Origin of the sequence: Pseudomonas sp. SCT, from assembly GCF_003864275.1 — a bacterium.
In the GTDB taxonomy this organism is placed as follows: domain Bacteria; phylum Pseudomonadota; class Gammaproteobacteria; order Pseudomonadales; family Pseudomonadaceae; genus Stutzerimonas; species Stutzerimonas stutzeri_AE.
Genome location: NZ_BDJA01000009.1, coordinates 1 through 57671 on the forward strand (window position 1 = coordinate 1; position 57671 = coordinate 57671).

The window sequence follows — 57671 nt, forward strand, 5'->3', positions numbered from 1 at the left end:
CTCCTTGCGGGTTTGCTTGCGCTTGCCAGCGTACTCGGCGTCGGCGAAGGTCATCTGCTTCATCGGGAAACTCGGTGGGTGGGGTCGCGGTATTTTGCCAAATCAGAAAGTCTTTTTCAGAGTTTCCTTAGGCTCGGAGCACATACGATGCAGCCATTCGAGTTTGCAGTTCTGCATCCAGACCGGTGCACGTTTGATACTGCCGGTGGCGAACGAAATGGATGCACCGATGCAGAAGCCCATGCCGGTTCGTTCATGACTTTCGATAGAACTGGCGAGTATTTCCTGGCGGGGCGCGCCAACTGCATAGAGCACTAGCTCGGACGGGTTATCCCTGATGAACTGCAGTGCCTGCTGAACTTCGTCCGGGCGATTGATAAAGCCCATCGGCGGGTTGTGGTGATAAAGCGTAATACCGGGATAGAGCGCTCGGAGCTTGATGCATTCCTGTTCGGTAGCACCGATCAGGACCACCCGCAGGCGATCCCGGTCGGCCCACTCCAGCAGGTCCATCGTCAAATCGCTGCCCGGGATCACCTCTTCTACATGCACACCCAAGCGTTGCAGCAGCGGCTGCAGAATTCGGCTGTCGCACAGGCGCAGGCGTGCCTTGGCATAGGCTTCACGCAGCGCAGGGTTTTCCTGCAGCTGCGCGAGGTGGTCGACATTGGGTGTCACCACGAACGAGTAGGGCTGCTTGACCCCCTCGCGAATGCAGTTCAGCAACGTCGCTTTGCTGCCGGTGTAGAAATTCACACCGAACGCGTGGTTAGTCTCGTTAGACACTCATCGTTACTCCCTTGAAAGCGCCTTTTACGCCGGACCAGGCGAGGCTGGGATGGTTGAACTCCTTGATGACGGTGATCGCCGACAGGAAGCAGGCCGACGCGAACGCGAAGCCCTGGCCGTAGAAGCGCTTGTTGAAACGGGTTGCCGCGCGGTTGCGGTAGTAGTGGTAGAAGGCCGAACGACCACCCGAGCTGAGCGAGCCGTAGTGGAAGAGCCTGCTGCTGGGTACGACGCGGATCGAGATGCCCTTCTTCTTCGCCTGGAACTGCCAGTCGACTTCCTCGGAGTACATGAAGTACGCCTCGTCCATCAGGCCGATGCGCTCGACCAGCTTGGCCGAGAAGGCCAGGCTGCAACCCATCAGGTAATCGGGTTGCTCGCTGTTCTGCGCCATGGCCTCTAGGGTCTGGTCCTTGCCCAGCAGCTTGGCTTTGCCCAGCAGCGGGTAGAGCTTGCCGCCGCCGTAGCATTCCAGGCGCCCGGTGTCGGCGCTGAGGATGACCGAGCCGACGAACTGGCGGTCGTTCTCTTTCAGCGCATCGAGCAGCGGCGTAAAGGCATCGCTATCGACATAGGTGTCGTTGTTGACGATCCAGAAATTGGTCACTGGCAGGTTGTCCAGCGCCCAACGCAGGCCGTAGTTGTTGCCGCCGGCGTAACCGTTGTTCTCCGGGTTGGCGAGCAGCGTCACGTTGTGGCGAGGCTTGGCCTCCAGCCATTGCTTGAATGCCACGACGGAGCCGTCCTGGGAGTCGTTGTCGATGACCACCACATGGTTGAGAGCCGGGCAATGAGCGAGCAGGCTCTCAACGCAACTGATGGTTTCAGTAGCTGCCTTGTAGTTGAGGATAAGCGCGACGTTCATGGATGGTTTCCTGGCTGCGAAGGTGACGGGCCCTGAGGGCGTGAATGACGAACAGCATTGCGATGACCGGCTGGCCGTACTCGAATAGCCCGTTGAGTGGCCAGATGACGAAGAAAGCGAGCATCGTGGCGTAGATGAAGGTCATGTCGGTGGCGATGTTTTTGGCGATTCGGTGGTAGACGAACAGCGTCATCGGGATGATGAGGAACGTGAGGAAGCCGAAGCGGAACAGCGTGCCGATGATTCCGACATCGGACAGGAAGAAATGCTCACCGAAGTAGGGGATGAAGCCGTCCTGCCACATCAGCGACAGCGATCCGCTGGGCAGCCAGTTGACCTGATCCAGATGGGCGAAGATCAAAGAAATGGTGACCGAGCGAGCGCCGTCTTCCACGCCTTCGAACGTGCTGTCGTAGAACTCGGTATTGAAGCCTAGAACTTCCAGCAGGCTGGGATAGAAATAGAACGGCGACAGCAGAATCGACAGCGATGCCGCCCAGATAATCGCCTTGGCGCGCAGGCAGAACAGGGTGAAGGCCAGGCACAGAACGATCAACTGACGGGTCTGGGTAGCGAACACCAGGGTCAGCAGCAGCACTGCGGCGATCACCAGATAGAGCGTCTTGCTGCGTGCCGCACCGCTGATAGGCGATGCGCCCTTCGACCAGATCTGGATGCAGTAGAAGTAAGCCAGGCAGATCAGATACGGGCCGATGGAGGAGCGATCCGGACGGTCATCGGAACGGACTTCCGGCCGCATATCGGGGATGACGCCAAACTTGAAGCACCAGGAGAAGAATGCCGCGATCAAGGCTGCATAGAGCAGCGCGCGTTCGAACTGCAGGGTCCCGACCCGTTTGCCGAGAAACAGCAGCGGCGCGAAACCGAGGCAGGCCAGTACGCGACGCTCTTCGATGAGACCGAATACGATCGGTTGCCCATAGGTGAAGTACGCGAATAACGACGGCATCACCAGGAACACCACGCTGGTGTACGCGCAGTAGTACATCAGGATGCGAAATTCACGCGGTGCGTCTTCCGCGGATGCGAGCAGCAGCAGAATGGTGAAGATGATGCAGACCGCGAGGTACACCTCGTTCAGTCCTTTGATGCCGTAGGGGTTGTGCGGACTGTCACCGAACACGGAGAAGTGCAGCACCATCGCCAGGATCAGCAGCGGAAAAAAGAAGAAGCGTGAACTGAAATTCGTCATCAACCTGAGTCCTTAGGTATTGGTTCCTTGAGCGCTACGGCTGTTCAAGCCGTCTCCAGCGCCCGCTTCTTGATCTTCTTGCGTCGCACCAGCAAGCCGGTGAACGCCTTGAAGCTCTGATAGAACCCGATCTCCTTGATCCCTTTGCCTAGCTCGAAGCCTTTGTACGAAGGGGTTTTGAGCAGTAGCAGCTTCATCGCCCACAACCGCGGCAGGATCGTCGTGCGGCGGTAGTACTGGAACGGCTGGATGGCGAAGATGCTGTTCGTATCGAAAGCTTCCGCTTTGACAACGCCATCGGCCTCCGCGTTGCGAAAAAGTTCGCGGCCTTTTGCGGTGCGTACCAGAATCAGCGAGTTGCCTTCGCGCTCCTCGAAGGAGGGATAGCCTTTTTCATCGCCTTCCCAGCCATCGGCGCAGACGATATCGGCGAACTCACCGATGCCGTCCGGGCAGATCTTGCAGCGGGTCTGCAGATGGCGGTTGAGCACCTTTCCCCACGAGTCGTTGTAGGTCATGGTGCGTTCATCGCCGTTCTTCAGCGTCGCCTTGGTCAGCCCGGGCCAGCCGTCGCCGCGGTAGCGGAAGGCGGTGACGTCGCTGCGCTCGACCTCGAGTTTGTCCAGTACCTGTTCGGTGCCCTGCAGGCTCGGCGTGCCGGCGCACATGAAGGAGACGATGTAGGGAATGTTCTCCTTCAGCCGCGGGTTGTGCTGTTGCATCTGGCGTACCGCGGCGACGTCGCACGGCTTGCCGATGAACAGGTACTTCTCGGTGGACATGGCTACCCACTTCAATGCTTCGCCGGGGCTGGCCGGTGCATAGCGTGAGCCGGAGGAGGCGATGATGTTCTGCCGCGAACGGCTGATGGTCGCGACGTTCTCCAGCGGATCGGTCTGCGAGGCCTGAATCTGGATCACGCCGTCGACCAGCCGGTTTTCCAGGCAGTACTGCGCCAGCGCCGAGATCACGCCGCCGGATGAGCCAGCCTGGCGGATTTCATTGTCAGTCGCGTAGCCCTTCATGGTGTCGAGGATCTCGCCCCAGATCGGGTGGTAGTTGGCCGATTTGTAAGGGCGGATATCCAGGTTCAGCGCCGGGCATGACTTGGCGAATGCTGCGCTGGTCTGCTCGTTGGCGACCGGCTTGTTCTGGTACTGATCGTTCAGTACCGGGCGGTGATAACCGTCGCCGGTCAGCCGAATCTTGATGGCGTCGTCATCGGCTACCGAGCTGCACATGCCGCAGCCGCTGCAGAGGTCGTTGTTCAGCACGCGATTCAATAAAGCTTTCATACCTGCCTTCCCTTGAGCGGCCAGCCGTGCGCAAGGCGCGACTGGCAGTATTTAACGAGCGCGGTCATGCGGGCTGGCGCTGCTTGCGATAGATGTTGAGCACCGCATAACCGTAGATAAACGTCAGGACGACCATGCCCAGAGTGGACACCCAGGGCGCCGCCTGTATCCCGTGCGACGGGATGAAAATCCAGTAACAGGCCACCGTGATCACGCCCGAGGCGATGATGCCGAAGGTGCGCAGAAAGCCCGTGCCCATGGCCAGCAACTGCACGCCCAGGCCGGCGGCAATGAAGCGCGCCGCGGTAAAGCAGGCGAAGGCCAGCCACAGGGTGTTCAGCTCCGCGTACTCGGCGCCGAGGAAGTAGTCGGTGAACAGTGGGCCGATGAAGAAGAACGCCAGGGCGAAGATCAGGCCCATGCCGGTGTATTCGCCGAGGATGCGCGCGCCGTAGCGGATCAGGCCGGCCGTCTTGTTGTGCAGTTGGTAGGCGAAACGCGGAATATGCACGCTGGCCAGCAGCACGCTGAACGGCACCGCACCCTGAATCAGGCGTGAGCCGGCGAAGTAGATGCCCGCCGCTTCGCGGCCGGCGAGGTGGTTGACCAGAATGACGTCGAGCTGGGCGAAGATATTGGTCGCACCACTGTCGATGGCGAAACTGGTGGAGGATTTGAAGCGCTCCGCCAATACCTGCCAGGAGCTGCGCAGAATGCCGCCCAGTGCGAGGATCTTCGACAGCGCACGAAGGGCGAATGTTGCGTAGATCAGTCGCGACAGCAGAAACGCCACGCCAATGGCCAGCACGTCGTTGCGCAGCAGGATCGCCGCGCCGATGAGCACGAAATGCACCAGCGCAGTTGCCGCCACGATCTTCGTTTCGCGGTGGAACTGGCCGATGCTGCGGAACACCGTCAGCCCCAGATCGCCGTAAGACGAAGCCAGGGTGCCGAGCAGGAACAGCACCGCAGCGAAGCGCTCGGTGGTGTGCAGGTCGAGGACGAACAGGATGATCGGCAGCAGCACGATGCAGGCCGGCAGCACCAATACCGACTTCGCCGCCAGGCTGGCCGACATGATCTCGCCGGCCCGATGGCGCTCGGCACCGATGTCGCGCAGCGCACGCATGCCGAAGCCGTAGTCGGTCACCAGGGCGACGATGGTCGACCAGGTGATAACGATCGAAATGAAGCCGAAATCGCTCGGCCCCAGCGTGCGGGCGAGGATCAGCAGGGTGCCGAGCTGCACGGCGGTACGAGCCGCCGTGGTAACCCCCATCAGGGCGTGATCGCGCATGATTATCTCTGATACGCGGCCTGGGGCTGGTGCAGTGTGGCGAGGATCTGCTCCAGCCCAGCACTGTAGGCGTCCAGCTTGCGACGGATGATCGCGCCACTGGCGGCGACCTCGGCTTTTAGCTGTTCACGGTTGTCCAGGTGCGCCAGAACCAGCTCCAGTGCGCTCTCGGTATCCTCGGTCTTGAGGTCGACCACGCGGTGATAGTCGAGCGACTGATAGAGACCGGCGAACTTGCGGCTGTAGGCCAGCGGCACGACCGGTACGCCGGCGGAGAAGGCGCCGATGGTGGCGTGCATGCGTGCACCGACGAAGAAATCCATGCCGCTGATATACGACTTGGCTTCGATCGGGCCTTTGAAGCGCGGCGCCAGCTTGAGCTCCGGATACTGCTGCTGCAGCTGCTGGGACACGGTGTAGTCATCTTCGGCAGGGAAACCGATCGGGATCACGTGTGGCACCAGATGCACTTCGTGGCCGCGCTCGAGCAGGGTGCGGATCAGGCGATCGGTGAGTGCCTTGTAGTCGGCACGCAGGCCGAACTGGTTGGCGGTGCCTTCGTAACCGCCGTGGTGCAGCAGTGCCGATACGCTGAGGCCAACGGCAAGCTTGTTCGGGTCGCGATGTTCGCTCTGACGGTCGAAGGGCAGGGCGAAGGCGACGTCGATGACCTCGTCGCGGTTGACGATGCCGAGTTGCTTGAGCACGTCGAACGACTGGTGGTCACGGGCGAAGACCATGGTGCTCTTTTTCATCGCCCATGCCGATGTCTTGGTAGCCCAGTCGGCCTTGAACGGGCCGATGGTCTGCGGCGAGAGAATCAGTGGTACGCGGCCGCCGAGGGCCATGCCCTTGCTGACCAGCAGCTTGATCAGGCGTTTCGCACCATAGATGTCGGAGAAACTATCGCCTTCGCCGATATCGAATACTGCGTCGCAGGAGCTGATCGCCTGGTACAGGCCGTGGGGGTTCTTCAGCAGCGCCTTCTCGTTGAATTCGATGAATTCGTACTTGAAACGCTCGGTGGACGGCGGGTAATCGCACGGGCCGGATGAGCCGATGATGAGGAACTCCGGCGTGATGCCGCACTTGCGAGCCGCCTCGTCGATCAGCAGCATGTTGGAAATACTCAATGCGCCAACCCCGAGGTTGCCGGATGAGAACGAATGCCACAGCAATCCGAATTTCATGTTCGATTTCACTCCAGAATCAGTCAGCGTTCTGCGCAGGGGTAGGGCCGATGGCGGTGCAGTCGTTCGCCAGATGTTTGCGCATGAGCTCCATCTGCGGACGGTCCTTGCCGTTACGCGGCTCTATCGCAAGCTTGTAGGTGCCCCAGCCCGGGCCGCCGGCCCAATAGGCACTGGGTACGCAGTTGTCGTTGAGGTAGGCGAGCAGGTTGTCCATGGCGACTGCTGCCTCGGGTAGGTCGTCCGGGATGCCGTACTCGCCGAGAAAACCCTTCTGTCCGTGTTTCTTCAGCCATTCAATGAAGGGACGAGCCCGTTCTACCCCAAGCATCGGGTCAATATCGTTACTGGTCTTCGCCATGTACTTGCCGGAAAAGTCCTTGTCGAAGTACAGGTGCGCCTCGTAGACGATCCGGTCGGCGGGGTCGTTGATCAGGAAGTTGGCGTTCACCTGCGGCCAGTGATAGGCACTCGACCAGCGCTCGCCTTCGATGAAGATCAACGTCTGATCGTCGACTTCGCGGATGGCGTCGACGGCCGCCTGGGCGGCGCCCGGCCAGAGGCCGACCGTACCGTGCGGCTCATTCATGATGTCGTAGCCGAGCAGGCCGCGATGGCCCTTGAAGTGTTGCGCCAGCTGACGCCACACCGATGCATAGGCCTCGTAAGGCACTTTGCTCGAACCGATGAGTTCGCCGTGGTAACGACCATAGTTGTGCATGTCCAGAATGACCTTCTGGCCGTTCTGCGCGGCCAAATCCAGGGTCTTCTTCAACAACCGTATCTGGTCGAAGTTCAATCCGGCGTCGAGCGAATGCTGAACACGCTCCCAGATGAACGGGAAGCGAATCAGGCGAATGCCTTGATCGGCGTAGTACTTGAAGTGTTTCTTTTCTGGGTAGAAGTAGTGAGTCCCGTTCTTCCCAGGCGTGATGTGCGGAGCGAAGCCGGCGCCAGAGAGATTGACCCCGTGCAGGGCGAGGCCTTTATCGTCGCTTGGCCATTCGGTCGCGCCCAAGCCGGCTGTGGCCAGCGCTGCAACCAGTGCCACGGCCAGGCGAGTCGAGCGCAGGGCTGTCCGGTCAGGGTGTCTGGTCATCGCTAACACCTATCTTCAGGCAAAAAAATATTCACTGGCTCGCGCAGAGTCAGTTATTAGGCAGCTATAGAAAAAAGATGAATGCAGTGCCCGGCATGGCGACGGTTTCCCGTCGCCCTTGCGGATCACCTTTATTTGGAGTTGCTGGCGTATTCGTACTGGTAGTAGCCGTACTCGCCGTAGGTGGAGGCTTTGCGCACGACTGCGTTGAAGATCACGCCCTTGACCAGCAGGCCGTTCTGCTCGAGGCGACGCTTGGCCGCTTCGATTTCCTTCAAGCCGTTCAGACCGTAGCGGGTGACCATCAGCGTGGTACCTGCCTGGCTGCCGACCAGCGCCGCATCGGTAACCGCCAGGATCGGCGGGGTATCGAAGATCACCAGGTCGTACATATGGCTGATTTCTTTGACGAAGCGCGAGAAGTTCTCGTGCATCAGCAGTTCCGACGGGTTCGGCGGCAGCTGCCCGTGGGTGATCACGTGCAGGTTGTTCAGCTGAGTCTTCTGGATGGCATCGAACAGCGTGATGCGGCCGGAGAGGATGTCGGACAGCCCCTTGTCGCCATCACAACGCATGACCTTGTGCAGGTAGCCCTTGCGCATGTCAGCGTCGATCAGCAGTACACGCTTGCCGGATTGTGCGACCACAGCAGCCAGGTTGGTGGTGACGAACGACTTGCCCACCGCCGGGCTTGGGCCGGTAATCATCAGCACGTTGTTCTTGGCCTCGATCATCGCGAAGTGCAGGCTGGTACGCAGGCTGCGCATGGCTTCGGTGGCGAGGTCGGCCGGGTCGTTGATGGTCAGCAGGTAGGAAGCGGTGCTCTTGTCACGCTTGAAGTTGGCCAGGCGTTTCTCCAGCGCAGACTGCTTCTCGGTGAACGGAATCGAGGCGTATACCGGGGTGCCGGTGCGCTCGATGTCTTCCGGGTTCTCGACGCCGCGCTTGAGTGCTTCACGCACATAGACGAAGGCCGTGGCGAGCAGGGCGCCCAGCAGGGTGGCGACGATCACTACCAGCGGCTTGTTCGGCTTGACCGGATTTTCCAGATCCGCTGCGGCATGGTCGATGATGCGAACGTTACCGACGGTGCCGGCACGGATGATGTCCAGCTCCTGCGTCTTGTTCAGCAGCATGGAGTAGGTTTCCGAGGAAACTTCCACGTCACGGGTCAGACGCAGCAGTTCCTGCTGGGTCGACGGCAGGGTGCCGATCTGCTTCTCCAGCTCTTCCTTCTGCATCTGCAGTTGGTTGATCTGATTCATCAGCGCCTGGAAGTTCGGGTGCTGACGGGTGAAGCGGCGTTCCATCTCGGTGCGCTTGAGGTTCTGCTCGGAGATCTGACGTTCCATGTCAACGATGCGATCGAGCACCGACTGCGTTTCCGCGGTGATGTCGACCGAGCGCGAACCGGTCTGATACTTGTTCAGTGCCGTCTGTGCCGCTTCGAGATTGCGGCGTACGGCCGGGATCTGCTCGTTAAGGAACTCCAGGCTCTGGGTCGCTTCAGCGGCGTTGCGGGCGATGTTCTGCTCGACATACAGATTGGCCACTTCTTCCAGCACGCGGATCGCATGGGCCGGATCGGTGTCTTCGAGCGTCACGTTGACGATGCCCGACTGCTTGCCGCGCTCGGCCGCAGACAGGCGCTGCTGGAAGCTTTCGGTGGTGTTATAGGTGCGGTTCTTCACCACGGTGAACGTAGTGCCGGGGCGTGCATTCAGCTCACCCACGGTGACGCGATAGCCTTCGTTCTCAACCGGCTCGCCGACTACGCCCTGCACAACGACTTCGCCGTCCTGATCGCGCAGGATGAAGCCGTTGTTTTCAGCAGCTTCGAGAGTCAGCTCCTTGCCGTGCACCTTGTCCGGTACTTCCAGCTGGGTGACCTTCAGGGTCTCGCCACCCCAGGCGTAGCCGCCCAGGCCGGCCGGGTGCCAGCCCAGCTCGCCTTCTTCGCTCGGCTCGAACCGGCGTGCCATGAAGCCGCCGATGATCGGGAAGTGGTGGGGAGTAATGTTGATGTCGAGGTTCAGTTTACTTACCGCGCCGCCAACGACCGAGCGCGACTTCAGCAGCGCGATCTCGGTTTGTGCCGGGGATACCGGTGGGTTGGTGTTGACCACATCGGTCAAGCTCGGCAGGCCGCTCTTGGGCTCGATCTGGATCATCGCGCTGGCAAGGTAGACCGGCGTTGCAAGCAGGGCATAAGCGATCCCAAGGGCCGCGAAGAACCCGGTGATGCTCATGATCAGCACGCGATTGTTTATGAAGGTGTCAAAGAGGTGGGCCAGGTCGATGTCCTTGTCCTCTTTGGTTTCATAGATTGGGCGGGGCATGGTTGTCATCGAAGTTCCTTCTTCATTTCAGGTAAGGAAGCCAGCTCTCGACGGATTTCGTCAGGAGATTGTGGACATGTTCAAAAGCGGGTTTGGACTGGCGGTACGGATCCGGAATTTCCAGTTCGTCCTGCCATTTGCCGATAAGAAACGTTTTGCCATGCACCTCGGGTGCGATCTGGCGAATGTGCTGAATGTGGCTATGCTCCATCGCCAGGATCAGGTCGGCCTGGTGCAACATGTGGCTGTCGACCTGGCGCGCGCAGTGGGCCGGAAGCTCCAGCCCGTTGTCCTGCAATACTTCGTGGGCGGTCTTGTCCATCGGGTTACCTACTAATGCACCAATCCCTGCCGAGCTGATCGTCAGGTCCTGGCCGCTTAGCCTGTGTGCGAACAACGCTTCGGCCGTGGGGCTTCGACAGATGTTTCCGACACAGACGATCAAGATGTTCTTGAACATGGATTCAACCTCGTGGCCGCTGGTTCGCAGCCGCCGGGGTGCGGCCCGGGGTGAACGAATGTGAGATTTTTGGGAGAGTCATTAGTTCCTTCCTGCCACGCCTTAATGCGGCGTGGCTTTTTCGAGTCTTTTCGGCGGCACGCGAAGCGTGCGTCGATCAGTACACGTCCTTGTTGAAGATCAGTGCTGGCGGGGTACGGACAAGGATGTAGAGGTCGAACCAGACCGACCAACGCTCGATGTAGTCGAGGTCGAACTCGACGCGTTTCTCGATCTTTTCCAAGGTGTCGGTCTCACCCCGATAGCCGTTGATCTGCGCCCAGCCGGTAATGCCTGGCTTGACCCGATGGCGGGAGGAGTATTCCGCCACGGCATCTTCGAACAGCACGCCCGCTGCTTTCGTGGCGGTGGCATGAGGACGAGGACCGACCATGGACATGCTGCCGAGGAAGACGTTCAACAGCTGCGGCAGTTCATCGAGACTGGTCTTGCGGATGAAGCGGCCAACACGGGTGATGCGATCGTCGCCACGGGTGGTCTGCCGATCGGCGTTGGCGTCGGACTTCTCGTGGTACATCGAGCGGAACTTGAAGACTTCGATCAGGCGGTTGTTATAGCCGTAGCGCTTCTGCTTGAAGAGCACCGGGCCGGGCGAGTCGAGCTTGATCGCGAGGGCGATCGCCAGCATGACCGGGGCCGCGGCGAGCAGGGCGATGCTGGAGATGACGATGTCTTCCAGGCGCTTGAACATCGGCGACCAGCCGCGCAGCGGCAGATCCGAAGCGATGAGGGTAGGCAGACCGCCGATTTCGGTGATGCGCTTGTCGGCGTGGCGGAAGGCAACCATGTCCGGCACCAGCAGAACGTTCACCGGAAGCTTGCGCAGTTCGGCGATTACCTGGCCGATCCGGCTGTCGGCGAACCAGGGCAGGGCGACCAGAACCTGGGTGACCTTTTCGTCGCGGATCATCCGCTCCAGGTCGCGGGTGTTGCCGAGCAGAGGCAGGTTGGCCAGTTCTTTCGGCAGACGCTCGAGGCGGTCATCGATAAAGCCGAGCACGCCGGTACGGATGTCGCGATGGTTCTGCAGGTATTCGGCAACGCGTACACCGTTGTCGGTGCCGCCGAGGATGACCGCGTTCTGCAGAAACATGCCGCGCGCCATGAGCCGGCGGAACAGGGCCAGCATCGCCAGGCGCTCTGCGCCGAACAGCGCGGCACTGGTGAAGAACCAGAACGCCAGGTGCTTGGCCTCCAGATAGCCGAAAAGGCCCATGCCCTGATGCATGAAGATCAGGAAGCTGAAGGCTGCAGCCCAGGCGATGAGCATCACGCGGAAACGCAGCAGGGTGCTGAATACTTCCTCGCTGTAGATGCCAGCGGTCTGGAAAATGATGATGCTGAGGACCGCGAAGAAGCCCAGGAAGGCACTGAATGTGCCGCCGGTGGGCAGGTCCATGAAGGCCAACAGCAGCAGTCCCGGCAGGATGGCCGTAAGGCCGTGTATCAGGCGAATGCTGGCGAGGAAGTAATCGACGAAACTCGGGTGAGCATATTCAAGGGTTCCAACTGACTGTACGCGCATACAAGGCTCCATCCTCAGCTCAAAGCTGGCTCAAATCTCGAATTAATCGCCGCGGTACGCGGGGGATTGATAGCAGGCCGCCATCGCAACCGTGATCGGGACTCCTGCTCCGACCGTGCCTCTCGGGATGAGTTCAGTGGTAGTCAGCGGGCTGCCAAAAAAATGAGCTAATCCTCGAAAAGCGCGCAAATAGCTGTTTTCAAACGTCTTTGAGCAAGACCTTGCTCGATCTCGGTGGGCTAATCAGCGACGCCGTAGTGACCAGCGGCAGCATTGATCGAAGATTTGGATTAATCCCGCCGCGCTTGTCTGCCACAACTTCCGCCCTCGGGCTGGGTCGTATGCAGCGACGTGAATCGAGAGAAGGGAACGGCCATGAGCGATGCCAAGGCGCTGCTGATATTGCACGGGAAACAGGCCCTGAACGATGAGGTGCGTGAGGCGGTGCGACAGCAGCGTGACTATGGATGGGACCTGGCGGTACGAGTCACGTGGGAGCCAGGCGATGCGCAACGCTTGGTCGCCGAAGCGCTGGATGCCGGTTATTCCAAGCTGGTCGCTGGCGGCGGAGATGGCACCTTGCGTGAAGTGGCCGAAGCGATGCTTCAGGCGCATGCGCAGGCGAGCCTCGCCTTGATGCCGCTGGGCAGTGCCAACGATTTCGCCAAGGCTGCTGGGATACCGCTGGACCCGTTCGAGGCGCTTGGTCTGTTAGATGAGCCTGCCCGCTGGGTCGATGTTGGCGAAATGAATGGCCAGCCGTTCGTCAATATGGCGACCGGTGGTTTCGGCTCCAAAGTCACGGCCAGCACGTCGGAAGATCTCAAGCGAGTCCTGGGTGGCGGTGCCTATCTGCTGACCGGTCTGACTCGCTTCGCCGAGATCCATTCGGCTCGCGGCCGGTTCACTGGGCCGGGGTTCGACTGGGAGGGCGAGTTTCTTGCGCTGGGCATCGGTAACGGTAGACAGGCTGGCGGCGGACAGCTGCTTTGCCCGCAGGCGAAGATCGATGACGGGCTGCTGGATGTGTGTATCGTGCCGGCGCCTGCCGATGCGGTCGGCACACTGGGCACACTGCTAAGTGGCGGTCTGCTAGGCGTCGACGCGGTGTCGGTCAGTGCCCGGGTACCCTGGCTGGAGGTCGAGGCACCCAGCGCCATCGACATCAATCTGGATGGCGAGCCCTCCACGGCCGCACATCTGCGCTTCGATGTGCGTGCCGGGGCGTTGCGCCTGCACTTGCCAGCCGACAGCCCGTTGCTGGGTCCGGCTTCCTCGGCGCCTTAGGAAAGGCTCCGACCGGGCGTCCGATTGTGAAAAAAAGCCCCGGCGATGCATAAAGCGATGGGCGATGCGGCCGATACTCCTATCACCACGTTTTCCCAAGGAGCCTGGAAATGGCCGGCATTCTCGATTCAGTCGATCAACGCACCCGTCTCGTGGGGCAGAATCGCCTGGAGATTCTCATGTTCCGGCTCGGCGGACGGCAGAAGTTCGCCATCAACGTCTTCAAGGTTCAGGAAGTCGTCCAGCTGCCGAAAATGACGCTCATGCCCCACCGCCATAGCTCGGTCTGCGGCGTGGTCAATCTGCGTGGCCAGACCCTGCCGGTGGTCGATCTTTCCAGAGCCATCGGCTTGCGGCCGCTGGTGCCCGATGAGCGCAGCACCATCATCGTTACCGAGTACAACCGCACCGTGCAGGCGTTCCTGGTCGGCGGTGTGGATCGCATCGTCAACCTCAACTGGGAAGCGGTCATGCCGCCACCCACCACGGCAGGACGCCAGCATTACCTGACGTCGATCACCAAGGTGGACGACGAACTGGTCGAGGTGATCGACGTGGAGAAGGTGCTCGCGGAAATCGTGCCTTACGACACCAGCATTTCTGCCGAGCGCCTGGCCGATCCGATCCTCGAGCGCGCCCGTGGACGAGAAGTGCTCTGCGTGGATGACTCCAGCGTTGCGCTGTCGCAGCTGCGCGAGACCCTCAGCCAGCTCGGTCTGAAGATCCACACCGCGAGCGATGGACTGAAGGGCCTGAACATGCTCAAGGCCTGGGCTGATGCCGGCGAGGTGCTGACCGACAAGCTGCTGATGGTTTTCACCGATGCGGAAATGCCGGAGATGGATGGTTATCGACTGACTACCGAGATTCGTCACGACCCGCGGTTGCGCGATCTCTATGTGGTGCTGCACACCTCGCTGTCGGGCAGCTTCAATCTGGCAATGGTGCAGAAGGTCGGCTGCGACAACTTCCTCTCCAAGTTCCAGCCGGAGAAGCTCGTCGATGTGATTCAGGATCGCCTGAAACTCGACGATCAGGACTGATCCATCCCTCTACGCCGGCTGCTGAATAGAGCGGCCGGCGCCTGCTATGCTGCTGCGCTGTCCCATCGAGGAGGCGCGGCATGCATCTCTCATCGCTCTATCGTTTTCCGCTCAAGTCCGGCGCTGGTGAATCGCTGCAGCATTGCGCCAGTGATGCGCTTGGCCTGGTTGGCGATCGACGCTGGATGGTGGTTGCAGCCGGCACCGGGCGTTTCCTCACCCAGCGTGTGGCGCCGCGGATGGCACTGCTGCAGGCACGCTGGCAGGGCCAGAATGCCTTGCGCCTGACTGCGCCAGACATGCAGGAATTGCTGGTGCCGGTACCCGATGCCCGCGAGATGCGCTGCGTGCAGATCTGGAGTTCGAATGCCGTTGTGCCGGATGCCGGCGAAGCGGCGGCCACGTGGCTGAGCAGCTTTCTTGGCCAAGCCTGTCGGCTGGTACACCTGCCGCTGGACGATGGAATTCAGGTCGATATCGACTACGCGCGACTCGGCGAGCGCACGGCCTTCAGCGACGGATTCCCGTTTCTGCTGATTGGCCAGGCATCGCTGGATGACCTGATCCGTCGAGTCGGGCGTCCACTGGATATGCTGCGCTTTCGCCCGAATCTGGTCGTCAGCGGCGCGGAGCCTTACGCGGAGGATAGCTGGAAGCGTATCCGTATCGACCAGCTGACCTTTCGTGTGGTCAAGCCCTGTTCCCGCTGCGTCATCCCCACACTCGACCCATTCACAGCAGAGCGCGAGCCGGATCGCGAGCCGCTGAACACACTGCTGTCGTATCGCAAAGGGCCGGGTGGGGTTTTCTTCGGGCAGAACCTGATTGCCGAGGGCATCGGCGAACTGGCTGTGGGGGCGCCGGTGGAAGTGCTCGACTGATCAAGGCAGGCATGACGATGGCAGGCGCGGGCCGGCCATCGTCATGGCAGCGAGTAGCGGGTAGAGCGGCGAGTCGACCGGTTGTGCCCTCTATTGCGATTCGAAGTAGCGCTCGTGCCATTCGACCAGCGGTTGCGGTGAGTTCAGCTTCTGCCCGTAGATGACCGAATAGGTCAGCACGTTCTGCACGTACTGGCGGGTCTCGTCGAACGGAATGTTTTCCACCCACACATCGAACGACAGATGCTCGGCATTGCGCAGCCATTGACGGACGCGACCGGGGCCGGCGTTGTAAGCGGCCGAGGCAAGCACGCGGTTGCCATTGAACTGTCCGTAGATCTGGCTGAGATAAGCGGTACCCAGCTGGATATTGGTGGTCGGGTTGAGCACCTGCTGCGGTGAGGCCAGCGGGATGTTGAAGCGCTTGGCGGTTTCCTTGGCGGTGGCAGGCATCAGCTGCATCAGGCCGGTGGCACCGACGTGCGAGCGGGCGTCGGCCATGAACGCACTTTCCTGGCGGGTCACTGCGAACGCCCAGCTGGGATGGATCTCGCGCGCCCGTGAGGCCTGGACCAGCGCATTGCGATGCGCCATGGGGAAGCGGATATCGAGGTCGTCCCAATATTGCGCCTGGCTGATGGTGCGGATGGCCGGGAAGTACCATTCCTTCTCATAGGCGATGCGCGCCTGCGCGACCATCTCGTCGCGGCTGAACAGCCGGCTGACGTGATACCACTCGCGGCGGCCATCGACGATCTGCCCGCGGTCGTGGAACTCCAGCGCGCGGCGAATACCGGCGGTATTGCGCACCTTCTGCACGACCTTCGGATCGAGTGCCAGTGGCTGATGGTTCAGCTTGTATGGTGCCTGGATGCGGTCGGCCGACAGAAAGCCGTAGAAATCCCGCTCCTCGGCCACCGGCTGATAGAGCAGGGCGGCCTGCTTGCTCTCCGGCTTGGCCAGTTGCAGGCTGCGCGCTTGCCAGTAGCGCCAGCGGTTGGTTTTGGCCAGCTCATCCGGAAAGCGCTGCGTCAGCTTGTAGGCTTCATTCCACTGGCCCTGGCGCAGCAGCAGACGGGTGCGCCATTCGGTGACGGTGTTGTCGCGTAGCTCGGGATCGTATTCGGCCATTACCTTGAGCGCACGTGCATCGAAGCGCTTGGCCAGGGTCAGCCCGATCTGCCGGGCAATGGCGACCTTTTCCTCGGGCGAAAAGGCGAAACGGCGTGCGTAACCATCGAGCAGACTCAATGCCTGCTCGGGGTCCTGGCGCGCGAGGCGCCGCAGGCCGATCGAAACGACGTCGGCCATCGCCGGGCTGGTCGGCGAGAAGCGCTCAGGCTGGCGAAGCATCTGAGGTTTCTGGGCGACATCGATCATCAGCTGACCCTGGCTCTGCAGCGTCGGCAGGCGCTTCACCAGGAAGCTGGCAACCCCGTAGTTGCCGCTCTCCACGGCCAGCTTGGTGCGCTTCCAGCGCCGGTCTTCGGTCAAGAGACCCTTGGCTTCCCAGAGCTCGAACAGCGGGTCGCAGGAATTGTGCTGCGACTTGCCGACCAGCCACAGTCGCTCGGTCGCGGCGTCGGCGCCCGGAAGGCCGTTGCGCAACTGATACTGAGCGAACAGGCAGTCCAGCTCGGTGAAGTTCATCTTCGGGTCGTAATAACGGGTAAAGGTCTGCCAATCGCCGCGCACGGCCAGCAGGCGCAGCCAGCGCAGCTTCATCCAGCTGATCTGTGGCAGATCGCCGTGCTCGGCGAGGAATTTCTCGACTTCCTGGTTGCTCGCGGACTTCAGCCGATGAGTCAGTTCGTCGTAGGCAAGGTATGGCTCCAGTGGATAGTCACGCAGCGCGCTCTGATAGCGGCGGTACGGCCCGCTGTCGCCCTTGGCGAGGGCCTGTTTGGCCTCGTCGTAGTACTGGCGTTGTTGACTGAGGCTGGCGGCGGACGCATCCAGGCCGATGGCTGAAACAAACAGGCAGAAACACAAACAGGAGAGTCGGCCGCGCATGGTACATCCGTAAAACGGGGGGCGTTGAGGTGACAGGCTGCGTGTGTGCCGGGGCGACCCACGAAACGGCCTGCTGCAGGGGCTAGCTTAGCCTGCCGCATCGGCCAGTTAAACGCGCATTAAGCTCCGGTAACAAACAAAGGCGCACTTCCGACGAGCGTACATCGCCATTTGCTACCGGTGTCCGTCCGAAACGGCGCGGGCGCGCCCGTACGGCTGATAAAACGCCGCCCGCAGCGGGCGGCCGGCAGCTATCTGCTAGAATGCGCGCCCTGTTTTCCGGAGGTAGTCATGACCCTGCTCAAGTTCACCGATGTATCGCTCGCCTACGGCACCACGCCGTTGCTGGACGGCGTGTCCTGGCAGATCGCGCGGGGCGAGCGGGTCTGCATCATCGGCCGCAATGGCACTGGCAAGTCCAGCATGCTGCGCCTGGTCAAGGGCGACCGCAGCGCCGATGACGGTGAAATCTGGCGTGCTCCCGGCCTGAAGATAGGCGAGCTACCGCAGGAACTGCCCCGTGCGGATGACCGCACCGTCTTCGACGTGGTTGCCGAAGGCCTGGCCGGAGTCGGCGAGTTGCTCGCCGAGTACCACCACCTGAGCCAGAACATCCAGAACGAGGCCGACCTCGAGAAGCTGATGCACGTGCAGCAGGCACTCGAAGCGAAGGATGGCTGGCGTTTGCAGCAGTTGGTCGACAGCACCCTGAGCCGCCTGCAGCTGCCCGCCGACCGTACGCTTGCCGAGTTGTCCGGCGGCTGGCGCCGGCGCGTATTGCTGGCCCAGGCCCTGGTGTCCGAGCCCGATCTGCTGCTGCTCGACGAGCCGACCAACCACCTGGATATCGGTGCCATTGCCTGGCTGGAAGAGGCACTGACCGGCTTCAACGGTGCCGTGCTGTTCATCACGCACGACCGGGCATTCCTGCAGAACCTGGCGACGCGCATCCTCGAGCTGGATCGTGGTCACCTGATCGACTGGAACGGGGACTACGCCAGCTTTCTGGTGCACAAGGAGCAGCAGCTGGCGGCAGAGGAGACGGCCAATGCGCTGTTCGACAAGAAGCTGGCTCAGGAAGAAGTGTGGATTCGCCAGGGCATCAAGGCGCGACGCACCCGCAACGAGGGGCGTGTGCGTGCGCTCAAGGCATTGCGCGCGGAGCGCAGTGAGCGGCGTAACGTGCAGGGCAAAGCCACTTTCCAGGTGGAGACGGCGGAAAAGTCCGGCAAGCAGGTCATCGTCGCTGAGCAGGTGACGTTCGCTCACGTAGGTGGCGAGCCGCTGATCCGGGACTTTTCCATGGTTATCCAGCGCGGCGACCGCATCGGTTTGCTCGGCGCCAACGGTACTGGCAAGACCACCCTGCTCAAGCTGCTGCTCGGAGAATTGCACCCTAGCAGCGGTTCCATCGAGTTCGGCACCAAGCTTGAAGTGGCGTATTTCGACCAATTGCGTCACCAGCTGGAGCTGGAAAAGACCGTGGTCGACAACCTCGCCGAAGGTCGTGAGTTCATCACCATCGATGGGCAGAACCGCCACGTGCTGAGCTATCTCAGCGACTTCCTGTTCAGTCCGCAACGGGCTCGAACACCAGTCAAGGCGCTGTCTGGAGGTGAGCGGGCACGGCTCTTGCTCGCCAAGCTGTTCAGCAAGCCGGCGAACCTGTTGGTGCTCGACGAGCCGACCAACGACCTCGATGTGGAAACGCTGGAATTGCTCGAAGAAGTGCTGCTTGGCTTCCAGGGCACGGTACTGATGGTAAGCCACGACCGGGCCTTCCTCGACAACGTGGTCACCAGCACGCTGGTGTTCCAGGGCGGCGGTGAAGTGCGCGAGTACGTTGGCGGTTATCAGGACTGGCTGCGTCAGGGCGGTTCGCCCCGCTTGCTGGGTGTTGCCGAGTCCGGCGGCGAAGCGAAGAAAGCGCAACAAGCGCCGGTCGCTGCAGTGGTTGCCGAGGTCGCGCCAGCCAAGAAGAAGCTCAGCTACAAGCTGCAGCGCGAACTGGAGGCCTTGCCCGGTCAGATCGACGAAGCGGAAAAGGCGATCGAGGCATTGCAGGCGGAGATTTCCGATCCGGCTTTTTATCAGCAGGCGGCGGATAAAACGGCTGCCGTGTTGAGCCGTCTCGAGGCGTTGCAGGCGGAGCTCGATAGCTTGCTTGAGCGCTGGGCAGAGCTCGAGGAGTAACCGTCCGTGCTGAGGCGGTGCAGTTTTCATGGCTGCGCCACTCAGCAATAGGGGGGGCGGTGAAACGGGGCTCGATCACGGCTAATGAGATGGATCAATGCCCAGCTTGCTGGCGCGTAGTTAAGTATCCGCATCGGATCATGCAGTCATGATGGAGCGTTAATGGCAATCGAATACCGCATCACCCTGGATGATGAACACGACTTCAGTTACCGGATCGAACTGGATCGTGAATATGACAAGGAGGTCGCCGCGCAGGCGCCCAAATGGACCCGGCTCGATCATCAGCGCTGTTCGAACTGCCCGCTGAGCAGGGACGATTTCAGCCATTGCCCTGCCGCGGTTGATCTGCATCGGGTAATCGAGGACTTCCAGGGCCTACCGGCCGTACAAAAGGCCCTGGTATGGGTGCGCACGCCCGAGCGTGAATACACCAAACAGGTTGGCTTGGACGAAGGCTTGCGCGCGCTGCTCGGCGTAATCATGGCTACCAGCGCCTGCCCGGTGCTCGGACGGCTGAAGCCAATGGCCAAGCAGCATCTGCCGTTCGCCAGCAATCATGAGTTCGTTCTGCGCGCGGTATCGCTGTATCTGGCCCGGCAGTATTTCAACCTGCGCGAAGGCCGGCATGCAGACTGGGAGCTGCGCGGACTGGTGCGTTCCTTTCAGCAGCTGCAACTGGTCAATCAGGCGTTCTGGCAGCGCATCCACGACACCTGTCACGCCGACTCCAATCTCAAGGCCTTTCTGACCTTCTTCTCGATGGCGTCCAGTCTGACCTATTCACTCGAGACCCAGCTGCAGAAGATCCGTCCGCTGGTCATGAGCGCGGGCGACGGCGTCGAAGCGATCTGATCGGCTCGCTGTGCGCAGGGTGGCGGCCATCCTGCGCAGCGACGAACACCTATTCGGCTTTCTTCAAGCGTACCGCCAGCACATCGCAAGGCGCGCCGTGCAGGATGTCGTTGGCAGTCGAGCCCAGCAGCAGGGCAAGCCCGTGGCGACCGTGACTGCCGACCACGATCAGGTCGCAGCCCTGTTCCTTTGCCAGGCGGTGCACTTCCTGGCGGGGTTGTCCGTAGGTGAGGTGACGGTTTTCCGGAGCCAGACCCGGGTAGCTGTCGGCAAAGCCGTTCATGCGGCCACGGGCCTGGTCGAACTGCTGTTGCTGCAGCATCGACAGGTCCATTGGCACATCGCCGCCGAAGGCCATGGCCATTGGCTCGATGATATGCACCAGGCTCAGTTTGGCGCCTGAGGTATTGGCAAGCACCTGCGCGCGGGCGACGACAGGGTGGCATTCCTCGGTCAGGTCGATGGCGACCAGTATGTGTTTGTAGGGCATGGCGTGCTTTCTCCTTGGTGCCGGTTGCCAGAGTCCGTGGCCGGTCCGGCGATATGGGGATTACCCTTTCGTTTAAGAGGTTTATACGATCTTGCTCGTGGGTCCGCCAGTGGCTTGTTGTCACCATCAATGACGGTGAGGGGGCGCTGACTGCTATCATGGCCGCCTTTGTTGCCGCGCGCTGTATCGGGAAAACGCCATGCCGATGTTCGACTCCGACTATTCGCTCGCCTGGACCCTGTACGGGGTAGCGGCGCTTGGATGCCTGTTGTTCTGGTTCCGGGTAACGCGCTGGATGTGGCGCTGGGTGCGCGAGCCGCTGCGGTTGCTCGCTGCCGTATTGCTCTTCACGCCGACCATTGTCGATCCGGCGAAGGAACTGTTCGCGCCTGCTGTGGCCATTACTGCCATGGACCTGGCGTTCAAGGTCGGCAACAACGCGTGGCGTGCCGTGGCTGATCTGGCGATGTATGGACTGATTGCCTTCGGCTTGTATCTGCTGCTGGTGGCCATTCGTTGGCCCATCGAGCGCAAGTACGGCCGGCGCGGCGAGAACCAGGCTGCGGATGAAGATAGCCGCACGCTGCGCGAACGCATGGAAGATCAAAGTGCCGACGACTATGAGCGCGATTACGCGCCGTCACGTGGGCGTATGCGCACCGAGCCGCGGCTCTAGGTCGGCCAGAACGAGGCAGAAACTCTCGGGAGATGACGCATGTGCGAGCTGCTTGGCATGAGCGCCAACGTTCCCACCGATATCGTTTTCAGCTTTACCGGCCTGATGCAGCGAGGCGGAAAGACCGGGCCACACAAGGACGGCTGGGGCATCGCCTTCTATGAAGGTCGCGGCCTACGGCTATTCCAGGACCCGGTCGCCAGCTGCGAATCCGAAGTGGCGAAGATGGTGCAGCGCTACCTGATCAAGAGTGAGGTGGTGATCGGTCATATCCGTCATGCCAACGTCGGCAAGGTTTCCCTGGTCAATACGCATCCTTTCGTTCGTGAGCTATGGGGACAGCACTGGTGCTTTGCTCACAATGGCCAACTCTCGGATTTCGAGCCACCGAAGGGCATCTACCGTCCAGTTGGCGACACTGACAGCGAGCGCGCTTTCTGCGACCTGCTGAACCGGATCCGTCTGGATTTTCCTGACCGCTGCGCGCCGGAAAGCGTTTTGCCCGTATTGCTGGGCGCTTGCGTCGAGTACCGTCGCAAGGGTGTGTTCAATTGCCTGCTGAGCAATGGAGAGTGGCTGTTCAGCTTTTGCAGTACCAAGCTGGCGGAGATCACCCGACGTGCGCCATTCGGTCCGGCGCAACTTCGAGACGCCGAACTGACAGTGAATTTCCACGCCGAAACCACACCCGATGATGTTGTCACGGTGCTGGCTACCGAGCCGCTAACCAATAATGAACAATGGACATTGCATGAGCCCGGCCAATGGAGTTTGTGGCGGCTCGGCGAATGCATCGCGCAGGGGAAAGTGACCGAATGCTGAGAAGCTACCTGCGCCTGACCCTGTTCACCTTTGGCCTATTGGTGGGTGTTCAGGTGCCTGGCTTTATCGAGGCATACGCCCAACATGTAGAAGCCCGGCGGTTGGAGGCTCAGCAGGGCTTGCAGGGCTTTCAGGAGACGGCGCAGCGCTTTTTCAATGGCGATATGCAGGCGTTGGTCCAGCACTACCGCAACAGTGACGACCCGGTTTTTCAGAGTGATGCGCAAAGCGTCGAGCAGCTGGTGAGCCGCGCGCGAATGCTGGAGCGTGAGTGGCAGGCAATGCAGCGGCCCTGGTATGCGCGCGCCGTGCATGTACTTCTCGGCGCCGAGCGCAGCCTGCGTGAACAGGTATGGAACAGCTACCGCTTCCAGGTGCTGCTCGCCCCGGAAGCCATCGCCTGGGGGCTGAGCTGTGCGCTGCTACTGGCCTGGCTGGTGGAAAGCCTACTGGTGGCGGCAAGCCTCCCATTCAGATCACGAGCGCGCCGCTACAAGGGCTATCGCTGACTTACTGCTATCCACGCAGACGTGGCGCAGACGGCCCAGCTTGCAGTCATCTCCACGCGCTTACTTGGCCAGAAACTTCATCCCTTCCTCGAGTCCGCTCAGCGTCAACGGATACATTCGGTCCTCCACCAGTTCGCGGATGATGCCGGTGGAGGAGGTGTAGCCCCAGGTGTCCTTGGGGTAGGGATTGATCCAGATGAGCTTCTTGTACTTCTCCATGAAGCGCTGCATCCAGACGTAGCCGGCTTCCTCGTTCCAGTGCTCGACGCTTCCACCCGGCTGGGTGACTTCATACGGCGCCATCGCCGCGTCGCCCACGAACACCACCTTGTAGTCCGCGCCGTATTTGTGCAGCACATCCAGCGTCGAGGTGCGCTCCGAGGTGCGGCGGAAGTTGTTCTTCCATACTGATTCGTAGATGAAATTGTGGAAGTAGAAATATTCGAGGTGCTTGAACTCGGTCTTGCACGCTGAAAACAGCTCTTCGCAGACCTTCACGTGGGCGTCCATCGAGCCGCCGATGTCGAACAGAATCAGCAGCTTCACCGCATTGCGCCGCTCCGGTCGCATCTGGATGTTGAGCAGCCCGGCATCGCGTGCGGTGTGGTCGATGGTGCCATCGATATCCAGTTCGTCCGCCGCACCCTGGCGGGCGAATTTGCGCAGGCGGCGCAGGGCGATCTTGATGTTGCGCGTGCCAAGCTCGACCTGATCGTCGAGGTTCTTGTACTCGCGCTGATCCCAGACCTTCACCGCCTTGCCCTGACGCTTGCCGGCATCGCCGATGCGGATGCCTTCAGGGTTGTAGCCGCCGGAGCCGAACGGGCTGGTGCCGCCGGTGCCGATCCACTTGTTGCCGCCGGCGTGGCGCTCCTTCTGCTCCTCGAGACGCTTCTTGAATTCTTCGATCAGCTTGTCCAGGCCGCCGAGAGACTGGATTTGCGCGCGCTCCTCGTCCGTCAGGCTGCGCTCGAATTCCTTGCGCAGCCAGTCTTCCGGAATCAGCGCTTCTAGATGCTGATCGAGATTCTCAAGGCCCTTGAAGTAGGCGCCGAAGGCCCGGTCGAACTTGTCGAAGTGGCGTTCGTCCTTGACCATCACGGTGCGCGCAAGGAAATAGAATTCATCCATGTCGGCGAACACGACACGGTGCTTGAGTGCATCGATCAGATCCAGCAGTTCGCGTACCGATACCGGCACCTTGGCGGCGCGCATCTCATTGAACAGGCCAAGCAACATGGCAGAAAACCTCTGGCGCACCATCTTTGGCGCGCATGTTCGGGGCGCTCAGCGGGGGCTGTCGCCGTTGTGTTGGGGCAAGCCGTCGCGAATCTCGTACCAGTCGGCCTTGGAGTCGACGTAGATATGCGATTGCGGGGGCTCCGGCAGCGGTGAGTCGAGGGTGCCGGCGGCGACGCCGAGCTCATGTTCGCGGTTGTCGACGAACTGCAGATTTGAGCCGCAGCGGATGCAGAAGGTGCGCGTCACGTGATCGGAGGAATGGTAGACGCCCAGCTGGTCCTTGCCCGACATGATGTGGAAGGCTTCCAGCGGCACGCTCGCGTAAGTGGCGAACGCTGCGCCATGGGCCTTGCGGCACATCTTGCAGTGGCAGTGAGTCAGCTCGTTGATGGGGGCGTCGATGCGATAGCGCACGACGCCACACAGGCAACTACCGGTATGCGTTTGCATGGTGTCTTCCTCCAGTGAGTTCGCAGCCGGCTCACCGAAGCCGGCATCGATCAGCGGCTGTTGGCGCGCCGACTCATGAAGGCTAGACGCTCGAGCAGCATCACGTCCTGCTCGTTCTTCACTAGCGCGCCGGCCAGCGGCGGGATCGCCCGGGTCGGGTCGCGCTCGCGCAGCACGGCCTCGCCGATGTTGTCGGCCATCAGCAGTTTCAACCAGTCGACCAGTTCGGAGGTCGAGGGCTTCTTCTTCAGACCGGGCACCTTGCGCACATCGAAGAAGACGTCCAGGGCTTCGCTGACCAGCGACTGCTTGATACCCGGGTAGTGCACGTCGACGATCTTCTGCAGCGTGTCGCGATCCGGGAAGGCGATGTAGTGGAAGAAGCAGCGACGCAGGAAGGCGTCCGGTAGTTCCTTCTCGTTGTTCGAGGTGATGATGATGATCGGTCGCTGGGTCGCCTTGATCGTCTCGTTGGTCTCGTAGACGTAGAACTCCATCTTGTCGAGTTCTTGCAGCAGGTCGTTGGGAAACTCGATATCGGCCTTGTCGATCTCGTCGATCAGCAGGATGACCCGCTCCTCGCTCTCGAAGGCCTCCCACAGCTTGCCTTTCTTGATGTAGTTCTTCACGTCGTGGACCTTGTCCACGCCCAGCTGCGAATCACGCAGGCGGCTGACCGCATCGTATTCGTAGAGGCCCTGATGCGCCTTGGTGGTGGACTTGATGTGCCAGGTGATGAGCTTGGCGTCGAACGACTCGGCCAGCTGCTCGGCCAGCATGGTCTTGCCGGTGCCTGGCTCGCCCTTGACCAGAAGGGGACGCTGCAGGGTGATGGCGGCATTCACTGCGAGTTTCAGGTCATCGGTGGCGACGTAGGACTGGGTGCCTTCGAATTTCATTGCGGATTCCTTCGGCGGGGCCTGGCACGCAGGCACTCGTTGTAGTCAGGCCGACGACTATAAGGGAAGGTCGTGCGACTGTGAACGCAAGCGCATCATTCAGTCACTGAATGTCCGGCTGTGCGTTTCTGGTGACGCATGCCAGTTATTCTTCTTCATCGAGCGCACGTTCGAAGCGCGCAGTGAAGGCCTCGACGAATGCGTTGCGCAGTATCGCGACGAAGGCCTGGAATGGACTGACATCCGTTTCCCTGGTGGTGCCCGACAGCTCCACGCGGGTGGCGAACTGGTCCTTGCGCTGGTTCTTCAGGACTTCCTGTCCGCCGCCGACCACCGCTTCCCACAGCCCGCGCAAGAAGCCCTTGTCCTCGTTTTTGACGTCCTGGTCGTAGTCGAAGATGTCAACGTTGCGCAGCAGGGGCTTGATGTAACCATCGAGCTGGCTGTCGTTGGCCTCGACTTCGATAACCAGATCACCCGTCCCGCCGGCGAAATCGAAATTGGCGTAGGCGCGACTGAGGTCGTTCAGCTGTTTCAGCGGTACGCCGGTGACCCGCAGATTGACTTCGAAATCTTCCCAGTCCGTGAACGGATCGAAGCTGGCAGTCGCTTCGATGGGGGCCTGATTGAACAGCTTGCCCTTGCCTTCGAAGAAAGCGGTCCGGGTGCCGTCGGCATCATCGGTGTTGGTCAGGTTGTACAGGCTGGCCTGGATATCGCTGGCGTAAACGTGGACTTGCGGGTCGGAGGAGAAGTTGCGGAACGACAACTGGCCATCGACGACGCGAATCTCGTTGAGCGTGATCGGTACCAATGCGTCGAGCTGATCGCGCCAGTCGACGCCTTCCCCATTCTGCGAGTCACCGCTGTCACCACCATCGACGAAATTCAAATGAGGCTGCTCGAAAACGACTTCGCCGACGATCTCTCGGTGGCGCAGGATGCCATTCCAGCTGATGGCGATGTCGATCGCCGGTGCCTTGAGCAGCGGCGCCTGTACGCGCTTGTCCTTCTTCTCGATCAGCAGGCCTTCGACACGGTAAGCGCCACGCCACCAGGCGAGATCGACGTCTTCGACATGGCCCGTATAGTCGCCCATGTCCGCCATTTTCTCGTTCAGGTAGTTGCGCACCAGATGCGGCAGAGCGAGATGCAGGAGGATCAGCAGCAGGCCGATCGAGAGCAGGATCCACAGGGGAAGCAGGCGACGGGTCATGGCGGTCCGGAGATGAGCGGGATGTTGACGATGGACCCCCGGTCGCGGCTGTGAGTTCGGCTGGACTGCTGCATGGACTGCGCATAGGCTGATTGGTCTGATACTCCTCGGACAGGGCATTCCCATGAGTCGCATATTCGCAGACAACGCACGCTCCATCGGCAACACCCCGCTGGTAATGATCAATCGCCTGGGGCCCAAGGGCGTCACCATCATGGCCAAGATCGAAGGCCGTAACCCCGCTTATTCGGTGAAATGCCGTATCGGCGCCGGGATGATCTGGGACGCCGAGGACAGCGGTCGGATCAAGCCGGGCATGACGTTGGTCGAGCCTACTTCGGGCAACACCGGCATCGGTCTGGCCTTTGTTGCCGCGGCGCGTGGCTACAAGCTCATGCTCACCATGCCGGCGTCCATGAGCCTGGAGCGGCGCAAGGTGCTCAAAGCGCTGGGTGCCGAGCTGGTGCTCACCGAGCCGGCCAAAGGCATGAAGGGCGCGATCGAGAAAGCCGCCGAGATTGCCGCCTCGAATCCCGAGCAGTACTACATGCCGCAACAGTTCGAGAATCCGTCCAACCCGGCAATCCATGAGAAGACCACCGGCCCGGAAATCTGGAACGACACCGATGGCAGCATCGATGTGCTGGTGGCAGGCGTCGGCACTGGAGGCACCATCACCGGCGTCTCGCGCTATATCAAGAACACCAAGGGCAAGCAGATCATCAGCGTGGCGGTGGAACCGACCAGCTCGCCGGTAATCAGTCAGACCCTTGCCGGTGACGAGGTCAAACCCAGTCCGCACAAGATCCAGGGCATCGGCGCCGGCTTCGTGCCGAAGAACCTCGACCTGTCCATGGTCGATCGGGTCGAGCTGGTCGATGACGAAGAGGCCAAGCAGATGGCCCTGCGGCTGATGCGCGAAGAGGGCATTCTCTGTGGCATTTCCTGCGGTGCGGCGATGGCGGCTGCGGTTCGTCTGGCCGAACGGCCGGAAATGCAGGGCAAGAACATCGTCGTGATCCTGCCGGACTCGGGCGAGCGTTACCTCTCCAGCATGCTGTTCAGCGACATGTTCAGCGAGCAGGAACTGGTGCAGTAATGCCTTGCGACGCAGTTGAGCCAATCAACTGCGTCGCGGATCGGCCTGCGGCTGGGCGGCTGGCGCCTGGCGCAGGATCAGCCACAACGCCAGGCCGATCAGCGCACCGCCCTGAACGTAGGCCCAGGACAGTGGCTCATCGAGAAACAGTATGCCCCATAGCACACCGAACGGTGGGATCAGAAACGTCACCGTCAGCGTCTTAACTGGTCCGATATCCGCCAGCAGGCGGAAGTAGAGAATGTAGGCAAACGCCGTGCAGACCAGACCCAGTCCAAGCAGGCTGAGCCAGACGCTGGTGTCGCCCCAGCTCGGCGGCGGGGCATCCAGCAGCGACCATCCGAACAGTGGCAACAGGCAGAGTGCGGCGCCGGCCTGGCTGCCAAAGGCAACCAATTCACTATCCAACCCGCCGTCCCGGTTGATCCAGCGACGCGTGAGAAAACCGCCCAATCCGTAGCAGGCAGTGGCACCCAGGCAGGCCAGCGCTCCGAGCAGCAACCCCATATCCAATGGCACTGGGCCGATGCGCATCAGCAGTGCCACACCGCCCAGCCCGCTGAACACTCCCAGCACCTTGGCCAGCGTCAGCTCCTCAGCGAAGAACAGTGCGCCTATCAGCACGCCCATCATTGGCGTGGTGGCATTGAAGATGGCCGAATAACCCGCCGGCACCAGTTGCGCGGCCACCGCATACAGGGCGAAGGGTACGCCCGAGTTGATCACGCCAAGCACCAGGCACAGGCCGAGCTTGCCGCGAAAATCCCAGCGCCTGTGCAGCACGACGAGGATTGCCAGCAGCCCGGCGGTCGCGAGCAGCACGCGAAAGAATGCTGTCGGGAAAGTGCCAAGTACCGGCGCGATAACACGCATGAAGAGAAAACTCGCGCCCCAGATGGCGGCGAGGGCAAGCAGGCGAAATATGTCGAGCGGGCGCATGAAGCGGGCTTCCAGCACAAGGGAGCTGCAAGTGTTGTCGCCCATCTGCCAACAGGCAAACCGAAACCGACTTTCAAACTGCGTGCTGCTAAGCTCGGCGAACGTTCATGTCCTGCAGTGGGTGCATCATGGTGGAGCAGAAACTGGCCGTTGAAATGGCTCGGCAGATCCTTCTCGGTTTTGATGACTATCGCGAGCATTTTCGCGTGATCACCGAGGGTGCCCGTTCTCGCTTCGAGCAGGCGCAGTGGCAGGAAGCACAGCGCGCCTCCGCGGCGCGCATCAATCTCTACGAAGAGAAGGTCGCTGAAACCCGGCGTGGCTTGCTGGCCGGCTTCGATCATGCCGATCTGCTTCAGGTCGAAGCCTGGCCGCAGATCAAGAGCGCCTATATCGAGCTGATCAACCCACGCTTCGACGACGAGCTGTCGGAGACCTGGTACAACTCGATCTTCTGCGGGCTGTTCAGCCATGACTGCATCAGTGACGGCACCATGTTTATCCATACCACCCGGCCGGCTGTGCGCGTGCAGGAGCGCCAGGCACAGACGCGCACCTACCAGCCCAACGGCGATCTGGCGGGAATGTTGGAACAGATCCTCAGCGATTACGCCTTCGCCGTACCGTATTGTGATCTGGCGGGAGACCTCCAGCGGCTACAGACGCAGCTGTGTGAAACGTTGCCCGATTGGGTCTGCAAGGATCCGGAGCTGACTGTCGAACTCTTCGTCTCGGTGCTGTACCGCAACAAGGGCGCCTACCTGCTCGGGCGCATCTTCACTTGCGATGAGCAGTGGCCGCTGGTGATCCCCTTGTTGCACCGCGAGGGCGAAGGCATCGTCGCCGATGCGTTGATTACCGACGAGGCGGAGGTGTCGATCATCTTTTCCTTCACGCGCTCGTACTTCATGGTCGAGGTGCCGATCCCGGCGGAATTCGTCGGCTTTCTCAAGCGCATCCTGCCTGGCAAGCACATAGCCGAGCTGTATACCTCGATAGGCTTCTACAAGCACGGCAAGTCGGAGTTCTACCGCGCGCTGATCGATCATCTGGCCAACACCGACGATCGCTTTGTCATGGCGCCCGGCGTGCGCGGCATGGTGATGACGGTGTTCACGTTGCCCGGCTTCAATACGGTGTTCAAGCTGATCAAGGATCGATTCTCACCGATCAAGAGCGTCAACCGAGCCACTGTGATCGAAAAGTATCGCCTGGTGAAAAGTGTCGACCGGGTAGGGCGCATGGCCGATACCCAGGAGTTTGCCGACTTCCGCTTCCCAAAGGCCAAGTTCGATCCGGAATGCCTGGCCGAGCTGCTGGAGGTCGCGCCGTCGACGGTAGAGGTGCAGGGCGATACCGTACTGGTGCGCCACTGCTGGACCGAGCGGCGCATGACGCCGCTGAATCTCTATCTGGAAAACGCCAGCGAACAGCAGGTGCGCGAGGTGCTGGAAGACTATGGGCTTGCCATCAAGCAGCTGGCGGCGGCCAATATCTTTCCTGGCGACATGCTGTTGAAGAATTTCGGCGTTACCCGCCATGGAAGGGTGGTGTTCTACGATTACGACGAGATCAGCTATCTCACCGAGGTGAATTTTCGCCACATCCCTGCGCCGCGTTACCCGGAAGACGAGATGGCATCGGAGCCATGGTATTCGGTGGGGCCAAATGACGTGTTTCCCGAAGAATTCCCACGCTTTCTGTTCGCTGACCATGGGCAGCGTCGGCTATTTGCCAGCCTGCATGGCGAGCTGTATGACGCGGATTACTGGAAGGGACTGCAGGACGCGATCCGCGGCGGCAAGGTGATCGACGTCTTCCCTTATCGGCGCAAGGCTGACCGTAACTGAGCGGCAGCCGGCGCTGCGTTACCGCCGGCAAACAGATTTTGGTTGAACGCCTTTGCGCAACCCCGGTCGCAGTTGTAAAGCGCCGTAACAAAGCGGCGCTACTTGCGGAGCCCTCGGCAGCAAAGCTCACGAGCGTCAGTTGGAAAGTTGGATTATGCTGTCCATGAAGCCTGCATGGCTCCGATGTAACCCGTTATCTGGCAGGAGGGTGTGACCATGAAAGCAAGGCTCAATGAAATGTTCTGGAAGCTGGCGGTCGCTCTTGGCTTGATCGAGCCACCTCGTCTGCAGCCCATTCCAGTGCGCGCCCGCCGTCAGCAGGATCGCCGCGCTTCCCGGTAACGCGGGTTAGTCGCTACGCGGCGGGCAAGGCGGGTCCTCCGCGTTCCACGGCTCGTTTATAGGCGGGCCGCTGTTGTATACGCTGCAGGAAATTCATCAACCGCGGGCGGCTCTCGTCCAATCCTGCTCTGGCGCGCGCCGCTTCGATCGGAAAACTCATTTGTATGTCCGCCGCGCTGAAGGTATCCCCAGCGAACCAGTCGGATTTCCCCAGTTCCGCTTCCATGTAATCGAGATGAGTCTTTAGCTGCGGCCCGATGAAGGCCCGATTGGCGCCCTCAGCGATCGCTCGTGCCACCGGGCGGATAAAGAAGGGCATCGGCCCGGTGGCGACCCGGTCGAATACCAGCTTGAGCAACATCGGCGGCATCGCCGACCCTTCGGCGTAGTGCATCCAGTAGCGAAACCTGCGGTACTCCGCGCTGCTGCTTTGCGGCGCGAGCCGGCCATTTCCGTATCGCTCCAGCAGATATTCCAGAATGGCTGCCGATTCGGCCAACGTCAGTTCGCCATCGGTGATCACCGGCGATTTTCCCAGTGGATGAACGGCTTTGAGTTCGGCCGGGGCGAGCATCGTCTTCGGGTCGCGGGGATAGCGCTTGAGCTCATAAAGCAGCTCCAGTTCCTCCATCAGCCAGAGGACGCGATGGGATCTGGAGTGATTCAGGTGATGGACTGTGATCATGCCGGTTCCTTGTTATTGGGTCGGTGCAAGCATAGTCGGTCTGCACACTGATGCCCGATATGGCAGACTCCGCCGCCGAGGTGAACCATGTCCCGTCCACGATGTTCGCGCTGCCAGCGCCCCTTGTCGCTCTGCCTGTGTGCGCTGATCCCGGCCCTGGATAGCCGCACCCGGGTGCTTGTCCTGCAGCATTCCAGCGAGGCGAGTCACGCGCTGAATACGGCGCGCTTGGCTGTGTTGGGGTTGCGTAACGCGCAGCTGCTGGTCGGCGAGGATTTCATCGATGAATCCAGCGCCGACGTGCCGAGCTACCTGTTGTTTCCCGGTGAGGATGCGGCGCCGCTGAGCACACTTGCAGGCGCCGACCGGCCCATCCGCCTGATCGTGCCGGACGGGACCTGGCGCAAGGCGCGCAAGATTCTGCATGTCAATCCTTGGCTGGCAGCGCTGCCGCGGGTAGCGCTGCCAGAGGGGCTGACCTCTCGCTATCGCTTGCGCAAGGCACCGATGCCGGGCGCGCTGTCGACCATCGAGGCGATCGTCACGGCACTGAATATCCTGGAAAGCCCTGCGGGATTCGATGAGCTGCTTCGACCGTTCGACGCGCTGATCGAGGGGCAGATCGACGCGATGGGCGCGCTCACATATCAGCGCAACCACGCCGGCGGAGCGTGATTGCGGCGCTTGTCGGTTATCTGGCTGATCCGACCTAACGTTCGCGCAGTGCTTCGTGTCGCGCCTTGAGAATGGGCTTGAGCATGTAGTCCAGCACGCTTTTCTCGCCGGTGATGATGTCCACGGTAGCGACCATGCCGGGGATGATCACCAGTTGATGCCCAGGCGAGCCGAGGTAGTTTTTCTCCGTGCGGACCTGGATCAGATAGAAACTACGCCCATCCTTGTCGGTGATGGTGTCCGCACTGATCAGTTCCAGGTTGGCTTTCAAGCCGCCGTAAATGGTGTAGTCGTAGGCGGAGAACTTGACCATTGCCTTCTGCCCCGGGTGCAGGAAGGCAATGTCCTGCGGTCGTACCTTGGCTTCGATCAGCAGGCTGTCTTCCAGTGGCACGATCTCCAGCAGGTCGCTGCCCGGCTGTACCACACCGCCGATCGTGTTGATCCTCAATTGCTTGATGATGCCATGTACTGGTGAAACCACTGTCGTGCGGCTGACGCGGTCATCGATGGCCACACTGGTGGCAGTGATCTTCTGCAGCAGTGTACGAGCGGCATTCAGGTCCTTGAAGGCTTCGGCACGGAATGCAAGTTCGGATTGTTCGATTCTGCTCTGGATTTCGCTGGCAGCCGCCTCGGCGCGCGGCAGGGCGAGCGTGGTGGCATCGAGTGCGCCACGCACGTCGACCATGCTGCGGCGCAGGCGCAGAATTTCGACCTGCGAGATCGCGCCCGTTTCCACAAGCGGAGTCGACATGTTCAGCTCCTGCTGAATAAGCGACAGGCTGGAACGGTACTGTTGCTGTTTGGAGCGGAATTCGGCGACCTCTTGCTGTTTCTGCGTCAGCTGTTCCTTGAGGATTCGCTGCTCGCTGCGCAAGCGCTGCTGGCGCGATTCATAGAGCGCGCGCTCATCCTCGGCCAGCTGTGGCGCATCGCGGGTGATCTCTTCCGGCAGGGCCAGCGGTCGACCTTCGGCCTCGGCGGCCAGCCTCTCGACGCGAGCGAGCAGCGACAAGCGCTCCACTTCGGTTTCCTCCTGGTTGGAGAGAAACCGCGTGTTATCCAGGCGCAACAGTGTGTCGCCCTTGTTCACTACCTGTCCCTCGCGGACGTAGATTTGCGCCACGATGCCGCCCTCGAGGTTCTGCACCGTCTGGATCTTGCTGGATGGAATCGCCTTGCCTTCGCCCGTGGTCACCTCCTCGAGTACGGCGTAGTTGGCCCAGACCAGCACCGCAGCGAGTAGCAGAGCCGTCAACCAGACGGTCAGGCGAGCCAGCCAGGGAGAGTCCTCGAGAATCGCGCCCTGGATTTCGGGCATGTACTCGGTGTCCTGCTTGCGGCGGCCAAACTTGCCGAAAAACACCATCGGCCCATGCATCATTGCGAAACTCCGTTGCGGATGGCTGTCGCTGCAGCCGGTGCGCGATACGTCATGCCGGCATGTTTCATACCGACGCCGGCCCCACATGCCCTTTGCGCAATGCCTCGATGACCGCAGCTTTCGGGCCGTCCGCGACAACGCGCCCGCAGTCCAGCACGACTAGGCGTTCGACCAGGCTGAGCATGGACATGCGATGGGTAATCAGCAGCATTGTCTTGCCTTGGGACCAGCCCAGCAGGTGATGCCGCAGTGCGTCCTCACTGCTGTTGTCCATGGCACTGGTAGGTTCGTCGAGCAGCAGAATCGGTGGGTCGAGCAGCAGGGCGCGCGCCATGAGCACAAGCTGCCGTTGACCGCCTGACAACAGCTGGCCGCGCTCGCCAACAGGTCGGTCGAAGCCGAGCGGGTGCTGTCTTGCCAATTCATAGGCGCCGGTGAGCTTGGCCACTTCAAGCATGCGCTCATCGCTGACGTAGCGTGCACCCAGGGTCATGTTGTCGCGCAGACTGCCGGCCAGCAGAGGCATGTCATGCGAGACATAGCCGATCTGGCTGCGCAGGTCGGCGACGTCGATCTGTCGCAAATCCAGTCCGTCGACGAGGATCTGGCCCTCATCGGGTGCGTACAGCCCCATGATCAGACGTGCCAGGGTGCTCTTGCCCGAGCCGCTGCGGCCGATGATGCCGACCCGTTCCCCCGGGGCAATATGGAAGTTGATGCTGCGCAGCGATGGGCTACTGAGCCCCGGATAGGTGAATGTCAGTTGCCGCAGATCGAGCGCACCGTTCAGGTGAGTGCGCTCCAGCGGGCGCTGCTTTTCTTGACGCTCCTGCGGCAGTGCCATCAGGGCATCGGTGCTTTTCATCGTCAGTCGCGCCTGCTGCAGACGCGTGATCAGGCTGGCGATCTGTCCCAGCGGTGAAAGCACGCGGCTGCCAAGCATGTAGCAGGCGACCAGCGCGCCGACGCTGAGATCGCCGGCGATGATGCTGTAAACACCTGCCACGATTGTCGCCATGCCGGCGAACTGCTGCAGGAATAGCGTGCCGTTCATCGCAACCGCGGAGAGCATCCGGGCATGGCTGTCGAGCCGCGTGAGTGCGCCGTGGGTCTGCTCCCAGCGATGCTGGCGCTCGCTCTCGGCGCCGCAGACCTTCAGCGTTTCCAGCCCGCCTAGGGTTTCCACCAGCAGCGCTTGCCGTTCCGAGGCGAGCGCCAGGCTTTTTTGCACCGTGTCTCTCAGGCGGGTCTGGATGATCAGGGCGAACAGGGCGGTTATCGGGAAGGCGAGCAGTGGTATCACCACCAGCCAGCCGCCGATCAGGCCGATGACCAGGATGATCAGTAGCGCGAAGGGCAAATCGATCAGGCTGGTCAAGGTGACCGCGGTAAGAAAGTCGCGTAGCCCCTGGAAGTCGTGAATGCTCTGTGCGAAACCGCCGACAGTCGCCGGGCGGGAGTTCATCGTCATGCCGGTGATGCGCTCGAACAGCGTGGCTGACAGCACCACGTCGGTCTTTTTGCCGGCGGTATCGAGCAGGTGCGCGCGCAGCACGCGCAGCAGCAATTCGAATGAAGTGCCGATGAACAGACCTATAGCCAGTACCCAAAGCGTGGCTGTCGCCTGGTTGGGTACCACGCGATCGTAGGTCTGCATGACGAACAGTGGGACCATCAAGCCCAGCGTGTTGACGAGCAGCGTGGCGACCATCGCGTCGGCGTACAGCCAGCGCGACAACTTCAGCGTGTCGCGAAACCAGGCATGCACGCGCGGTAACAGCGGACTACGTGCCTCTTCGAGCTCATGACGTGGGCGGGCGAAAAACGCCTCGCCGCTGTAGTCCTCCGCCAACACGTCGCCAGCAACCCATTGCTCGCCGCCCTCGGCCTCGCTGGGGAGAATCAGCGCCTGATTGCCGTCACCCCACTTGGCGAGCACCGCGCTGCGGCCATCTTTCAGCAGGAGTAGAACCGGCAGGTTGAGCGCGGAGATAGCCGTCAGCTTGCGCTTTATCACCCGCCCCTGAAGCCCGGCGCGGGCAGCCGCGCGCGGGAGCAGGGTCGCGCTCAGGCGCTGATCGGGCATCGGCAAACCTGCGCTCAAACTCGCACGGCTGGCAACGCAACCGTGCTGTTTGCACAGGATCAGTAGCCCGTCGAGCAGCGGATCGTCGTGGCTGAGCCGCGGATCGCTCGACGGCGCTACCCGTTCCATGGTCGTCAAATGGTCGAACTCCTATGCACGCTTATCTCAGTTCCGGTAGACGCGCTTCGCTCTTCACTTCGGAAAGCGCGGTCGCTTCGCTGGGAACCACGACGTTCTTGGCGCGAGCAAGATCGCCCATCGCTGCGATGACGCGGTACATCGAGAATTCCTCGGTGTAGCGCACGTCGGTGTAGCGTCGGTTGGCGGTGAACAGCTCGTTCTCGCTGTCCAGCAGGTCGAGCAGGGTGCGCTGACCAAGGCCGAACTGCTGTTGATAGGCCTCGCGTACGTTGCGGGTGTAATCGGCATATTCGCGGGCTTTTGGTGTCTGCAGGCGCGCGTTCTCCATCGCGTTCCAAGCCAGCGAGAGGTTCTCGTTGAGCTGGCGCAGGGCATTGTTGCGAATGTCCATGGCCTGGTTGATCTGGTGCGAAGCGCCGCGCAGGCGTGCTGTATCGCGGTTGCCGTTGAACAGGTTGTAGTTCATCACCACCGCGGCTCGCCAGCTGTTGTAGTGGCCTTCCTGGCCTCCCACGTTGTCGTTGGCACCGCTGGCCAGCTCGACGTCGAAGCGTGGGTAGAACGGCGACTTGGCGATTTCGTACTGCTTCTCCGCAGCCTGAACATCCGCCTGTGCCGATTTCAGGTACGGGTTGTTCTCGACCACGCGCTGGCGTGCGTCGAGCACGGTGGTGGGCAGCTCGCCGCGCAGCGATGCCGGCGTTTCAAGCTGGTCCGGAAGGCGACCGACCACGCTCACGAAATTCGCCTCGGCATCGGCGAGGTTTACCTGCTCGGTGTACAGGTTGTTCTCGGCCAAGGCGCGGCGGGCTTCGGACTGGTCGACGTCCGCGTTGCTGCCGACGCCTCGCTGGCGACGCAGGCCGATCTGGTCGTTGATGCGCAGGTGTGCCTGCAGGTTGTTCTCCGCCAGAGCCACCATCTCGCGACGCTTCAACACGTCCAGATATACCTGGACGGTGCGCAGGGCGAGGCTTTCGGTTGTGCCAAGCACCTGGTAGGCCCGCGCGTTCACAACCGCCTCGGTACGGTCCACTTCGTTCGGCGTGTTGAAACCGTCAAACAGCATCTGCCGCAGCCGCACCTCGGCATCACGAGCGTTCAGCGTTTCAGTGTTGTGGTTGCCCAGCGCACGGGTGGTCGGGCTGTCCGTGTGCTCGCGTCCGTAAGCGAGGACAAGATCAACCGTAGGCAAATAGCCGCCCTTGGCCATTTTCGCCTGCTCATCGGCAGTCAGCCGGCTGTTGATGTCGGCGCGCAGTTCCGGATGGTTTTCAAGGGTGCTCTGAATCGCATCGGTGAGGCTCATCGCCTGTGCCTGAGTGCAAGCCATGGCTATCAGCATTGCACTCCAGAGAGGGTTCAGTTTGCGCATTTTGGTTCCCTGCTTGTCGGTGTGGGTCGAACATCATCTATTGAAATTATCAATCGATATTGACTGATGGATGGATTAATACCTGACTCGCTTAACCGAGTATAGAGTTATCTCCTGCTGCTCGCCTATGCAAAAAAAATGTAAGGCAATGGGCCGGCGATAGCGAGTTGCTATTACATCTTAGGCCCCGTCATACGGGCTTTTTATTGATTTTGATCAGTGTCTGTTTTTTTTTATCAAGTACGTTTGATTGCAGTAAAGGGTGCTAAGTTAAAAGTGTTCACAAGCTCAGTAACGGAGCCAGAACAGCTTTTATCTGATGCTCGATAAATAGTTAAAAGCTATTGATCGGCTACTAAAAGAAGCAAAACGCCATTATTGGCAAGCGGCAGCACGGCCTCGCCGCGCCGGCAGGCGATTCGGAGGATGAGATGGCTAAGTTGATCGGAACCGTCAGGCAGGTAGTGGGTGAAGTTTTCGCGGTGGGAGAGGACGGACTCCGTCGCCCTCTGATTGAGGGGGATCGCGTGTTTGCCGGTGAGCGGATCATCACCGCAGGTGGTGCGGTAGATATCGACCTTGTCCAAGGCGGCGAGCTGACCTTGGGCCGCGGATCGGACCTGCAGCTGACCGAGCAATTGCTGGCAGACGCCCAAGGGGGCGTCAGTTCAGCGCCATCGACGGCGGACCTCGCTGACGTCGAGGCGCTGCAGCAAGCCATCGCCGCGGGCGAAGACCCGACTCAGACGGCTCCTGCGACCGCTGCCGGCCCGGCCGCCGGTGGTACGGGCGGGGCGGGTGGTGGACACTCGTTTGTGCTGCTCGATGCAGTTGGTGGTGTGATCGATCCAACGATCGGCTTTCCCACCGGTGGTCTGGGCTCTGTGCCCGAATCTCCCGACCTGGTTACTGATGCGTTGATTCAAGATGAGCCGGTGGTAGATGGAGCGCCGACGGCAATCAACGATGCCAATAATCTGGATGAAGATACTCCCAGCGTGACTGGTAACGTTCTGGTCAACGATCTGCCAGGGACCGACGGCGGCATTTCGGTCGTTACGATTGGCACGCAGCAAGGTCTCTACGGTCAGCTGATCCTGGGCGCTGACGGTACCTATACCTACGTGCTCAATACCGGCCTGGCGGTGGTGCAGGGCCTGGACAGCGGTGAAATACTGACCGAGACCTTCAACTACACCATGCAGGATGCCGACGGCGACCCGTCGAGCGCGCAGATCACCATCACCATCACCGGCAGCAACGACGCGCCGAGCCTGAGCGTGATCGGGGCCCAGGTGTTCGAGTCCGGCCTGGCCGCTGGCTCCGATGCCAGCGCCAACAGCGAGTTCGCCTACGGCACCTTCACCTTTGGTGATGTGGATGGTCTGGACGATATCCAGAGCGTCAGCATCAACGGCACGGCTGTGGCCATCGGCAGCTTGGTCGGCAGCAGTTTCGCCGGTGCTCACGGCACCCTGACGGTCACCGGCTATGACGTGCTGACCGGCATCGCCACCTATCAGTATCAACTGACCAGCCCGACCACCGACGTGGCCGACGTCGCTGAAACCGATACCTTTGCGGTGAGCGTTTCGGACGGCACGGCATCGGCTTCGGCGAACCTGGTGATCGACATCGTCGACGACGTACCAACTGCGGCCAACGATGCCTTCAGCCTCAGCGAAGACACGGCCAGCGTGATCGGCAACGTGCTGAGCAACGACGTCAGCGGCGCAGATGTCAGCGCTACTGTCAGCAGTACCGGCAACCAGACTGGCAGCTATGGCCAGCTGACGCTCAATGCCGACGGTAGCTTCAGCTACGTGCTCAATACCGGCCTGGCCGTGGTGCAGGGCCTGGACAGCGGTGAAATACTGACCGAGACCTTCAACTACACCATGCAGGATGCCGACGGCGACCCGTCGAGCGCGCAGATCACCATCACCATCACCGGCAGCAACGACGCGCCGAGCCTGAGCGTGATCGGGGCCCAGGTGTTCGAGTCCGGCCTGGCCGCTGGCTCCGATGCCAGCGCCAACAGCGAGTTCGCCTACGGCACCTTCACCTTTGGTGATGTGGATGGTCTGGACGATATCCAGAGCGTCAGCATCAACGGCACGGCTGTGGCCATCGGCAGCTTGGTCGGCAGCAGTTTCGCCGGTGCTCACGGCACCCTGACGGTCACCGGCTATGACGTGCTGACCGGCATCGCCACCTATCAGTATCAACTGACCAGCCCGACCACCGACGTGGCCGACGTCGCTGAAACCGACACCTTCGCGGTGAGCGTCTCGGACGGCACGGCATCGGCTTCGGCGAACCTGGTGATCGACATCGTCGACGACGTACCAACTGCGGCCAACGATGCCTTCAGCCTCAGTGAAGACACGGCCAGCGTGATCGGCAACGTGCTGAGCAACGACACCATCGGTGCCGACGTCAGCGGCACGGTCACCACTACCGGCAACCAGACTGGCAGCTATGGCCAGCTGACGCTCAATGCCGACGGCAGCTTCAGCTATGTGCTCAATACCGGCCTGGCCGTGGTGCAGGGTCTGGACGATGGCGAGCAACTTAGTGAGACCTTCAACTACACCATGCAGGATGCCGACGGCGACCCGTCGAGCGCGCAGATCACCATCACCATCACCGGCAGCAACGATGCGCCGACGCTGAGCGTGATCGGTGCCCAGGTGTTCGAGTCTGGCCTGGCCACTGGCTCCGATGCCTCTGCCAACAGTGAGTTTGCCTACGGCACCTTCACCATTGGTGATGCGGATGGCCTGGACGATATCCAGAGTGTGACCATCAATGGCACTACGGTTGCCATAGGCTTGTTGGTCGGCAGCAGCTTCGCCGGCGCTCATGGCACCCTGACGATTACCGGCTACGACGTATTAAGTGGCATCGCCACCTATCAGTATCAGCTGACCAGTCCGACCACCGATGTAGCCGGTGTGGACGAAAGCGATACCTTCAGCCTTAGCGTGTCCGATGGCACGGCCTCGGCCTCCGGCAACCTGGTGATCGACATCGTCGACGATGTACCGAGTGCGACCAACGATGCCTTCAGCCTCAGCGAAGACACGGCCAGCGTGATCGGCAACGTGCTGAGCAACGACGTCAGCGGCGCAGATGTCAGCGCTACTGTCAGCAGTACCGGCAACCAGGCTGGCAGCTATGGCCAGTTGACCCTCAACGCCGACGGCAGCTTCAGCTATGTGCTCAATACCGGCCTGGCGGTAGTACAGGGTCTGGACGATGGCGAGCAACTTAGTGAGACCTTCAACTACACCATGCAGGATGCCGACGGCGACCCGTCGAGCGCGCAGATCACCATCATCATCACCGGCAGCAACGATGCGCCGACGCTGAGCGTGATCGGTGCCCAGGTGTTCGAGGCCGGCCTTGCGGCTGGTTCCGATGCCACTGCCGACAGTGAGTTTGCCTACGGCACCTTCACCCTTGGTGATGCGGATGGCCTGGACGATATCCAGAGTGTGACCATCAATGGCACTACGGTTGCCATAGGCTTGTTGGCCGGCAGCAGCTTCGCTGGTGCTCACGGCACCCTGACGGTCACCGGCTATGACGTGCTGACCGGGATCGCCACCTATCAGTATCAGCTGACCAGTCCGACCACCGATGTAGCCGGTGTGGACGAAAGCGATACCTTCAGCCTTAGCGTGTCCGATGGCACGGCCTCGGCCTCCGGCAACCTGGTGATCGACATCGTCGACGATGTACCGAGTGCGGCCAACGATGCCTTCAGCCTCAGCGAAGACACGGCCAGCGTGATCGGCAACGTGCTGAGCAACGACGTCAGCGGCGCAGATGTCAGCGCTACTGTCAGCAGTACCGGCAACCAGGCTGGCAGCTATGGCCAGTTGACCCTCAACGCCGACGGCAGCTTCAGCTATGTGCTCAATACCGGCGTGGCGGTAGTACAGGGTCTGGACGATGGCGAGCAACTTAGTGAGACCTTCAGCTACACCATGCAGGACGCCGACGGTGACCCGTCCACGGCGCAGTTGACCATCATCATCACCGGCAGCAACGATGCGCCAAGCCTGAGCGTGATCGGTGCCCAGGTGTTCGAGTCTGGCCTGGCCACTGGCTCCGATCCCTCTGCCAACAGTGAGTTTGCCTACGGCACCTTCACCATTGGTGATGCGGATGGCCTGGACGATATCCAGAGTGTGACCATCAATGGCACTACGGTTGCCACAGGCTTGTTGGTCGGCAGCAGCTTCGCCGGCGCTCATGGCACCCTGACGATTACCGGCTACGACGTATTAAGTGGCATCGCCACCTACCGATACCAACTGACCAGCCCGACCACCGATGTGGCCGGTGTGGACGAAAGCGATACCTTCAGCCTTAGCGTGTCCGATGGCACGGCATCGGCGACCGGCAGTCTGGTGATTGGCATCATCGACGATATGCCTTCGCTCGGCGCCTTCACCACGGCGATTATTCCCAACGAAGTAGGGACGGTTAACGGTACGTTTTCGGTGGTCTCGGGTGCCGATGGTCTGGATGGTTTCCAGATCGCCGGGCCGGCCATTGCCGGGCTAAATTACACGACTGTCCATAATTACGATGGGGCGGGTAACTTCCTGAGTACCACCCTGACTGGGCTCACCTCGAGCAACCAGACGGTATTCAGCCTGACGGTAAGCGCGAACGGCACCTACGTGTTCAACCTGGTTCAGCCTGAAGCCGCCAGTGAGCTGACCTATTCGCTGAGCAACCTTGCGCCAGGGCATGTGCCGGGTTTTGCCGAAACCGCAGATGGCCTGATCGAGTTCAGCAGCCCAGGGGCGATCAACTCGTCGAACCAAGGCTTCGGCATCAACAATCAGTTCTTCGACCGTGGCGAAAAGTTCACGATGGAGTTCCATGCTGTCGGCGTGCCGGGGGTCGATAACGACCCGGCGACTGATGTGCGGCTGGTCAACAAGGTGGTATTGGTCAATGACCAGGTCAATGGCGAGTTGACCATTCGCTGGACTGCGACCAATAGCCAGACCGGTGAAAGCCGTAGCGGAACTATGACCATCACCGGAGCTATGGCGGAGACGGTGATAGATCCCGATATCAGCTTCAACCAGCTGCAGATCGAGGGTATTGCCGGCAACGGCAGGGTGCGTTTCGCCACCACCACCATCAGTACTCTGGTACTGCCAGAGGATCAGAGCCTGGCATTCGAAATAGTGGCGCAGGATGGCGACGGCGATCTCAGTGGTTCTTCGACGTTGAACGTGCAGGTGGTCGCGGAGAGCTCTGCGACCAGCTTTGTTCTTGACGGTACTGCTGGCGACGATGTGATCGCGGCGAGCAACCTGACCGACATCATCGACGGCAAGGCCGGCTTCGACATCGTCGACTACGGGGATGACACAGCCGGTATCGCCGCCAGCCTGGCGTTAGGCGCCGGGCTTTCGGGAGCTGCGCTGGGCGATAGCTACCGCTCAATCGAAGGGCTGATAGGTGGCTCTGGCAACGATCAGCTGAGCGGAGATAGCCAAGCCAACCACCTGGCCGGCGGTGCCGGCGACGACATTCTGCAAGGCGGAGCGGGGGACGATGTGCTGGCGGGCGGTCTCGGCGACGATGTGCTGTCCGGCGGGGAGGGTGACGATGTACTGATGGGTGACCCGGGTTCGGATCAATTGCTGGGCGGCGCGGGCTTCGATACTGTCGACTACAGCGCTGATACGGCCGGCGTCACTGTCAATCTTGAAACCGGCATTGGTGAAGGCGGGCTGGCAGAGGGCGATACCTACGCCTCCATCGAGGGCATTCTCGGTGGTGCGGGCAATGACACGCTGACCGGGGATGGCGGTGATAACTACCTCGACGGTGGCGCCGGCAACGACACGCTGCTGGGTGGTGCCGGGGATGACATCTTGGTGGGAGGTCTGGGTGACGACACCCTGACAGGAGGCGCAGGTCGCGACAGTTTCGTCTGGCGTGCGGGTGACGAGGGTGGGACTGACACTATCACCGACTTCCAGATTGACCCTGCTGGCACCAACACGGATGTCATCGATCTATCGCAGCTACTCGTTGGCGTTACAGAAGACGCGGCTACCCTCGGTGATTATCTGGACTTCGCTTTCGGTGGCGGTTCGACGACTATCTCGGTCAGCCTGACACCGGGCGGTGCGCCAGTTCAGGACATCACCCTTAGCGGTATCGACCTGAGCACGATCTATGGCACCGATGTAGCCGACGTTATTTCGGGAATGATCGATGACGGGGCGCTGAAAGTCGATAACGGCTAAAGCTGGCGGAGAATCGGCCCGCTACGCGGCAGCGTAGCGGGCTTTTTTACGGAGAACGATATGCTCTACATAGAGCGGGACGAGCTGGGTCTTTTGCGTCGTGTCGAGCCAAGTCCTTTCGACGGGATGACTGGCACGCTGCGTGCCGATAGTGACGAAGCGCAGAGTTGGCTGGCGACTCACGGAGATGAGCAGGTACAGCTGGCTGGCCTGCAGGCATCTGACCAGGATATGGCGCGTGTCGTGGAGGATTTGGTCGGCGTGCTGATTGCCCGCGGCGTCATTCGCTTTACCGATTTGCCTGAAGCTGCGCAGCGCAAGCTGCACGCCCGAGCCCAGACACGTGCACGCCTGGGCGGGCTGAGTACGTTGCTGGACGACGATGAGCAATCACTGATCTAGCCGTCGGTATTCGGCAGCGCTCACCTCGGCAGTCGACGTTTGGCGTCGTGCATCGCCGCACTCGCATCGCTGCGTCGTTTCCTCATGCCGCGCCTAAAGTGTCCAGGACGTTTGCTATCTGTCAGTCCGGTCATGGCATTTGCCTCGGCTACGCTCAGGAGTCCGAAGCAGATCCTTCCTTGATGCTGGTTTGCCATGGGCGCGGTGCACCTAGGAGGTGGCCCATTGCGCCTCGCACGCCCAATTCCGTCAGTACCTTTAATTCGCCCTGGGTCTCCACCATCTCCGCAATAAGCGGCAGATCGATGCTGTTGGTGGTGCGATAGATCGCTTCGATGAAGAGACGCTTGTCTTCATCCTTGTCGATCCCCCGAACGTAGGCTCCATCGACCTTCACATGCGCCAATCCGAGATGGGCCAGATTGCCGATCTTGCTGAAATCGCCGCCAAAATGCTGCAGGCCTAGGCGTGTTCCAGTTGCCCGAACTTTCTGGCTCCAGTGCTGCAGGTGGACGTCCACGGGCAGGTGCTGGGCGTCCAGTTCGAGAATCAGATGGCTGGCCTCGGCGGGGTTGCTGTGCAGCAGCGCGAAAACCTGCTGCAGGTGCCGGGCATCTCGTAGAGTGGCCGCCGAAAGGCTGAGTGCGAGTGGCTGTGGCGCCACCTTCAGACGGGCAATCACCAGCTCGAGCATGATGTAGTCGAAGCGTGCGGCCCAGCCAAGGCGTTCGAGCCAGGGCAGGAAACGCCCCGCGGTCAGTGGTTCGCCAGAAGGAATCGGCAACCTGGCGAGCACCTTGTGGTGAAGGATTTGTGCTGGCTCGGCAGCCAAGCCCACCGGTTGCACGTAAAGCGCCAGAGCGCTATCGGCCAGCGCCTGCTGCAACGTCTCGTGCCAGCTGTGCTGATCACGCAGAGGTTGCGCCCAATAACCTTCGAGCAATTGCCAGGCGCTGTTGCCGGCCTGTGCCTGGGTCAAGGCCTGATCGGCTCGCTCGAGCACGTCCTGTGGGGCTTCGCCGAGGCGAAAGGCGGTCACGCCGATGTGTGCGACCGGAATGCTGTCCGTCGAGCCCGTTGGACGAAGCGTTTCCAATTCATCACTGAGCGCGTCGAGCAGTGGCGTGACCTCGTCCTGATGCAGGCCCGGAGCCAACAGCACGAACTCGCTGCCGCGGTTGCGTGCAGCCAGCCAATCGGCTCGGCCACGGCGGCTTTTCAAACGCATCAGCTGCTCGCCAATGGCGACTATGAGGCGGTCGCTGAACTGTCCACCGTAGCGCTGGTTCAGGCCGTTGAGGTCGTGAATCTGCAGCAGCAGCAGATAACCCTCTGCGTGATGTTCATCCGGGGCAAGCTGAGTGCTCAGGCGCAGGTCAAGCAGGCGGCGGCTGGCGAGTCCAGTCAGGTCATCCTGATAGGCTTGCTGACGAAGCTTTTCGCTACGTTCGGCTTCTTCGGCGAACAGTGTCTTCAGCTTGTCGACCATCTGGTTCATCGCTTGCACAACGCGACGCAACTCCGGCGTGCGAGGCAGGTGTGGGAGGGTGATGAACTCTCGTTGAGTGATCGCGTGGGCCTGTTCGACCATGCGGTCCAGCGGGCGCAGCTGGCTGCGCAGCAACCAGCCACCCAACAGCGCACTCACCGCACCGCAGGCGAGCAGCCAGAGGAGGGTGGCCAGAGTGCTATCCCACAATTTTGCCAGGGCGAACTGGGGATGGCTGAATACCTCGACGCGCGCGGCCTGTTCCCAGCCACGCATGATCAGTGCATCACCGCCCTGTGGAGGCAGGTCCACGATTGCGGCGAACCACCCCGGCACCTGCTGAAGCTGGATGTTTGCGTTGCGCTCGACAATCGGGCTGTCGTCTGGAATGCGAAGGACACGGATGCTGCTGAAGTAACCGCTGTCGAAGATTGAATTCGCCAGTAGCTCCAGCATGACGGGGTCGTCTGCGTGTGGAGTCATCGAGAGCGCCAGGGCAGTCGCAGCATCCTGGGCATGCGAGCGCAACTGATTGATCGATTGCTCTCGGGAGTTCTCCACGCTGGCTATGAAGCCGCCGGTGAAGGCCACGACCAGAAACAGGCAGATTGCGAGAAACAGCTGCTTGAGTAACGACATACTTCCCCCTCCGGTCTGCTGCAATCAGTCGCTGTTCGCGATGAAAAGGCAGCAAACTCAGCCCTCACCAACCAGAAAACCTTCGGCGCGCATCTTCAGCAGAACGTCCTGCCAGCGTGACAGCCTTTTGCTATCTCCGCTACGTTTCCCACCGCCGGCGCCGGGTAAAAACAGTCCTTCGGCGTTGAATGCATAAACCGGCAGCAGGTCGTTGCGTTGCGACGCGGGGCGAATGACGCCGTCGATGTTGTCCAGCACCAGCGGGTCGGCCGCGGGCGTCGGGTAATAGGTGAGCACCATATGCGCCTGGTTCAGACGTAACGCCTTTACATAGGTGATGCGCATGCGGTCGCTGGACACACCGAGGCGGCGCAGGGTGAAGTACTTGGCCAAAGCGTAATCTTCGCAATCGCCAGCGCCCTTGATCAGAGCTTCGACTGGCGTGGCCCAGTAGTCTTCCTGCTGCCAGACATGGGTGTCGTCGCTGAAGGCGATATTGCGGTTGAAGAAGCGATTCACTTCGTCGAGCTTTTCGCGTTCACCAAGCGACGCGGCTTCGCTTAGCAGCGCGCGCCAGGCTTCGATTCGACCGCGTGAGTCATGCAGCGGCCCGTAGCGCTGTTCAGCGGTGCGGAAGATGCGGCTGAAATCCCATTCCTGCCAATCCGCCAGCACGATCGGCGACCAGCCCAGCGGGCTCAGCAGCAGCGCAAGCGCGAGCGAAACTGCCGTCAGACGGGAGGGTCGGCCAGGGCGGTGCTGGGAAGCCTGCATTGATGGAACTCCAGCGAGCGATCCGGGAGTGGCGGCTACCGACTTGCCTTCAGCGGCGTTGATCTAGCTTGGCGACCGGCAAGGTTTTCTGCCGGAGGATGTAAAGGCTGACCAGTGATGCGCTGAGCAGCATGCCGATGCGAGCCCAGAATAACGGAACCAGCCAGCAAGAAATGCCAATGCTCACCCACATCGTGGCAATTGCATACGCTTTGCCTTTGAGCGGAATACCGTTGCCTTCGAGATAATCGCGAAACCATGGGCCGAGGTGCGGGTGGTCTACCAGCCAGTGGTAGAAACGCTGCGAGCTACGAACGAAGCAGGCGGCGGCGAGCAGCAGGAGCGGTGTGGTCGGCAAAACCGGAAGGAATATGCCAATGACGCCCAGTGCAACGGCGAGCCAGCCAGCGGTTAGCAATGCCGAGCGAACCAGCGGATTGCGGTGCTGCTGAATGTCCCGGTGGGCCATGATGCTACCCGCCGTCGCTTCTGGAATCACTGCCGGTAGCGTGGCGGTGCACAGCCGCACCGATGCCGCGTTTCCAGTTCAGAAAGAGTGAACGCAAATGCATGAGGCTCTCTCCTTCTCGCAGGGGTATCGCGCGTCCGGTTGGCAGCGGACGCCGGCTGCTATCGCCTGTGCTGAGCGGCCACTCAGTGGCGGCGTGGCTTGAGCAGAGCCGGCTTCTCTTCCGGTGCATGACAGATCAGGTACAGCGCGGTCAGCAGCTCCGGAATCTGCGCGACCATTTCATCGACCAGCTCTGGGTTGTCCGCGATATCAGCGAACTCCGGCTGCTCGTCGAACAGGCCCGAGCCGACCATGATCGGCAGCAGCAGCTCGCTGACTTCCTCTTCCGAGTCCTCGAACCAGACCGCCTCGCGCATGAACACGCCTTCCATGAAGCCAATGCACCAACCGCGCAGGTCGGATTCGTCTGGCTCCTCGCCCAGGTCCAGCTCGCAGGGCAGCTCCATGTCCTCGTCACTGGCCAGCTGACGGGCAATGTGCGCCTTTAGTTGAATCAGCGTGGCCTCGATAGCCTCGCGCTCGGTGTCGTCCTTGTACTTGGGCGGCTCGGAAAACAGTGCGTCGATCCACTCACGCTCGGGTACCTGTTCGGAGCAGATGCACAGCGCGGTCAGGTAGCCATGGGCGGCGATGTAATCCAGTGCTTCCTCGTGCAGGTCATCTGCATCAAGAAAGACTTGCAGGCGGGCGAGTTGCTCGGCGAATGACATCGGGAACTACCTTGGATTGGAAGACAACCCGGATTCTAGACGAGGCGTGGGGCGCAGGCTACTCGCGCCTTCGCTATGTCGCTTCGCCGGCGACGTCTCGTCCGCAATCGCGGAGCGATCCTGAACTCGGTGGTTCGCTCGCGTATACTGCGCGCCTTGTTTCGGAGACCGGCATGCTCGACCAGGCACAGCGCATCCTCAAAGACGTTTTCGGCTACGACGCGTTTCGTGGCAACCAGGGCGCGATCATCGAGCGGGTCGGCAGCGGCGGCGACGCTTTGGTGCTGATGCCGACCGGCGGCGGCAAGTCGCTGTGCTATCAGGTTCCAGCGCTGTTGCGCGACGGGCTGGCGGTAGTGGTGTCGCCGCTGATCGCGCTGATGGACGATCAGGTGGCAACCCTCGACGAGCTCGGGGTTTCCGCGGTGGCGCTCAACTCCACGCTCAGCCCCGACGAGCAGCGCGACATTGCCGAACGCATCCGGCGCAACGAGATCAAGATGCTCTACCTCGCGCCGGAGCGGCTGGTCCAGCCACGCATGCTGGCGTTTCTACAGCGTCTGGAAATTGCCCTGTTCGCCATCGACGAGGCGCATTGTGTTTCCCAGTGGGGCCACGATTTCCGTCCCGAGTACATGCAGTTGGGACAGCTTTCCGAACTGTTTCCCGGCGTACCGCGCATCGCGCTGACCGCCACGGCGGACATGCGAACCAGGGAGGAGATCGTCCAGCGATTGCACCTGGAAAATGCCGAACGCTTTCTCTCCAGTTTCGATCGGCCGAACATCTTCTATCGCATCGTGCCCAAGGAGCAGCCACGCAAGCAGTTGCTGGGCTTTCTCGCCGAACGCCGTGGCGATGCCGGCATCGTCTACTGCATGTCGCGCAAGAAGGTCGATGACTTCGCCGCCTTCCTCACCGAGCAGGGCTTTCCGGCACTGCCGTATCACGCTGGCTTGCCCAACGAGCTGCGCGCCTATCATCAGAAGCGCTTCCTTAACGAGGAAGGTCTGATCATGGTCGCGACCATCGCGTTCGGCATGGGTATCGACAAGCCCAACGTGCGCTTCGTCGCTCACCTCGATCTGCCCAAGTCCCTGGAAGCGTATTACCAGGAAACCGGACGGGCAGGGCGCGACGGTCTGCCTGCGGATGCCTGGATGGCCTACGGCCTGCAGGACGTCATCTTCCTCAAGCAGATGCTCAACAATTCCGAGGGCGATGAGCGCCACAAGCGGGTCGAGCAACACAAGCTCGACGCCATGCTGGCCCTGTGTGAGGAAACCCGCTGTCGGCGCCAGGCACTGTTGGCGTATTTCGACGAGGAGTTACCCAACCCATGCGGTCATTGCGATAACTGCGTCGATGGTGTGCAGACGTGGGACGCAACCGAACCTGCGCGCCAGGCGCTATCGGCAATCTATCGCAGCGGTCAACGTTACGGCGTCGGCCATTTGGTAGATGTCTTGATGGGGCGCGATAACGATAAGGTACGTGGGCTCGGCCATCAGCACCTGTCCGTGTTCGGCGTAGGCAAGGCGCTGGCGGAAACTGAATGGCGGTCACTATTTCGTCAGCTGGTGGCGCGAGGCCTGGCGGACGTCGATCTCGACGGTTTCGGCGGGTTGCGCCTGAGCGACAGCTGTCGCCCGCTCCTGCGCGGGGAAGTCAGCCTCGAGCTGCGCCGTGATCTGTCCAGCAAGGCTCCGAAGCCTGCAGCCAGCGCGGCGAGCCAACTGGTACGCAGCGAAGAGCGCGAGACCTGGGAGGCGCTGCGCACGCTACGGCGCAAGCTGGCCGAAGAGCACAGCGTGCCGCCATACGTGATCTTCCCCGACGCCACCCTGCTGGAAATGTTGCGTAGCCAGGCCGCATCGCTTTCCGACATGGCGATGATCAGCGGCGTCGGCGCGCGCAAACTGGAGCGTTACGGACAGGCGTTCCTCGAGGTGCTGCAGGGTAATAGCGAGGTTGCCAAGCCGCCTGCCGATCTGCGTCACGAGTTGATCACGCTGGCCCGTGCAGGCATGACTCCGGCGCAGATCGCTCGCCAGCTCGACTGCGGCGAGAAGAATGTCTACGCGATGCTCGCCGAGGCCATCGGCCTGCAGCAGTTGAGTCTGGAGCAGGCGCTCGACTTGCCGGAAGATTTACTGGGCGAGATTCAGGAAGCCTTTCTTGACGGCGAAGGCGAGCTGCCGCCCGTCAGCGCTGTAGCCGAACAGTTCGCCGGACGCGTGCCGGAGCAAGTGCTTTATTGCGTGCGAGCTGCGCTGCAGGTCGAGTTCGAATTGTAACCAGGTGCATCTCTCCGTCCGCAGGTGCGACCGCAGATCCTGCGCCACGTAGGGCTTTTGCACTGTCTGCGTGCCATCATTGCGACTTCTGTAGCCCCATCACGAAGCGAAGGTCGTCTTGTCTGCGTATGGGAGCTGTGGTTAGCTGACTAATAATTAGTTTTTGCAGGGAATGTCCGTTTCATGTATGCCGAGCAACATCGCTTTGCCATGCAATTGGCGCAACTCTCCCGCGGCTGGCGCGCGGAGCTGGATCGACGTCTGGCTGATCTCGGGCTCTCCCAAGCCCGCTGGCTGGTCCTTCTGCATCTCGCGCGCTTCGATCACGAACCGACCCAGCGCGAGCTGGCGCAGAGCGTGGCAGTGGAAGGTCCTACGTTGGCTCGGCTGCTGGACAGCCTGGAGGCCCAGGGGCTGGTGCATCGCAAAGCATCGGCCGAGGACCGCCGCGCCAAACGAATTTCTCTCGGCGCGCCAGCTCTGCCGCTGATCGAGAAGATCGAGGCGATTTCCACCCAGGTACGCCATGAGGCCTTCGCCGGTATCGATGAAGAGGATTTGCGCAAGTGCCAGCAGGTGCATGCGCGCATTCTCGCCAACCTCGACAAGCGTTGAACCTGCGGTAATGCTCTTTGGCGTTGCGTCGAAGAGCGCGTCTGGCCAGCGTCACCGGCCGGCCGGCCGGCCGGTCGATCGGCTTCGGCTAGCCGTACCTTCCTGGATCTGTCGCGTAGGCTTGTCTGTTCGTCCCTTGCCCGCGACCTGCCTGAGCCCTGGGCGTGGGGCCGCTTAGAAGCTGCGGCCCAGATTCATATACAGCGCTCGCTCGTCCTCGTCGTTGAAGCCGAAGCCGAAGTTAAGCGGCCCCAGCGGGGTGTCGTAACCGAGGAAGATGCTCGCGGCGTTGATGTAGCCGCTGTCGAAGGCATTGTCGTTGTTCCATACCCGGCCACGTTCCAACGATCCGCCCAGGTAAAGCGGAAAATCCAGCGGCTGGAATGCCCGCGGCGTCACGCGGCGGTAGTACACCGTGCGCGCCAGGCTGATGTTCTGCCCGGCCAGCGCATCCTGGCGAAAGCCCGACAGCTGGCGGGCACCACCGAGCAGGAAGCTCGAGGTCACCACTTCCGCATCATCCAGCGTGCGGCCGTAACGGCCGCCGAGCACCCAGGTATTGGCGTCGTGACTAAGCGCCTTGTCCAGCTTGATGTTCCATTGGCGGTAGCGCTGATCGGAGCTGAGGCTGGGGTCGTACTGGCGCATGGTCAGACGGATGTCTTCGCCCTCGCGCGGAAAGTCGATGTTGTCCAGGGTGTCGAACGAGTACTGCAGTTCGTAGTAACCCTCGGTGAAACTGAAATCGGGCAGATCACGCTCGCCAATCCGCACATCGGCCTCGCCCCAGGCCTGGCCGATGCCGAAGCGGATCTCGCCATTGTTGGCGATCTGTCGTCCGAGGTTGAGACCATAGCCGTAGCGTTGCAGGCGATACTCGGCGATCGGGTCATTGTCGAGGATGGACTCGACGTTCTGCGCCTCGACGAACAGATTCGGTGCGACGAACCAGCGGGAGCCGGCATCGAGCGGCTGGTAGAACTCGCTGTAGAGCTCCTGCCGATCCCCAAGCTGCAGGCGAGTCAGCCACTCGGCACCGAGCTCATTGATGCCATTCTTGCGATAGCTGGCCCCCAGATTGAACACGCTGTCGCCGCGGAAATCGTCAGACAGACTCAGGCCCAGGCGCAGGTAGTCCGTACCGGTGCGCTTCTCGCGAGCATTGATGACCAGTGTGTTACCGAGCTTGCCACGCTGGACGCGGTACTCGACGCGTTCGAAGTAATCCAGGCCGTAGAGCGTGCCCATGTCTTTCTGCAGATCCTCCAGATCCAGCGGCTCGCCGAGCGGCTGACGAATGTGGCGACGGATCACCGCGTCACTGACCTTGGAGTCGTTTTCCACGCGTATCGCGGTGATGATCGGCGTGCGCGGATCGCTGGAGCGCGCAAGGCTGAGGGCGGGGTTGCCGCCTGACGTCGCTCGCATCTCGGCCAGGCGCCCCTCCAACGCCAGGGTGGCGCGGTAGCCAGCATCGACCAGTTGCTCGGCGCGGGCGAAGTCGGTGGAGCCGTATGCGGCCAGGGGTGGCTGGATCAGCACGTCCTGCGGCTGCAGGGTGGCCAGCTGTGCCTCGGAGTTGCGGCGAGTCATCATCGTCGTGGTCTGGTTGAGTACATCGACCACGGTTAGCAGCTCCTTGCGCGGCTTGAGCGGCGTGCCGATGTCCACCACGATCAGGCGGTCGACGCCCATGTCGCGAGCCACATCCATGGGGATGTTATCGACCATACCTCCATCTACCAGCAGGCGATCGTCGATCTCCACAGGGGCGAATACTGCGGGGATCGACATGCTTGCACGGATCACCTGGGGCAGATGCCCGCGGCGGAAGATCACCTTCTCGTCGTTGGCGATATCGGTAGCAACCGCGCGGAAGGGGATCGGCAGCTGATCGAAGTCGCGGGTGTCGCTGGCGTGCACCAGCAGGCGCTCGAGCAGCAGCGCGAGATTCTGGCCCTGAATCACGCCCAGTGGCAGACCGAGGCTGCCGTCGTCACGAAAGCTGAGCTTCTGCTTGATGAGAAAATCGCGATCGTCCTGCTTGCGTCGGTAGGGAATATCCTGGCGTGGCGGATCGTCCGATAGAACCTGTTGCCAATCGAGTGTCAGCGCCAGGCGTTCGAGTTCGGCGACGCTGTAGCCTGCCGCGTAGAGCCCGCCAACCACCGCGCCCATGCTGGTTCCGGCGATGGCATCGATGCGCACCCCTTGCTCTTCCAGCGCCTTGAGCACGCCGACATGAGCGAGCCCGCGGGCGGCGCCGCCCGACAAGACCAGGCCGGTCTTCGGCTGGGCTGGTTCAGCGAACGAGCTAGGCAAGACAAGCAGAAACAGCAGGAGTACGAACAGGCGGAGCATGGCGGAACCGGAGGGGCGTGGAAAGGCGGCTATTATAGGCCGCCGTGAACCAGTGGGAGTCGCCGCCAATGAGCTCAAGCAAGCCGGAAATCGTCATCACTTATTGCACGCAGTGCCAGTGGCTGCTGCGTGCCGCCTGGCTCGCTCAGGAGTTGCTGTCGACCTTTGCCGATGACCTCGGGCGCGTCTGCCTGGTGCCAGCCACTGGCGGTACGTTCCATATCAGCTGCGATGGCGAGCAGATCTGGGAGCGTAAGCGTGATGGCGGCTTCCCAGAGGCGAAGGAGCTCAAGCAGCGTGTGCGTGACCGCATCGATCCGCAGCGCTCGCTGGGTCACAACGATCGCTGAGCGTCAGCTGGCGGGTTTCGTAGCGATGCTCGGCGGGCTTTTCAGGCGACTGGTGACGACGCTGGCGATGATGATCAAGGCGCCGCCCAGCAGCATTCGAAGTGTCGGCTGCTCGTTGAACAGCCACCAGGCGAAGGCGATGCCGTAGACCGGTTCGAGGGCGAATATCACCGAAGTGGTGCGCGCCTTCAGCACCCGCAGGCTGGCGACAAACAGGCTGTGCGCCAGCCCCGTGCAGAGCACGCCGAGCAAGGCCAGCCACAGCCAGTCCTGCGCGGGAATCGCAGGAATCGCCGACCAGCTGAATGGCAGCAGAGCGGCAAGGATCGCCAGGTTTTGCCAGAGCGCGGAGCGAACCGGATCGAGCCCTCGGGTCACGGCGCGATTGAGTAGCGACAGCAGGGCGAACAGCAGACCGGAGAGCACCCCGTAGAGCAATCCGGCGGTCGGCCCGCTGTTCAGGTCGAATGCTGGCGCGACCAGCAGCAGGCCGGCACAAACCAGCCCGACCATGGCGAACTCGACCGGGCGGGTGCGTTCGCGGAACAGCAGGCCTTCGAGCAGCACAGTGAAGGCCGGGAAGCTGGCGAAACCCAGGGTGGCGATGCCTACGCCGGCGATCTTCACGGCGATGAAAAAGGTCAGCCAATGGGCACCGAGCAGCAGGCCACCCAGTGCCAGGCCGCCGCGTTGTCGCCAGTTCGGGCTCGCCCCGCTGGGCCGCAGCAGCTGCGCGACGATCAGCAATGCCAGCACGGCGAACAGCGCGCGACCAAAGGTGATGATCAGCGCCGAGCTTTCGGCCAGTTTTCCTAGCACGCCGGAAAGGCCAAACATCAACGCGCCGAGGTGGATCGCCAGCAGAGCGTTACGCGGGGTCATTTGATGGTCGACCTGACGGAGGTGCAGGAGCGGGGCAGGCGAGACGGGAGTGCTGCGGGGGAGTTCATGGCTGCTCAGATTTAGTGATTTGCAGCCATGCTAGGACGACAGCCAAGGCTGTGTCTTTCGCGTCAGTCATCGGTTTTGTCGCGCAACTCGCGGCGCAACATACGGGGTGAGCGACCGTGCACGCGCACCAGTGCTGCGGTGAAGGCACTTTGCGATGCATAACCCACACGTGCGGCAATCTCTCCGACTGGCAACCGCGTGTCATGCAGCAAGGCTTCGGCGTGTTGCAAGCGGCGCTCTCGCACGTACTCCATGGGCGTTTTGCCGGTTTCGTGGAGGAAACGTGCATGCAGCCGCGCCACCGAACAGCCTGCAATATGGGCCAGGTCGGCGACCTGAAGTGGATGGGGCAGATGCTGGTCGATGAAAGCATCAACAGCCGCTAGTGGCAGGCCATGCCTGTCTCGCGGTGGTTGGTCCGTGTTGGCCAGACTGGCCAGCAACAGCGCGGTACCTTGCGCAGCGATCACCGAATCGTTGATCGGACTGCGCGCCAGCCAGGCGACCAGGCTCTGCTGTGCCGGAGCGAGACGCAGCGTATCCGGTCGGTCCAATAGCCGCAGGCTGCGCTCGGCGTGATGGCCAAGGTTTTCACGAACCCAGTTCTCGGAGGGAAGGTCCAGCACCAGGCAGTGGCTGCCGGAAGTGCTGGCACATGCGTGATGGGTGGCGGAGGGGATGACAACCAGGCTCTGTTCGTCGACGCAACTGGCGCGCCCGCCTATCTCGAATTCCAGCAGGCCCTTGAGCCCGAACACCAGCTGTGGGTGGTCGTGGCTGTGGGCGATGACGTCGTGGTGATAATTGCGCAGCGATAACATCTGGCGGCGGTCTCGAAGGCGGGCACATCGCTGGCGAGTGCTGTCAGTCGGCAGGCGGCCGGCGGGTCAGAAGATCAGAGGATAACCTTGTCGCGAAGTTTATCCGCGGCCTGCTGCAAAGCCTGGATGACGCGCTCCTTGTCGAAGTTCTGCACGCCGTTGGTGTCCAGGTACATGGAGAAACCCGGCAGCTCGTGCTCGACGAAACTGCAGGTGGCGCCCAGATCGCGGCGGAAGTCGACTACCTGATAGATCTGCACCGGGCGGGAGAAGCCCTTGACCGGAATCTGCCCCTTGTCACGGCACATGATCACGTCCTTGATCAGCGAGTACGTTTCATGGGAAACCAGAATCTCGCTGGCTTCGGCTGAGCTCTCCAGGCGACTGGCGAGGTTCACTTCGCGACCGATGATGGTGTAGTCCATGCGGGTGTCAGCACCGAAGTTGCCGACCGTGCAGTAACCGGTGTTGATGCCCATGCGAATTTCCATGGGTTTGGTGATGCCTTGGGCACGCCACTGCTGGCGCAGAACCTTCATGTGCTTGCGCATGGCAATCGCCATGGAGACTGCCGCTACGGCATCCTTTTTGGAGCCTTGGGTGCTCGGATCGCCAAAGAACACCATCACGCAATCGCCGACGAACTTGTCGATGGTGCCGCCGTACTTGAGGGCGATCTTCGACATTTCGTTGAGGTAGTTGTTGAGCAGATCGGTGAGCGCTTCGGCTTCCAGCTCCTCGGCGAGTTCGGTGAAGCCCTTGATATCGGAAAAGAACACAGTCAGACGCTTGCGCTGGGTTTCCAGGCGAACGCTGCGCTTGCCCGTGAAGATCGATTCCCACACCTGCGGCGAAAGGTATTTGGCCAGGTTGCGCGCCAATCGGGCGGCCTTGGCCTGTTCCGTTTCGATTTCCTTGCGGGCAATCGCCAAGCGCAGACCTTGTTGGTGAACGAAGTAGGCGGTCGCGCAGACGTACAGGGTGGTGAAGAGGATGCTCACCAGCGAGACCAGCGGCGGTGTGGTGCCCTGGTATTCCATCGGTATGGCAAGGAGTGTCAGGCCTGTCCCGGCGGCGGCGCAGATCAGCGCCATCAGCAGGTTGCGCAGGCTGCCGATCACCAGAGCGCTGAAGCTGAGCGTCAGTAGAAACATCAGGCTGGGCACGATCGAGAAACCGAGCAGCGCTACGCCGGCACCTGCATTCAATGCGTCCAGGCAGAGCAGAACCTGCGAGGTACGCTCGGGATGGTCGCGTTTGAATCGATAGCTCAGGTGATAGGCAAGGTGCGGATAGAGCAGGGCATACGGCACCATCCACAACAGGTCCATCGAGAAATACTGGGTGTAGGTACCAGCGGCAAGCGTCGCGGCGCAGATCAGATAGGCGAGCACACGCGAGTAGTACTCGCGCAATGGGCGAGTAGCGAGGCCGTTGCGGCGCTCAACCGTGGTGGAAGTCATGTATGCGTACGATCCCTGGTAATTTGTCGACGCCTTCTCTAGGCGCCTTGCAGACTCACGCGAGCGCTATCCGTCCGCGGCAAAGGCAGTGGCGGAGAACACGCATTCGGCATGCAGTCTCGCCGTCACGCGGTGGCTTGGAACTGCCGGCTCGCATGACAGCCGACAGATCATAACCAAGCCGCGCCCCATCGCCAAACCAGAGGGTGGAAAACAGGCGTAACGCCCGTCGGATATGCTGCTGCCTTCTCAGAAGCGGATACGGCCGGTCAGCATGTCCTTGAACATGACCCAGTCGCCGAGAAAGCTGTACAGCGGATACTGAAATGTCGCTGGGCGATTCTTCTCGAAGATGAAGTGCCCGATCCAGGCGAAGCCATACCCGGCCACCGGCATGGCGAGCAGCCAGAGCCACTGCTGGGTGAACACTGCATAACCCAGAATGGCCAGCACCAGGAGGCTGCCGATAAAGTGCAGGCGTCTGCAGGTAGGGTTGCGGTGCTCGGCCAGGTAGAACGGGTAGAAGTCGGCAAAGCGGGTAAAGCGTTCGGCGGTTTGCGTACTCATGGCTTACCTCCTGTTATTGTCGGGGCCAGATTAAGCACCTCAGACCTTTCGCGTCAGTGACAATCACGGCCAGTTTAGTAGCCTTGAATGCAGATGACCGACCTCCAGAAGAACAACAACCTC

The 57671-nt window shown here is 61.3% G+C and carries 46 protein-coding genes and 1 pseudogene; 17 read left to right on the forward strand and 30 right to left on the reverse strand.

Annotation, left to right across the window (positions count from 1 at the left end; genetic code table 11):
- Positions 1–111 precede the first annotated feature (111 nt).
- The 10 genes and pseudogenes from BHD08_RS19345 to BHD08_RS19390 all read right to left on the reverse strand — a co-directional run.
- A pseudogene (locus BHD08_RS19345) lies at positions 112–786 on the reverse strand (WecB/TagA/CpsF family glycosyltransferase); the annotation flags it as partial.
- Positions 779–1654: a glycosyltransferase family 2 protein gene (locus BHD08_RS19350; RefSeq protein WP_125024386.1), complete on the reverse strand. Its 876-nt coding sequence runs from the start codon at positions 1652–1654 to the stop codon at positions 779–781. The pseudogene BHD08_RS19345 and the gene BHD08_RS19350, both read right to left, overlap by 8 nt.
- A complete protein-coding gene (locus tag BHD08_RS19355; RefSeq protein ID WP_125024388.1) occupies positions 1614–2867 on the reverse strand; it encodes a hypothetical protein in 1254 nt (417 codons plus the stop codon). The genes BHD08_RS19350 and BHD08_RS19355 overlap by 41 nt, the downstream gene beginning before the upstream one ends.
- Positions 2868–2911: 44 nt before the next feature.
- On the reverse strand, positions 2912–4162 hold the full coding sequence (locus BHD08_RS19360) for a Coenzyme F420 hydrogenase/dehydrogenase, beta subunit C-terminal domain (RefSeq protein ID WP_125024390.1): 1251 nt from the start codon (positions 4160–4162) through the stop codon (positions 2912–2914).
- 64 nt (positions 4163–4226) lie between these two features.
- Positions 4227–5459, reverse strand: coding sequence for an oligosaccharide flippase family protein (locus BHD08_RS19365; RefSeq protein WP_125024392.1), 1233 nt, complete (start codon positions 5457–5459; stop codon positions 4227–4229).
- Between the two features lie 2 nt (positions 5460–5461).
- A complete protein-coding gene (locus BHD08_RS19370) occupies positions 5462–6649 on the reverse strand; it encodes a polysaccharide pyruvyl transferase family protein (protein ID WP_015276681.1) in 1188 nt (395 codons plus the stop codon).
- A 19-nt stretch (positions 6650–6668) separates the two neighbouring features.
- The gene (locus BHD08_RS19375; RefSeq protein WP_015276682.1) at positions 6669–7748 is read right to left on the reverse strand and encodes a glycoside hydrolase family 5 protein; all 1080 of its coding nucleotides are present in this window, start codon (positions 7746–7748) and stop codon (positions 6669–6671) included.
- A gap of 131 nt (positions 7749–7879) precedes the next feature.
- Positions 7880–10096 carry a polysaccharide biosynthesis tyrosine autokinase gene (locus BHD08_RS19380; RefSeq protein ID WP_125024394.1) on the reverse strand — a complete coding sequence of 739 codons (2217 nt, stop codon included), beginning with the start codon at positions 10094–10096 and terminating at the stop codon, positions 7880–7882.
- Between the two features lie 13 nt (positions 10097–10109).
- Positions 10110–10547: a low molecular weight protein-tyrosine-phosphatase gene (locus tag BHD08_RS19385; protein ID WP_014820788.1), complete on the reverse strand. Its 438-nt coding sequence runs from the start codon at positions 10545–10547 to the stop codon at positions 10110–10112.
- Positions 10548–10704: 157 nt separating this feature from the next.
- A complete protein-coding gene (locus BHD08_RS19390) occupies positions 10705–12132 on the reverse strand; it encodes an undecaprenyl-phosphate glucose phosphotransferase (RefSeq protein WP_125024396.1) in 1428 nt (475 codons plus the stop codon).
- A gap of 375 nt (positions 12133–12507) precedes the next feature.
- Between BHD08_RS19390 and yegS the strand changes: the two genes are divergently transcribed.
- From yegS to BHD08_RS19405, 3 genes are all read left to right on the forward strand, one after another.
- A complete protein-coding gene (gene yegS / locus BHD08_RS19395) occupies positions 12508–13419 on the forward strand; it encodes a lipid kinase YegS (protein ID WP_125024398.1) in 912 nt (303 codons plus the stop codon).
- Positions 13420–13529: 110 nt separating this feature from the next.
- A complete protein-coding gene (locus BHD08_RS19400) occupies positions 13530–14462 on the forward strand; it encodes a chemotaxis protein CheV (protein ID WP_125024400.1) in 933 nt (310 codons plus the stop codon).
- 80 nt (positions 14463–14542) lie between these two features.
- A complete protein-coding gene (locus BHD08_RS19405) occupies positions 14543–15343 on the forward strand; it encodes an MOSC domain-containing protein (protein ID WP_125024402.1) in 801 nt (266 codons plus the stop codon).
- 90 nt (positions 15344–15433) lie between these two features.
- On the opposite strand, the gene BHD08_RS19410 is transcribed toward BHD08_RS19405, so the two are convergent.
- A complete protein-coding gene (locus BHD08_RS19410; RefSeq protein ID WP_125024404.1) occupies positions 15434–17356 on the reverse strand; it encodes a transglycosylase SLT domain-containing protein in 1923 nt (640 codons plus the stop codon).
- A gap of 291 nt (positions 17357–17647) precedes the next feature.
- Between BHD08_RS19410 and BHD08_RS19415 the strand changes: the two genes are divergently transcribed.
- Together BHD08_RS19415 and BHD08_RS19420 are read left to right on the forward strand one after the other, a co-directional pair.
- Positions 17648–19549: an ATP-binding cassette domain-containing protein gene (locus tag BHD08_RS19415; protein WP_125024406.1), complete on the forward strand. Its 1902-nt coding sequence runs from the start codon at positions 17648–17650 to the stop codon at positions 19547–19549.
- Positions 19550–19711: 162 nt separating this feature from the next.
- The gene (locus BHD08_RS19420) at positions 19712–20404 is read left to right on the forward strand and encodes a DUF6901 family protein (RefSeq protein WP_015276690.1); all 693 of its coding nucleotides are present in this window, start codon (positions 19712–19714) and stop codon (positions 20402–20404) included.
- A 49-nt stretch (positions 20405–20453) separates the two neighbouring features.
- Here BHD08_RS19420 and BHD08_RS19425 read toward each other — a convergent pair whose 3' ends face one another.
- Positions 20454–20894 carry a universal stress protein gene (locus BHD08_RS19425; protein WP_125024408.1) on the reverse strand — a complete coding sequence of 147 codons (441 nt, stop codon included), beginning with the start codon at positions 20892–20894 and terminating at the stop codon, positions 20454–20456.
- 199 nt (positions 20895–21093) lie between these two features.
- Between BHD08_RS19425 and BHD08_RS19430 the strand changes: the two genes are divergently transcribed.
- The 3 genes from BHD08_RS19430 to BHD08_RS19440 are packed head-to-tail and all read left to right on the forward strand — an operon-like array spanning position 21094 to position 22901.
- On the forward strand, positions 21094–21570 hold the full coding sequence (locus tag BHD08_RS19430) for an MFS transporter (RefSeq protein WP_125024410.1): 477 nt from the start codon (positions 21094–21096) through the stop codon (positions 21568–21570).
- Positions 21571–21609: 39 nt separating this feature from the next.
- Positions 21610–22392: a class II glutamine amidotransferase gene (locus BHD08_RS19435; protein ID WP_015276693.1), complete on the forward strand. Its 783-nt coding sequence runs from the start codon at positions 21610–21612 to the stop codon at positions 22390–22392.
- Positions 22386–22901 carry a DUF2937 family protein gene (locus BHD08_RS19440; RefSeq protein WP_015276694.1) on the forward strand — a complete coding sequence of 172 codons (516 nt, stop codon included), beginning with the start codon at positions 22386–22388 and terminating at the stop codon, positions 22899–22901. Before BHD08_RS19435 ends, BHD08_RS19440 begins: the two co-directional genes overlap by 7 nt.
- A 60-nt stretch (positions 22902–22961) precedes the next feature.
- Here the strand turns inward: BHD08_RS19440 and BHD08_RS19445 are convergent, their stop codons facing one another.
- The 4 genes from BHD08_RS19445 to BHD08_RS19460 all read right to left on the reverse strand — a co-directional run bounded on the left by BHD08_RS19445 (position 22962) and on the right by BHD08_RS19460 (position 26708).
- Positions 22962–24140 (reverse strand): VWA domain-containing protein, encoded by a 1179-nt coding sequence (locus BHD08_RS19445; RefSeq protein WP_015276695.1) that lies wholly within the window; start codon positions 24138–24140, stop codon positions 22962–22964.
- A 48-nt stretch (positions 24141–24188) separates the two neighbouring features.
- Entirely contained in the window at positions 24189–24593 is a 405-nt protein-coding gene (locus tag BHD08_RS19450; RefSeq protein ID WP_015276696.1) for a GFA family protein, read from the reverse strand.
- A gap of 50 nt (positions 24594–24643) precedes the next feature.
- Positions 24644–25492, reverse strand: coding sequence for a MoxR family ATPase (locus BHD08_RS19455; protein ID WP_125024412.1), 849 nt, complete (start codon positions 25490–25492; stop codon positions 24644–24646).
- A gap of 145 nt (positions 25493–25637) precedes the next feature.
- On the reverse strand, positions 25638–26708 hold the full coding sequence (locus BHD08_RS19460) for a DUF748 domain-containing protein (RefSeq protein ID WP_125024414.1): 1071 nt from the start codon (positions 26706–26708) through the stop codon (positions 25638–25640).
- 124 nt (positions 26709–26832) lie between these two features.
- On the opposite strand from BHD08_RS19460, the gene cysK reads away from it, so the two are divergent.
- Complete coding sequence (cysK, locus tag BHD08_RS19465) at positions 26833–27807, forward strand: cysteine synthase A (RefSeq protein WP_015276699.1); 975 nt, start codon at positions 26833–26835, stop codon at positions 27805–27807.
- 24 nt (positions 27808–27831) lie between these two features.
- Here the strand turns inward: cysK and BHD08_RS19470 are convergent, their stop codons facing one another.
- Complete coding sequence (locus BHD08_RS19470) at positions 27832–28746, reverse strand: DMT family transporter (RefSeq protein ID WP_125024416.1); 915 nt, start codon at positions 28744–28746, stop codon at positions 27832–27834.
- 128 nt (positions 28747–28874) lie between these two features.
- Here BHD08_RS19470 and aceK point away from each other — a divergent pair, with 128 nt between their 5' ends.
- Both aceK and BHD08_RS23275 read left to right on the forward strand, forming a co-directional pair.
- Positions 28875–30596, forward strand: a complete 1722-nt coding sequence (gene aceK / locus BHD08_RS19475) for a bifunctional isocitrate dehydrogenase kinase/phosphatase (RefSeq protein ID WP_015276701.1) — start codon at positions 28875–28877, stop codon at positions 30594–30596.
- A gap of 216 nt (positions 30597–30812) precedes the next feature.
- Positions 30813–30938, forward strand: coding sequence for a PA1414 family protein (locus BHD08_RS23275; RefSeq protein ID WP_015276702.1), 126 nt, complete (start codon positions 30813–30815; stop codon positions 30936–30938).
- 13 nt (positions 30939–30951) lie between these two features.
- Here BHD08_RS23275 and BHD08_RS19480 read toward each other — a convergent pair whose 3' ends face one another.
- The gene (locus BHD08_RS19480) at positions 30952–31623 is read right to left on the reverse strand and encodes a glutathione S-transferase (protein WP_125024418.1); all 672 of its coding nucleotides are present in this window, start codon (positions 31621–31623) and stop codon (positions 30952–30954) included.
- Positions 31624–31710: 87 nt separating this feature from the next.
- Between BHD08_RS19480 and BHD08_RS19485 the strand changes: the two genes are divergently transcribed.
- Positions 31711–32298: a tRNA-uridine aminocarboxypropyltransferase gene (locus tag BHD08_RS19485; RefSeq protein WP_125024420.1), complete on the forward strand. Its 588-nt coding sequence runs from the start codon at positions 31711–31713 to the stop codon at positions 32296–32298.
- A gap of 34 nt (positions 32299–32332) precedes the next feature.
- Here BHD08_RS19485 and BHD08_RS19490 read toward each other — a convergent pair whose 3' ends face one another.
- From BHD08_RS19490 to BHD08_RS19500, 3 genes are all read right to left on the reverse strand, one after another.
- Entirely contained in the window at positions 32333–33685 is a 1353-nt protein-coding gene (locus tag BHD08_RS19490; RefSeq protein WP_125024422.1) for an HlyD family type I secretion periplasmic adaptor subunit, read from the reverse strand.
- A 64-nt stretch (positions 33686–33749) separates the two neighbouring features.
- Entirely contained in the window at positions 33750–35900 is a 2151-nt protein-coding gene (locus tag BHD08_RS19495; protein ID WP_125024599.1) for a type I secretion system permease/ATPase, read from the reverse strand.
- Positions 35901–35931: 31 nt separating this feature from the next.
- Positions 35932–37287 carry a TolC family outer membrane protein gene (locus tag BHD08_RS19500; protein ID WP_125024424.1) on the reverse strand — a complete coding sequence of 452 codons (1356 nt, stop codon included), beginning with the start codon at positions 37285–37287 and terminating at the stop codon, positions 35932–35934.
- Positions 37288–37718: 431 nt separating this feature from the next.
- Here BHD08_RS19500 and BHD08_RS19505 point away from each other — a divergent pair, with 431 nt between their 5' ends.
- Together BHD08_RS19505 and BHD08_RS19510 are read left to right on the forward strand one after the other, a co-directional pair.
- Positions 37719–43577, forward strand: coding sequence for a retention module-containing protein (locus BHD08_RS19505; protein ID WP_125024426.1), 5859 nt, complete (start codon positions 37719–37721; stop codon positions 43575–43577).
- 60 nt (positions 43578–43637) lie between these two features.
- Entirely contained in the window at positions 43638–43979 is a 342-nt protein-coding gene (locus BHD08_RS19510) for a tryptophan synthase subunit beta (protein WP_125024428.1), read from the forward strand.
- Positions 43980–44133: 154 nt separating this feature from the next.
- Here the strand turns inward: BHD08_RS19510 and lapD are convergent, their stop codons facing one another.
- From lapD to BHD08_RS19530, 4 genes are all read right to left on the reverse strand, one after another.
- Complete coding sequence (lapD, locus tag BHD08_RS19515) at positions 44134–46107, reverse strand: cyclic di-GMP receptor LapD (RefSeq protein WP_125024430.1); 1974 nt, start codon at positions 46105–46107, stop codon at positions 44134–44136.
- 57 nt (positions 46108–46164) lie between these two features.
- Positions 46165–46881, reverse strand: a complete 717-nt coding sequence (lapG, locus tag BHD08_RS19520) for a cysteine protease LapG (RefSeq protein WP_125024432.1) — start codon at positions 46879–46881, stop codon at positions 46165–46167.
- Between the two features lie 49 nt (positions 46882–46930).
- Positions 46931–47350 carry a YbaN family protein gene (locus tag BHD08_RS19525; protein ID WP_125024601.1) on the reverse strand — a complete coding sequence of 140 codons (420 nt, stop codon included), beginning with the start codon at positions 47348–47350 and terminating at the stop codon, positions 46931–46933.
- A 185-nt stretch (positions 47351–47535) separates the two neighbouring features.
- Positions 47536–48123, reverse strand: coding sequence for a YecA family protein (locus BHD08_RS19530; protein WP_125024435.1), 588 nt, complete (start codon positions 48121–48123; stop codon positions 47536–47538).
- A 173-nt stretch (positions 48124–48296) separates the two neighbouring features.
- Here BHD08_RS19530 and recQ point away from each other — a divergent pair, with 173 nt between their 5' ends.
- Both recQ and BHD08_RS19540 read left to right on the forward strand, forming a co-directional pair.
- A complete protein-coding gene (gene recQ, locus BHD08_RS19535; RefSeq protein ID WP_125024437.1) occupies positions 48297–50420 on the forward strand; it encodes a DNA helicase RecQ in 2124 nt (707 codons plus the stop codon).
- 183 nt (positions 50421–50603) lie between these two features.
- On the forward strand, positions 50604–51035 hold the full coding sequence (locus BHD08_RS19540; RefSeq protein ID WP_015276714.1) for a MarR family transcriptional regulator: 432 nt from the start codon (positions 50604–50606) through the stop codon (positions 51033–51035).
- Positions 51036–51209: 174 nt separating this feature from the next.
- Here BHD08_RS19540 and BHD08_RS19545 read toward each other — a convergent pair whose 3' ends face one another.
- Positions 51210–53396 carry a patatin-like phospholipase family protein gene (locus tag BHD08_RS19545; protein WP_125024439.1) on the reverse strand — a complete coding sequence of 729 codons (2187 nt, stop codon included), beginning with the start codon at positions 53394–53396 and terminating at the stop codon, positions 51210–51212.
- Between the two features lie 68 nt (positions 53397–53464).
- Here BHD08_RS19545 and BHD08_RS19550 point away from each other — a divergent pair, with 68 nt between their 5' ends.
- Positions 53465–53746 carry a SelT/SelW/SelH family protein gene (locus BHD08_RS19550; protein WP_125024441.1) on the forward strand — a complete coding sequence of 94 codons (282 nt, stop codon included), beginning with the start codon at positions 53465–53467 and terminating at the stop codon, positions 53744–53746.
- 3 nt (positions 53747–53749) lie between these two features.
- Here the strand turns inward: BHD08_RS19550 and BHD08_RS19555 are convergent, their stop codons facing one another.
- The 4 genes from BHD08_RS19555 to BHD08_RS19570 all read right to left on the reverse strand — a co-directional run bounded on the left by BHD08_RS19555 (position 53750) and on the right by BHD08_RS19570 (position 57548).
- Positions 53750–54628 (reverse strand): DMT family transporter, encoded by an 879-nt coding sequence (locus tag BHD08_RS19555; protein WP_125024443.1) that lies wholly within the window; start codon positions 54626–54628, stop codon positions 53750–53752.
- Between the two features lie 131 nt (positions 54629–54759).
- Positions 54760–55518, reverse strand: a complete 759-nt coding sequence (locus BHD08_RS19560; RefSeq protein WP_125024445.1) for an AraC family transcriptional regulator — start codon at positions 55516–55518, stop codon at positions 54760–54762.
- Positions 55519–55592: 74 nt separating this feature from the next.
- Positions 55593–56981: an adenylate/guanylate cyclase domain-containing protein gene (locus BHD08_RS19565; RefSeq protein ID WP_125024447.1), complete on the reverse strand. Its 1389-nt coding sequence runs from the start codon at positions 56979–56981 to the stop codon at positions 55593–55595.
- Positions 56982–57230: 249 nt separating this feature from the next.
- The gene (locus BHD08_RS19570; RefSeq protein WP_125024449.1) at positions 57231–57548 is read right to left on the reverse strand and encodes an Mpo1-like protein; all 318 of its coding nucleotides are present in this window, start codon (positions 57546–57548) and stop codon (positions 57231–57233) included.
- Positions 57549–57671: the final 123 nt, after the last annotated feature.

What these genes read in the sequence shown, in the direction of transcription:
- BHD08_RS19350 (WP_125024386.1), bottom strand. Translation starts at nt 1,654, where the DNA reads ATGAACGTCGCGCTTATCCTCAACTACAAGGCAGCTACTGAAACCATC.
- BHD08_RS19355 (WP_125024388.1), bottom strand. Translation starts at nt 2,867, where the DNA reads ATGACGAATTTCAGTTCACGCTTCTTCTTTTTTCCGCTGCTGATCCTG.
- BHD08_RS19360 (WP_125024390.1), bottom strand. Translation starts at nt 4,162, where the DNA reads ATGAAAGCTTTATTGAATCGCGTGCTGAACAACGACCTCTGCAGCGGC.
- BHD08_RS19365 (WP_125024392.1), bottom strand. Translation starts at nt 5,459, where the DNA reads ATGCGCGATCACGCCCTGATGGGGGTTACCACGGCGGCTCGTACCGCC.
- BHD08_RS19370 (WP_015276681.1), bottom strand. Translation starts at nt 6,649, where the DNA reads ATGAAATTCGGATTGCTGTGGCATTCGTTCTCATCCGGCAACCTCGGG.
- BHD08_RS19375 (WP_015276682.1), bottom strand. Translation starts at nt 7,748, where the DNA reads ATGACCAGACACCCTGACCGGACAGCCCTGCGCTCGACTCGCCTGGCC.
- BHD08_RS19380 (WP_125024394.1), bottom strand. Translation starts at nt 10,096, where the DNA reads ATGACAACCATGCCCCGCCCAATCTATGAAACCAAAGAGGACAAGGAC.
- BHD08_RS19385 (WP_014820788.1), bottom strand. Translation starts at nt 10,547, where the DNA reads ATGTTCAAGAACATCTTGATCGTCTGTGTCGGAAACATCTGTCGAAGC.
- BHD08_RS19390 (WP_125024396.1), bottom strand. Translation starts at nt 12,132, where the DNA reads ATGCGCGTACAGTCAGTTGGAACCCTTGAATATGCTCACCCGAGTTTC.
- yegS (WP_125024398.1), top strand. Translation starts at nt 12,508, where the DNA reads ATGAGCGATGCCAAGGCGCTGCTGATATTGCACGGGAAACAGGCCCTG.
- BHD08_RS19400 (WP_125024400.1), top strand. Translation starts at nt 13,530, where the DNA reads ATGGCCGGCATTCTCGATTCAGTCGATCAACGCACCCGTCTCGTGGGG.
- BHD08_RS19405 (WP_125024402.1), top strand. Translation starts at nt 14,543, where the DNA reads ATGCATCTCTCATCGCTCTATCGTTTTCCGCTCAAGTCCGGCGCTGGT.
- BHD08_RS19410 (WP_125024404.1), bottom strand. Translation starts at nt 17,356, where the DNA reads ATGCGCGGCCGACTCTCCTGTTTGTGTTTCTGCCTGTTTGTTTCAGCC.
- BHD08_RS19415 (WP_125024406.1), top strand. Translation starts at nt 17,648, where the DNA reads ATGACCCTGCTCAAGTTCACCGATGTATCGCTCGCCTACGGCACCACG.
- BHD08_RS19420 (WP_015276690.1), top strand. Translation starts at nt 19,712, where the DNA reads ATGGCAATCGAATACCGCATCACCCTGGATGATGAACACGACTTCAGT.
- BHD08_RS19425 (WP_125024408.1), bottom strand. Translation starts at nt 20,894, where the DNA reads ATGCCCTACAAACACATACTGGTCGCCATCGACCTGACCGAGGAATGC.
- BHD08_RS19430 (WP_125024410.1), top strand. Translation starts at nt 21,094, where the DNA reads ATGCCGATGTTCGACTCCGACTATTCGCTCGCCTGGACCCTGTACGGG.
- BHD08_RS19435 (WP_015276693.1), top strand. Translation starts at nt 21,610, where the DNA reads ATGTGCGAGCTGCTTGGCATGAGCGCCAACGTTCCCACCGATATCGTT.
- BHD08_RS19440 (WP_015276694.1), top strand. Translation starts at nt 22,386, where the DNA reads ATGCTGAGAAGCTACCTGCGCCTGACCCTGTTCACCTTTGGCCTATTG.
- BHD08_RS19445 (WP_015276695.1), bottom strand. Translation starts at nt 24,140, where the DNA reads ATGTTGCTTGGCCTGTTCAATGAGATGCGCGCCGCCAAGGTGCCGGTA.
- BHD08_RS19450 (WP_015276696.1), bottom strand. Translation starts at nt 24,593, where the DNA reads ATGCAAACGCATACCGGTAGTTGCCTGTGTGGCGTCGTGCGCTATCGC.
- BHD08_RS19455 (WP_125024412.1), bottom strand. Translation starts at nt 25,492, where the DNA reads ATGAAATTCGAAGGCACCCAGTCCTACGTCGCCACCGATGACCTGAAA.
- BHD08_RS19460 (WP_125024414.1), bottom strand. Translation starts at nt 26,708, where the DNA reads ATGACCCGTCGCCTGCTTCCCCTGTGGATCCTGCTCTCGATCGGCCTG.
- cysK (WP_015276699.1), top strand. Translation starts at nt 26,833, where the DNA reads ATGAGTCGCATATTCGCAGACAACGCACGCTCCATCGGCAACACCCCG.
- BHD08_RS19470 (WP_125024416.1), bottom strand. Translation starts at nt 28,746, where the DNA reads ATGCGCCCGCTCGACATATTTCGCCTGCTTGCCCTCGCCGCCATCTGG.
- aceK (WP_015276701.1), top strand. Translation starts at nt 28,875, where the DNA reads ATGGTGGAGCAGAAACTGGCCGTTGAAATGGCTCGGCAGATCCTTCTC.
- BHD08_RS23275 (WP_015276702.1), top strand. Translation starts at nt 30,813, where the DNA reads ATGAAAGCAAGGCTCAATGAAATGTTCTGGAAGCTGGCGGTCGCTCTT.
- BHD08_RS19480 (WP_125024418.1), bottom strand. Translation starts at nt 31,623, where the DNA reads ATGATCACAGTCCATCACCTGAATCACTCCAGATCCCATCGCGTCCTC.
- BHD08_RS19485 (WP_125024420.1), top strand. Translation starts at nt 31,711, where the DNA reads ATGTCCCGTCCACGATGTTCGCGCTGCCAGCGCCCCTTGTCGCTCTGC.
- BHD08_RS19490 (WP_125024422.1), bottom strand. Translation starts at nt 33,685, where the DNA reads ATGATGCATGGGCCGATGGTGTTTTTCGGCAAGTTTGGCCGCCGCAAG.
- BHD08_RS19495 (WP_125024599.1), bottom strand. Translation starts at nt 35,900, where the DNA reads ATGGAACGGGTAGCGCCGTCGAGCGATCCGCGGCTCAGCCACGACGAT.
- BHD08_RS19500 (WP_125024424.1), bottom strand. Translation starts at nt 37,287, where the DNA reads ATGCGCAAACTGAACCCTCTCTGGAGTGCAATGCTGATAGCCATGGCT.
- BHD08_RS19505 (WP_125024426.1), top strand. Translation starts at nt 37,719, where the DNA reads ATGGCTAAGTTGATCGGAACCGTCAGGCAGGTAGTGGGTGAAGTTTTC.
- BHD08_RS19510 (WP_125024428.1), top strand. Translation starts at nt 43,638, where the DNA reads ATGCTCTACATAGAGCGGGACGAGCTGGGTCTTTTGCGTCGTGTCGAG.
- lapD (WP_125024430.1), bottom strand. Translation starts at nt 46,107, where the DNA reads ATGTCGTTACTCAAGCAGCTGTTTCTCGCAATCTGCCTGTTTCTGGTC.
- lapG (WP_125024432.1), bottom strand. Translation starts at nt 46,881, where the DNA reads ATGCAGGCTTCCCAGCACCGCCCTGGCCGACCCTCCCGTCTGACGGCA.
- BHD08_RS19525 (WP_125024601.1), bottom strand. Translation starts at nt 47,350, where the DNA reads ATGGCCCACCGGGACATTCAGCAGCACCGCAATCCGCTGGTTCGCTCG.
- BHD08_RS19530 (WP_125024435.1), bottom strand. Translation starts at nt 48,123, where the DNA reads ATGTCATTCGCCGAGCAACTCGCCCGCCTGCAAGTCTTTCTTGATGCA.
- recQ (WP_125024437.1), top strand. Translation starts at nt 48,297, where the DNA reads ATGCTCGACCAGGCACAGCGCATCCTCAAAGACGTTTTCGGCTACGAC.
- BHD08_RS19540 (WP_015276714.1), top strand. Translation starts at nt 50,604, where the DNA reads ATGTATGCCGAGCAACATCGCTTTGCCATGCAATTGGCGCAACTCTCC.
- BHD08_RS19545 (WP_125024439.1), bottom strand. Translation starts at nt 53,396, where the DNA reads ATGCTCCGCCTGTTCGTACTCCTGCTGTTTCTGCTTGTCTTGCCTAGC.
- BHD08_RS19550 (WP_125024441.1), top strand. Translation starts at nt 53,465, where the DNA reads ATGAGCTCAAGCAAGCCGGAAATCGTCATCACTTATTGCACGCAGTGC.
- BHD08_RS19555 (WP_125024443.1), bottom strand. Translation starts at nt 54,628, where the DNA reads ATGACCCCGCGTAACGCTCTGCTGGCGATCCACCTCGGCGCGTTGATG.
- BHD08_RS19560 (WP_125024445.1), bottom strand. Translation starts at nt 55,518, where the DNA reads ATGTTATCGCTGCGCAATTATCACCACGACGTCATCGCCCACAGCCAC.
- BHD08_RS19565 (WP_125024447.1), bottom strand. Translation starts at nt 56,981, where the DNA reads ATGACTTCCACCACGGTTGAGCGCCGCAACGGCCTCGCTACTCGCCCA.
- BHD08_RS19570 (WP_125024449.1), bottom strand. Translation starts at nt 57,548, where the DNA reads ATGAGTACGCAAACCGCCGAACGCTTTACCCGCTTTGCCGACTTCTAC.